The 57671-nt window shown below is 39.6% G+C and carries 49 protein-coding genes and 1 pseudogene (1 of these 50 running past the window's edge); 28 read left to right on the top strand and 22 right to left on the bottom strand.

Going from position 1 to position 57671, the window contains the following annotated elements:
* From ACEYX7_RS01840 to ACEYX7_RS01825, 4 genes are all read right to left on the bottom strand, one after another.
* Positions 1-1717, bottom strand: the 5' portion of a protein-coding gene (locus ACEYX7_RS01840; RefSeq protein WP_374806535.1) for a M3 family metallopeptidase. The gene continues 320 nt to the left of window position 1, outside the view; only the first 1717 of its 2037 coding nucleotides appear in the window; the start codon lies at positions 1715-1717; its stop codon lies beyond the left edge, outside the window.
* Positions 1718-1896: 179 nt separating this feature from the next.
* Positions 1897-2667, bottom strand: a complete 771-nt coding sequence (gene ygfZ, locus ACEYX7_RS01835; RefSeq protein ID WP_374802610.1) for a CAF17-like 4Fe-4S cluster assembly/insertion protein YgfZ — start codon at positions 2665-2667, stop codon at positions 1897-1899.
* A 90-nt stretch (positions 2668-2757) separates the two neighbouring features.
* The gene (locus ACEYX7_RS01830) at positions 2758-3237 is read right to left on the bottom strand and encodes a YbaK/EbsC family protein (protein ID WP_374806536.1); all 480 of its coding nucleotides are present in this window, start codon (positions 3235-3237) and stop codon (positions 2758-2760) included.
* A 102-nt stretch (positions 3238-3339) separates the two neighbouring features.
* Positions 3340-4782: a protein adenylyltransferase SelO gene (locus tag ACEYX7_RS01825; RefSeq protein ID WP_374806537.1), complete on the bottom strand. Its 1443-nt coding sequence runs from the start codon at positions 4780-4782 to the stop codon at positions 3340-3342.
* 153 nt (positions 4783-4935) lie between these two features.
* Here ACEYX7_RS01825 and ACEYX7_RS01820 point away from each other — a divergent pair, with 153 nt between their 5' ends.
* The 14 genes and pseudogenes from ACEYX7_RS01820 to ACEYX7_RS01755 all read left to right on the top strand — a co-directional run bounded on the left by ACEYX7_RS01820 (position 4936) and on the right by ACEYX7_RS01755 (position 16292).
* Positions 4936-5259: a hypothetical protein gene (locus tag ACEYX7_RS01820; RefSeq protein WP_374806538.1), complete on the top strand. Its 324-nt coding sequence runs from the start codon at positions 4936-4938 to the stop codon at positions 5257-5259.
* A gap of 57 nt (positions 5260-5316) precedes the next feature.
* Positions 5317-5682: a hypothetical protein gene (locus tag ACEYX7_RS01815; protein WP_374802616.1), complete on the top strand. Its 366-nt coding sequence runs from the start codon at positions 5317-5319 to the stop codon at positions 5680-5682.
* A 111-nt stretch (positions 5683-5793) separates the two neighbouring features.
* Positions 5794-6162 carry a ribosome silencing factor gene (gene rsfS / locus ACEYX7_RS01810; protein ID WP_374802618.1) on the top strand — a complete coding sequence of 123 codons (369 nt, stop codon included), beginning with the start codon at positions 5794-5796 and terminating at the stop codon, positions 6160-6162.
* Between the two features lie 317 nt (positions 6163-6479).
* The gene (locus ACEYX7_RS01805; protein ID WP_374900148.1) at positions 6480-6929 is read left to right on the top strand and encodes an ammonium transporter; all 450 of its coding nucleotides are present in this window, start codon (positions 6480-6482) and stop codon (positions 6927-6929) included.
* Positions 6930-7172: 243 nt separating this feature from the next.
* On the top strand, positions 7173-9803 hold the full coding sequence (gene topA / locus ACEYX7_RS01800; RefSeq protein ID WP_374802694.1) for a type I DNA topoisomerase: 2631 nt from the start codon (positions 7173-7175) through the stop codon (positions 9801-9803).
* A 40-nt stretch (positions 9804-9843) separates the two neighbouring features.
* A pseudogene (locus tag ACEYX7_RS01795) lies at positions 9844-10608 on the top strand (NYN domain-containing protein); the annotation flags it as partial.
* On the top strand, positions 10582-10839 hold the full coding sequence (locus ACEYX7_RS01790) for an OST-HTH/LOTUS domain-containing protein (protein WP_374802696.1): 258 nt from the start codon (positions 10582-10584) through the stop codon (positions 10837-10839). The pseudogene ACEYX7_RS01795 and the gene ACEYX7_RS01790, both read left to right, overlap by 27 nt.
* 20 nt (positions 10840-10859) lie before the next feature.
* Positions 10860-11657, top strand: a complete 798-nt coding sequence (locus ACEYX7_RS01785; protein ID WP_374802622.1) for a hypothetical protein — start codon at positions 10860-10862, stop codon at positions 11655-11657.
* A 57-nt stretch (positions 11658-11714) separates the two neighbouring features.
* Positions 11715-12221 (top strand): DUF6586 family protein, encoded by a 507-nt coding sequence (locus ACEYX7_RS01780; RefSeq protein ID WP_374802624.1) that lies wholly within the window; start codon positions 11715-11717, stop codon positions 12219-12221.
* A gap of 120 nt (positions 12222-12341) precedes the next feature.
* The gene (locus ACEYX7_RS01775) at positions 12342-12617 is read left to right on the top strand and encodes a hypothetical protein (protein WP_374802626.1); all 276 of its coding nucleotides are present in this window, start codon (positions 12342-12344) and stop codon (positions 12615-12617) included.
* Between the two features lie 251 nt (positions 12618-12868).
* A complete protein-coding gene (locus ACEYX7_RS01770; RefSeq protein WP_374802628.1) occupies positions 12869-13510 on the top strand; it encodes a 2OG-Fe dioxygenase family protein in 642 nt (213 codons plus the stop codon).
* Positions 13511-13552: 42 nt separating this feature from the next.
* Positions 13553-14812, top strand: a complete 1260-nt coding sequence (locus ACEYX7_RS01765; protein ID WP_374806539.1) for a cysteine desulfurase-like protein — start codon at positions 13553-13555, stop codon at positions 14810-14812.
* A 162-nt stretch (positions 14813-14974) separates the two neighbouring features.
* The gene (locus tag ACEYX7_RS01760; RefSeq protein WP_374802632.1) at positions 14975-15154 is read left to right on the top strand and encodes an FAD-dependent oxidoreductase; all 180 of its coding nucleotides are present in this window, start codon (positions 14975-14977) and stop codon (positions 15152-15154) included.
* Entirely contained in the window at positions 15147-16292 is a 1146-nt protein-coding gene (locus tag ACEYX7_RS01755; protein WP_374806541.1) for a dihydrolipoyl dehydrogenase family protein, read from the top strand. Before ACEYX7_RS01760 ends, ACEYX7_RS01755 begins: the two co-directional genes overlap by 8 nt.
* A 72-nt stretch (positions 16293-16364) precedes the next feature.
* Here the strand turns inward: ACEYX7_RS01755 and ACEYX7_RS01750 are convergent, their stop codons facing one another.
* Positions 16365-18596, bottom strand: a complete 2232-nt coding sequence (locus ACEYX7_RS01750) for a carboxy terminal-processing peptidase (protein ID WP_374900149.1) — start codon at positions 18594-18596, stop codon at positions 16365-16367.
* A 223-nt stretch (positions 18597-18819) separates the two neighbouring features.
* Here ACEYX7_RS01750 and nagZ point away from each other — a divergent pair, with 223 nt between their 5' ends.
* From nagZ to pta, 7 genes are all read left to right on the top strand, one after another.
* Positions 18820-19848: a beta-N-acetylhexosaminidase gene (nagZ, locus tag ACEYX7_RS01745; RefSeq protein ID WP_374802700.1), complete on the top strand. Its 1029-nt coding sequence runs from the start codon at positions 18820-18822 to the stop codon at positions 19846-19848.
* Between the two features lie 87 nt (positions 19849-19935).
* Complete coding sequence (locus ACEYX7_RS01740) at positions 19936-21222, top strand: glutamate-5-semialdehyde dehydrogenase (RefSeq protein ID WP_374900147.1); 1287 nt, start codon at positions 19936-19938, stop codon at positions 21220-21222.
* A complete protein-coding gene (locus ACEYX7_RS01735) occupies positions 21219-21908 on the top strand; it encodes a hypothetical protein (protein ID WP_374806543.1) in 690 nt (229 codons plus the stop codon). The genes ACEYX7_RS01740 and ACEYX7_RS01735 overlap by 4 nt, the downstream gene beginning before the upstream one ends.
* Positions 21909-21924: 16 nt before the next feature.
* On the top strand, positions 21925-22059 hold the full coding sequence (locus tag ACEYX7_RS01730) for a hypothetical protein (protein WP_374900145.1): 135 nt from the start codon (positions 21925-21927) through the stop codon (positions 22057-22059).
* A gap of 351 nt (positions 22060-22410) precedes the next feature.
* Positions 22411-22938 (top strand): hypothetical protein, encoded by a 528-nt coding sequence (locus ACEYX7_RS01725; RefSeq protein WP_374806544.1) that lies wholly within the window; start codon positions 22411-22413, stop codon positions 22936-22938.
* Positions 22939-23131: 193 nt separating this feature from the next.
* Positions 23132-24304: an acetate/propionate family kinase gene (locus ACEYX7_RS01720; RefSeq protein ID WP_374802702.1), complete on the top strand. Its 1173-nt coding sequence runs from the start codon at positions 23132-23134 to the stop codon at positions 24302-24304.
* An 81-nt stretch (positions 24305-24385) separates the two neighbouring features.
* Positions 24386-26506 carry a phosphate acetyltransferase gene (gene pta / locus ACEYX7_RS01715; protein ID WP_374802642.1) on the top strand — a complete coding sequence of 707 codons (2121 nt, stop codon included), beginning with the start codon at positions 24386-24388 and terminating at the stop codon, positions 26504-26506.
* A 63-nt stretch (positions 26507-26569) separates the two neighbouring features.
* Here pta and hemF read toward each other — a convergent pair whose 3' ends face one another.
* On the bottom strand, positions 26570-27535 hold the full coding sequence (gene hemF / locus ACEYX7_RS01710; protein WP_374802644.1) for an oxygen-dependent coproporphyrinogen oxidase: 966 nt from the start codon (positions 27533-27535) through the stop codon (positions 26570-26572).
* A 150-nt stretch (positions 27536-27685) separates the two neighbouring features.
* Positions 27686-28279: a GTP cyclohydrolase II gene (gene ribA, locus ACEYX7_RS01705; protein WP_374802646.1), complete on the bottom strand. Its 594-nt coding sequence runs from the start codon at positions 28277-28279 to the stop codon at positions 27686-27688.
* Positions 28280-28708: 429 nt separating this feature from the next.
* On the opposite strand from ribA, the gene dxs reads away from it, so the two are divergent.
* Positions 28709-30613: a 1-deoxy-D-xylulose-5-phosphate synthase gene (gene dxs, locus ACEYX7_RS01700; RefSeq protein ID WP_374802648.1), complete on the top strand. Its 1905-nt coding sequence runs from the start codon at positions 28709-28711 to the stop codon at positions 30611-30613.
* A gap of 108 nt (positions 30614-30721) precedes the next feature.
* Positions 30722-31552, top strand: coding sequence for an inositol monophosphatase family protein (locus tag ACEYX7_RS01695; protein WP_374802650.1), 831 nt, complete (start codon positions 30722-30724; stop codon positions 31550-31552).
* Positions 31553-31627: 75 nt separating this feature from the next.
* On the opposite strand, the gene oppF is transcribed toward ACEYX7_RS01695, so the two are convergent.
* The 11 genes from oppF to ACEYX7_RS01640 all read right to left on the bottom strand — a co-directional run bounded on the left by oppF (position 31628) and on the right by ACEYX7_RS01640 (position 48005).
* On the bottom strand, positions 31628-32638 hold the full coding sequence (oppF, locus tag ACEYX7_RS01690) for a murein tripeptide/oligopeptide ABC transporter ATP binding protein OppF (RefSeq protein ID WP_374802652.1): 1011 nt from the start codon (positions 32636-32638) through the stop codon (positions 31628-31630).
* A 29-nt stretch (positions 32639-32667) separates the two neighbouring features.
* Positions 32668-33654, bottom strand: coding sequence for an oligopeptide/dipeptide ABC transporter ATP-binding protein (locus ACEYX7_RS01685; protein WP_374802654.1), 987 nt, complete (start codon positions 33652-33654; stop codon positions 32668-32670).
* A 35-nt stretch (positions 33655-33689) separates the two neighbouring features.
* On the bottom strand, positions 33690-34631 hold the full coding sequence (oppC, locus tag ACEYX7_RS01680; RefSeq protein WP_374802656.1) for an oligopeptide ABC transporter permease OppC: 942 nt from the start codon (positions 34629-34631) through the stop codon (positions 33690-33692).
* A gap of 15 nt (positions 34632-34646) precedes the next feature.
* Positions 34647-35570, bottom strand: coding sequence for an oligopeptide ABC transporter permease OppB (oppB, locus tag ACEYX7_RS01675; RefSeq protein WP_374802658.1), 924 nt, complete (start codon positions 35568-35570; stop codon positions 34647-34649).
* Positions 35571-35749: 179 nt separating this feature from the next.
* The gene (locus tag ACEYX7_RS01670) at positions 35750-37420 is read right to left on the bottom strand and encodes an ABC transporter substrate-binding protein (RefSeq protein ID WP_374802660.1); all 1671 of its coding nucleotides are present in this window, start codon (positions 37418-37420) and stop codon (positions 35750-35752) included.
* A 214-nt stretch (positions 37421-37634) separates the two neighbouring features.
* Positions 37635-39326: an ABC transporter substrate-binding protein gene (locus tag ACEYX7_RS01665; protein WP_374802662.1), complete on the bottom strand. Its 1692-nt coding sequence runs from the start codon at positions 39324-39326 to the stop codon at positions 37635-37637.
* A 164-nt stretch (positions 39327-39490) separates the two neighbouring features.
* Entirely contained in the window at positions 39491-40402 is a 912-nt protein-coding gene (locus tag ACEYX7_RS01660) for a bestrophin family protein (protein WP_374802664.1), read from the bottom strand.
* A 142-nt stretch (positions 40403-40544) separates the two neighbouring features.
* The gene (locus ACEYX7_RS01655; protein WP_374900144.1) at positions 40545-40826 is read right to left on the bottom strand and encodes a hypothetical protein; all 282 of its coding nucleotides are present in this window, start codon (positions 40824-40826) and stop codon (positions 40545-40547) included.
* Between the two features lie 149 nt (positions 40827-40975).
* A complete protein-coding gene (locus ACEYX7_RS01650) occupies positions 40976-43198 on the bottom strand; it encodes an NADP-dependent isocitrate dehydrogenase (protein WP_374802668.1) in 2223 nt (740 codons plus the stop codon).
* A 539-nt stretch (positions 43199-43737) separates the two neighbouring features.
* A complete protein-coding gene (gene leuA / locus ACEYX7_RS01645; protein WP_374900143.1) occupies positions 43738-45438 on the bottom strand; it encodes a 2-isopropylmalate synthase in 1701 nt (566 codons plus the stop codon).
* Between the two features lie 458 nt (positions 45439-45896).
* Complete coding sequence (locus ACEYX7_RS01640) at positions 45897-48005, bottom strand: TonB-dependent siderophore receptor (RefSeq protein ID WP_374900142.1); 2109 nt, start codon at positions 48003-48005, stop codon at positions 45897-45899.
* 349 nt (positions 48006-48354) lie between these two features.
* On the opposite strand from ACEYX7_RS01640, the gene tig reads away from it, so the two are divergent.
* The 3 genes from tig (at position 48355) to clpX (ending at position 51956) form a co-directional block, all read left to right on the top strand.
* The gene (tig, locus tag ACEYX7_RS01635; RefSeq protein WP_374900140.1) at positions 48355-49698 is read left to right on the top strand and encodes a trigger factor; all 1344 of its coding nucleotides are present in this window, start codon (positions 48355-48357) and stop codon (positions 49696-49698) included.
* Positions 49699-49931: 233 nt separating this feature from the next.
* On the top strand, positions 49932-50537 hold the full coding sequence (gene clpP / locus ACEYX7_RS01630; RefSeq protein ID WP_374900139.1) for an ATP-dependent Clp endopeptidase proteolytic subunit ClpP: 606 nt from the start codon (positions 49932-49934) through the stop codon (positions 50535-50537).
* 123 nt (positions 50538-50660) lie between these two features.
* On the top strand, positions 50661-51956 hold the full coding sequence (gene clpX, locus ACEYX7_RS01625) for an ATP-dependent protease ATP-binding subunit ClpX (RefSeq protein ID WP_374900138.1): 1296 nt from the start codon (positions 50661-50663) through the stop codon (positions 51954-51956).
* A 172-nt stretch (positions 51957-52128) separates the two neighbouring features.
* Here clpX and ACEYX7_RS01620 read toward each other — a convergent pair whose 3' ends face one another.
* Entirely contained in the window at positions 52129-52656 is a 528-nt protein-coding gene (locus ACEYX7_RS01620; protein WP_374900137.1) for a hypothetical protein, read from the bottom strand.
* A 299-nt stretch (positions 52657-52955) separates the two neighbouring features.
* Between ACEYX7_RS01620 and cysK the strand changes: the two genes are divergently transcribed.
* Positions 52956-53933 (top strand): cysteine synthase A, encoded by a 978-nt coding sequence (gene cysK / locus ACEYX7_RS01615; protein WP_374900135.1) that lies wholly within the window; start codon positions 52956-52958, stop codon positions 53931-53933.
* Between the two features lie 376 nt (positions 53934-54309).
* Here the strand turns inward: cysK and ACEYX7_RS01610 are convergent, their stop codons facing one another.
* Together ACEYX7_RS01610 and ACEYX7_RS01605 are read right to left on the bottom strand one after the other, a co-directional pair.
* Complete coding sequence (locus ACEYX7_RS01610) at positions 54310-55410, bottom strand: fatty acid desaturase family protein (RefSeq protein WP_374802684.1); 1101 nt, start codon at positions 55408-55410, stop codon at positions 54310-54312.
* Between the two features lie 10 nt (positions 55411-55420).
* Entirely contained in the window at positions 55421-56494 is a 1074-nt protein-coding gene (locus ACEYX7_RS01605; RefSeq protein ID WP_374802686.1) for a flavin reductase family protein, read from the bottom strand.
* Positions 56495-56780: 286 nt separating this feature from the next.
* Between ACEYX7_RS01605 and fabR the strand changes: the two genes are divergently transcribed.
* The gene (fabR, locus tag ACEYX7_RS01600; RefSeq protein WP_374802688.1) at positions 56781-57425 is read left to right on the top strand and encodes an HTH-type transcriptional repressor FabR; all 645 of its coding nucleotides are present in this window, start codon (positions 56781-56783) and stop codon (positions 57423-57425) included.
* Between the two features lie 64 nt (positions 57426-57489).
* On the opposite strand, the gene ACEYX7_RS01595 is transcribed toward fabR, so the two are convergent.
* A partial coding sequence (locus ACEYX7_RS01595) for a hypothetical protein (protein WP_374802690.1) occupies positions 57490-57671 on the bottom strand: 182 nt, incomplete at its 5' end.

Raw genomic sequence — 57671 nt, 5'->3', positions numbered from 1 at the left:
GCGTTGCTTGAATGCCTGCTACATCTGGGCTTGGTACTTGTTGATGAATATCTAAGTCGAATAATGAAAACTCTAACTGACGTAAAGTCTGTAAACCAGTTTGGAAATGACGTACTGCCAATAATGCATCCAATAAATCTTGTGGCAAGACTTCGCCTGTATCAATATGCGAACTCAATAGATTTAAGCTTTCAGTTTGCCAACCCCAAAACTCCATAAATTGACTTGGTAATTCTACCGCATCCCATGCTACACCATTGGTTCCCGATACGCTACTATGGTCAGCTGTGGTCAAAACATGATGCAAACCATGTCCAAATTCGTGGAATAGAGTAATCACTTCATCATGCGTCAGCAAAGCGGGTTTACCATTCAATGGAGGGGTAAAACTACCAACAATAAATGCTACAGGTAATTGTTGCTGTTGATCTGAGTTGATTTTGGCACGGAAACCATTCATCCATGCACCGCCCATTTTGTTATCACGTGCATAAAGATCTGTATAAAAACCACCAATCACTTTGCCGTGATCTTCGACTTCATAATAACGCACATCGTCATGCCAAGTATCTGCTTGTTTTTCAATGATATGGATTGAATACAACTTTTCAATGGTCGCAAATAAGCCTTGCATGACTTTGTGGCTTGGGAAGTAAGGCTTTAATGCTTCTTGAGACAAATTAAACTGCTTTTGTTTTAACTTTTCTGCATAGTAACCTGTGTCCCAAGCTTGTAAATGATCGATGCCATCTTCAGCAGCAATCGCTTGTAAAGCTTTCAACTCTTGTTCTGCGACTGGTCGAGCCTTGTCCGCCAAGTCGTACAAAAAGCTTTGTACTTTTGCGACGCTTGGTGCCATTTTGCGTGCCAAAGACAAGTCGGCATAATGATCAAAGCCTAATAATTTGGCTTTTTCCGCACGCAATGCCAAAATTTCTTGCATAATGGCACTGTTATCAAATTTGCCATCATCGCTTAATTCGGATGCGGTGGTGACATAGGCATGATAAATTTTTTCACGCAATTCACGCTTATCAGCATAAGTCATAATGCTGATATATGAAGGTGCATCAAGCGTTGCAACAGGTTGTTCCACATTCCGTTGCTTACCATATTGTTTCAACAGTTCAATGCTACTCTCAGGCAAACCTGCCAAATCATCATCGTTTAATGGCAACATAAAGGCTTGGGTTGCGTCCAAATCATGATTAGAAAAATCTGATCCCAATTGCGACAAACGTGCAGCAATTTCGGCAAAGCGTTGCTTTTCCGTAGGCGGTAATGCCACACCAGACAATTTAAAATCACGAATGGCATGACGGATAGCTGCTTGTTGAGCTTGACGTAAAGTAGCAAAATCGGCATGGTCGGCAAGCAATTGATAATTTTGGTAAAGTGCTTGATGTTGCCCAATTTGGGTATAAAAATCGCTGACTTTCGGCAAAATCGCTTGATAAATATCACGAATTTCAGGGCTGTTCATGACCGAATCTAAGTGCGATAAAATGCTGTAATCTTCACCAAACTCATCACAAAAAGCTTCAAAGTGATTAACTGTGTTGAGAGCATCGGCAAAATTATCTTGTGCCTGAATGTCCGCCAAAAGGCTTAGACCATCTTGGATTTTGCTTTCAATGGCTTGTTGTAGCTGTTGAATATCTAAGCCAGTAAAGTTAGGTAAGTCAATGGTTGCTGGGGATAAGGTGCTGTTTGTCATGTTGGTTCTCACAAATTTTAATTTCTATTCATCTGAATCCCTCCCCCATCCCCCTCCCTAAGGGAGGGGGCGTTCCCGACTATGGTGGCTAAGCGTAATTCATAGGGGGAGGGAGTTTATCATGACGATTTTAGATTGGGCGTGGTGTATTAAATAAGGGCAAAATCGCAAAATACAAATTATTTTGCCCGTGCAATATCACCTTGTAAATGCTCAGGCAGAGCCAAAACAGTCAATTTATTTTCTGTTTGTAGATTTGCCAAAACATCAGGTTTTGCCACCACTAATGCCCAATATTGCTGATTTTCTTGCAAGATATTCACCACTTGCACATGCTCAGCCAAAAACTCACCTTGGGCAATGGGTGGAAATTTTTCAGTATTTTCTACATGGATCAGATGTAGCCATTGTTTGGGTTGGGCTTTAAACCAAAGACGTGCCACAATCTCCTGACCGAGATAACAACCTTTGTCATAGTCCACGCCAAAACGTTGATGTAAGCGTAATTCTTGCGGTTGGAATAAATGCTGTGTGCTGTTATCAATCCATGCTTCACCGTGCAAGATAGCTGCCTTTTCCCATGAATTATCGCCATTTTCGCTGTTAAATTCTAATTGAGCAGGTTGTGCTTTATCATTCCACACTGCAAAAACTTCACCTTGTGCGGTCAATGTAGCCTTAGAAAATGCACCGAATTTACGAATGTGTGCGGCAAATTCGTCAGCAATACTGCTTGGTAAAACAATCGCAAATTCACTGCCATTTTCATCTTGTGAAAGACGTTTTAACCAAAGGCTAAAATGTACACGCCCTTTTAAATCACAAATCGCAGTCTGCAAAAATTGCTCGCCAATTTTACTGACATTACAAGTGACTTGCCCCTGTAAAAATTTTTCCGCATCCGCACCGTTGTAGCTAAACTGTTGAAAAGTTGGCATGAGATTTGACATAGGTAAACCTGTTTATTTTATAAAAGAATTGACTTAGCTTAACATGGTTTTTATCGAAAATTAAAATACACTGTGTAATGCTGGTATATATTATTTCGCCACATCAATCCACGCTGCTTGGGTGAGCTGTGCCAGTTGTTGTGGTGTCAGTTGGAACACGCTATGCGGTGTGCCTGCTGCTGCCCAAATCTCTGTATATTGTTGCAAATCTTGGTCTAAAAAAGTATGCACTTGGCTGGCATGTGCGACAGGTGGTACACCGCCGATGGCATAGCCAATTTTTTCTCGTACAAAGGCAGCATCGGCTTTTGCTAATTTGATGCCTGTGACGGTATAAAATTTACCCATATGCACCATATTGCTGCCTGATGCGATAATCAATACCGCATCGCCTGTACTTTCATCTTTAAAAATCAGAGATTTGGCAATTTGAGCAATCGTGCAACCTAATGCTTGTGCCGCTTCAGCAGCAGTGCGAGCTGAGTCGGATAAGCGTTGTACTTTAAACTCACCATGTTGGGCTAAAAAATCTTGAACACGCAAAGACGCGGTTTGTAATGTATCAGTCATGGTTTTTTGCTCCGATTAACCATTTCAATTGTCAAAAATATTGGATATTTCATTTTATAAATTTCCATCAAAAATTCAAATCTTTTTATAAAGAAATTTTATTTAAGATGAACAACTGATCGCAGGTTCAATTTGCCCTTTTGCGACGGGTTGTAAATCGCTGTCTTTTGCCAATTTATGTGTTACAAATGGATTTTGCAAAATCTGAAATAAACGATTTACTTCAGATAAATCATCTTGATAGGCGAGTTCAATCGCTCGCTGTGCCATATGATTACGTAAAATATAAATCGGATTATGCTGCTGCATATCCGATAATAAAGCGTCTTTTTCGTCTGAATAAGCGTCACGAATGGCATGATACTGCTTTAAAAAATCATCGCACTGGCGTAAATCTAAACATTGATTGTGTAAAGAGGTATAGTCTTGCTCGGTAAGCCAACGAAAAGCCGTGCAATAATCCAATTGCTCAATTTGTAAAATTTTCAGAAAATCCAAAGCACATTGAAAACTACCTTCATCATGCAAAGGCAAACCGACTTTTTTACATAATCCTGCTTGATAATCATTGAGAAAAGCAGGTTCAAATTGAGCGAGTATATCAGTAATGGTGGCTTTAATATCATCTTGTTCGGATAATAATGGAATCAATTGATTTAACCAGACCCACAAATTCCAATGGATAATACTCGGTTGATTTTGATAAGTATAACGCCCTTGATGGTCAGAATGATTAAATATCCAATTTGGTTTAAAGCGTTCCATAAAGGCAAAAGGGCCAAAATCTAAAGTGGTGGCGGTAATATTTAGATTATCAGTATTTAAAACCCCATGTCCAAAACCTTGCAATTGCCATTGTGCCACCAAATAAGCATAGCGTTTTACCACTGTTTCAGCAAAATGAATAATCGGGTTATGTTGATTTAAACTGTCAGGATAATAATATTCTAAACAATGTTGGGTAAAATCTTTTAATAAACTCGGCTGATATTGATTAATCCATTCAAAATGCCCAAAACGAATATGACAATCACTGGTACGTAATAATATCGCAGTCGGCTCTAATTGCTCACGCCATACTTTTAAATCTTGCGAATAAACAAAGCCGACTGCTTGGCTACTGGCAATATGCAAACCTGTCAAAGCCTGTCCTGCCAAATATTCCCGAATGGTCGAACGTAATACCGCACGCCCATCGCCCATACGCGAATAAGGCGTTTTGCCTGCACCTTTGGCATGTAGGTCGATACGTTGTTGATTTTTATCCAAAACTTGACCGATAAGCAAGCCACGTCCATCGCCCAATTGTCCTGCCCAATGTCCAAACTGATGCCCTGCATAGACCATCGCTAAAGGGTCGGCATTGCTTGGTAAAGCTTCGCCATTGATGATTTTGATCCAGTTTTTTTGTTCATCATCAGACCATTGCAATTGCTCAGCCAAAGCAGTATTAAAATGCCCTGCTTGTGGATTGGGTAAGCTATCAATGCCTTGGCGGTGGAAAAGGCGAGCGTCTAATTGGTTGTAAACATTAGAGAAAATCATAATTATTTAGCGTGGGATTACATATTGGCGATAATCTTTATCATAGCATGATTAGTAAATAAAATAATACAATGATTTTCATTGCATTGTGAAATTTAGTTTATTATATTATTCTAATTTTAAAGCTTACTTTTACTAAACTAATGGAGTGAAATGAATAAGATGTTTAGTCAAGAAAACGTTGTGACATTGGACGCAGATTTAATTGTTTACCCTAAATATGAAAATGTGTTTGCGGAAAATCAGCGTTGGTTAGATGTACATTTTTTGCCATTAATGTCTATCCATTTAGGAAAAATCAATCCTGAATGGCATGGAAAAACTGTCCACTTAATTCAGTCTTTTGAGCCGTTTGATGGCTGTATTGGGGGATGGACTTCTGAATATCATAATAAATTTAATATAGAAAATTGGCTGTGTTTTCGTTTGACTGATGATAATAAATACAAGTTTTTAGGTGAAGAGGGTTATTTTTAAAGAACCAAATTTCATGACTGGGATTCAAGTTGTGAAGATGAAGAATATGTTGATGAAATGAAAGTTGGCTTTGAACAGCGAAAATCTGAGTTGGAAAAATATGGGCATTTTGTAAATAGTTATGCGTTAGAATATGAAAATAAAATTGAAGCAGAATCATTTTTAAGCCAGTTGGGTGGAGGAATGAGTGAGAGCAATTGGTCAAGCTCAATTGAAAGCCATATGCCAAAAGCATTTGTAGCAACAAAAGAACAAGGTGATGATTTACCTGATGATGGTATTCGAATTACTCACAATGGTAATCGTTTTTATCATATTGCATCGGCGAATAGTGGTCATTGGTGTAAAGAAATTGATAGTGAAATCATAATGTTATATGAACCTGTAGAAAGATTGATTTTATTTACTTTTGATTGGTCGTAAATATATGCGATTGAGATTATAGGTTTCTAGGATAAAATTTGAAATCAATATTTGCTTTTTTGGTGATAGCTTCTTATTATATAGTGTTATTTTTGCATGATTTACAATTTTATGAAAACAGGTTCAACAGTGATTCAAAGTGACAACCTACAATTACTCGACTGCCTACGCGTGGTAGAAGAGGCTTTGCTTGATGTCAAAGCCAAAGACATTGAGCAATACGACGTGTCAAAAATCAGTAATGTTGCTGATGCGGTGGTGATTGCCAGTGGTACATCAAGCCGTCATGTCAAAGCTTTGGCAGACAACGTGGCTGAAGAGGCTCGTAAAGCAGGCTTTCGTCCGATTGGTATGGAAGGCGAACGTGATGCAGAGTGGATTTTGATTGACTTAGGTTTTGTGGTAGTACATGTCATGATGCCAGCAGCACGTAAATTCTACGACCTAGAAAGCCTATGGCGTCCAATCGCACAAGACTAATTTCTACAAGTTTACTGTGATTTGAAATAATAGTACAAAAGCGTTGGCTGTATCTGCTGACGCTTTTCTACGTCTGCGTGATGATGCGAAGAGTACTCAGTTTGGCTGTATATTCAGCATTAATCGCTTGATTTATCGAATAAAACCAATATTTTTATCCAAAATACTGATTTAATACTTGCATTTTATAGCAAGCTTATGCTTAGCTAAAATAAGTAACATTTATGTAGTCGCCAAAATACTTGCATTGATCCGTAGATATAATGCAGTGATTAGCCTAAGCACTACATTACATTTTATATAGGCTCGGAATAGAGATGCTTTGGATTATTTTAGTAGCAGTGGCGTTTTTTGTGGTTGGCTCGATTATGGGGCTACGTGTAAGCCCACGTGAAAAGGCGTTAGGTGATCTGCGTGAAAATGCCCGTAAGATTGGCTTGCATCCACGTTTATTGCCTGCACCAGAATGGGCTAAAGTGCCAATGGCATCTGAAACACGTGCAAGTATGATTGCATATTATAGTATCTTGGTGAGTGACGGTAAATTTGCCTTGATGCGAGCAACAGTGGATGGCGAGCAACGTTTACAGGTCTTGACAGGCGATAGTAAATTTCAAGGGCAAAAAGTCGATCTGAAAGGTGTGTATGCAGTAGATATGCAAGCCAATTGTGTTGGATTGTATTGGGATGAAAGTGCTGATTATCACGGCGAGCAACTCGATGCCATGAAGGCATTTTTGCAAAGCTTGGCTGAACAAGCACGCTAAATCTTTTATCCATTATCAAAACAATTGAGCAAGCATGGTCTAAATGAGCAAGAAGAGGATTTAAATATGGCAACTGTAAAAAGTACTGAAAATAAAGAAGCAAAAAACGAGACCAAAAGCAAGGCTGTCAAAGCCAGTGCAGGCACAACCAAAAGTACTGCCAAAAAAACCACAGCAAAAAAAGCAACCAGCAGTAAAGCAACCGCTAAAAAAGCCACGACCAAAGCAGATAGCGACAACGTTATGACTGCCAGTGCCAAAGGTCGTGCCTTGGTGATTGTCGAATCACCTGCCAAAGCCAAAACAATCAATAAATATTTGGGCAATCAATTTATCGTGCGGTCATCAGTCGGTCATGTGCGTGACTTGCCGACAAGTGGTAGTGTCAAACTCAATAATGATAAAACTGAAACGCCAACTGAAAAGAAAACTCGTACCAAACTCACTGAAGCTGAAAAAGCCAAAAAATCACAACAAGCTTTGGTCAATCGTATGGGCGTTGATCCTGAAAATGATTGGCAAGCCCATTATGAAATTTTACCGAATAAAGAAAAAGTGGTCGCTGAACTAAAAAAACTCGCCAAAGAAGCCGATGCAATCTATCTGGCAACGGACTTGGATAGAGAAGGGGAAGCGATTGCTTGGCATTTAAAAGAAGTGATTGGTGGTGACGATAGCCGTTATCACCGTGTGGTATTTAACGAAATCACCAAAAATGCCATTCAAGAGGCATTCCAAAAGCCTACACGCTTAGATTACAACCGTGTTAATGCCCAACAAGCACGCCGCTTTTTAGACCGTGTGGTAGGCTTTATGGTGTCGCCATTGCTTTGGGAAAAAATCGCCCGTGGCTTATCTGCAGGACGTGTTCAATCGGTGGCGGTGAAATTGGTGGTTGAACGTGAGCGTGAAATCCGTGCTTTTGTGCCTGAAGAATATTGGGAAATCTTTGCCGATACCTTATTGCAAGCCAAAGGCAAAAAAGACGCCGAAGCCATTCGCCTTGAAGCGGTAAAATATTTGGATAAAGCTTTAAAATTAAAAAATAAAGCCGATACCGATAAAATTTTGGCATTGCTCAAAGATGCCGAATTTAAAGTGGTACAACGTGAGGATAAACCGACCAAGGTCAATCCATCTGCACCGTATATTACTTCCACTTTGCAACAGGCTGCCAGTACTCGTCTAGGCTTTTCGGTGAAAAAGACCATGATGTTGGCACAGCGTTTGTACGAAGGCGGTTTTATCACCTATATGCGTACTGACTCGACTTTTTTGAGTGCGGACGCAGTGAATATGGTACGTGAACATATTAGCCAAAATTATGGTGAAAAATATCTGCCTGCCAAGCCAAATTTTTATGGCAATAAAGCCAATGCCCAAGAAGCCCATGAAGCGATTCGTCCATCCAATGTGGCGCTAAGTGGCACAGATTTGGCAGGTATGGAGCGAGATGCACAGCGTTTGTATGATTTGATTTGGCGTCAGTTTGTTGCTTGTCAGATGACCGCTGCACAATACCAATCATCAACGATTTCTGTGGATGCCAATGGCGTAGAACTCAAAGCCAAAGGGCGAATTTTGGTATTTGATGGCTTTACCAAAGTGCGTGGGGCAAATCCATCCGCTGATGATGTGCTATTGCCTGATGTGGCAGTGGGTGATGTACTGGACTTGGTACAACTCGACCCATCACAACACTTTACCAAACCGCCTGCACGCTTTACGGAAGCGTCTTTGGTGAAAGAATTGGAGAAAAAAGGCATTGGGCGACCATCGACCTATGCCGCAATTATATCGACCATTCAAGAGCGTGGCTATGTCAAATTAGAAAATCGCCGTTTATTTGCAGAAAAAATGGGCGAAATTGTCACCGACCGTTTGGATGAAAGTTTTAATAATTTGATGAATTATGCCTTTACTGCTGACCTTGAAGGGCAGTTGGATAAAGTGGCGGAAGGTGAGCGTAATTGGAAAGAGTTGCTGGACAGCTTTTATGGTGATTTTAAAAAGCGTTTAACGACTGCGGCAAGTGCTGAAGGTATGCGTCGTAATGAGCCTGTGGCAGTGGATATTAGCTGTCCAACCTGTAGCCGTCCGATGCAAATCCGCACAGGCTCAACAGGCGTATTTTTAGGTTGTTCGGGTTATAACCTACCGCCAAAAGAGCGTTGTAAACAAACCATTAATCTTAGTCCTGTCGAGTCATTGGCAATCATGTCAGATGATGATGATGCGGAAATGCAGGATTTGCGTGCCAAGCGGCGTTGTCCAATTTGTGAAACTGCAATGGATAGCTATATTCTTGACGGTGGTCGCAAATTACACATTTGTGGTAATAATCCAGACTGTTCGGGCTATGAAGTCGAGCAAGGTGAATTTAAGGTCAAAGGTTATGATGGTCCGACTATTCCATGTGATAAATGTGATGGCGAGATGCAGTTTAAAACAGGGCGTTTTGGGCCTTATTTTGCCTGTACCAGCTGTGACAATACCCGTAAGGTATTGAAAAATGGTGAGGCAGCACCGCCCAAAGAAGATCCAATCCCGATGCCACATTTACGTTCGGCTAAGCATGATGATTTCTTTATCTTGCGTGATGGGGCGGCAGGTTTATTTTTGGCAGCATCGAAATTCCCAAAAATCCGTGAAACCAGAGCACCAAAAATTGCCGAATTGCGTAGTGTGGCAGAACAACTTGCATCTAAATATCAATATCTTTTGCAAGCCCCTGATACCGACCCAGATGGCAATCCAACCATTTTGAAATTTAGTCGTAAAACCAAATCGCAATATGTGGCATCAGAAACTGTTGATGGCAAAGCGACCAAATGGTCTATGCTGTATAGTGATGGGAAATGGGTGGAAGCATAATCATTCATTATCAAAACTTTGAAGAGTATATAAATTCAATATGAACACAACTCAAATTGCTAAATTGGCTGTTTTAATTGATGCTGATAATAGTTCTGTTCAGAACATTCCGTTGATTTTGCAAGAAATTGCAAAATATGGAACTGCTAGCGTTAAACGTGTGTATGGTGATTGGAGTAGTCAAAATTTAGTAGCATGGAGAGATGTATTGTTGCCCCATGCGATTACACCTGTACAGCAATTTGCCTATACTAAAGGTAAAGATGCTACAGATATGATATTGATTATCAATGCTATGGACTTGCTATATAGCAATGCTCTAGACGGTTTTTGTATTATTTCCAGTGATAGTGATTTTACCCCATTGGCGTCACGTATTAGGGAAAGTGGCTTGGTTGTTTATGGCTTTGGAAAAAGAACAACACCTGAAGCATTTATTAATGCTTGTGATAAATTTATTTATGTAGAAAATTTGAATGCAGAAAATAATAAAGTACTCGAAGATAGTCTAAATATTGAAAAAGGCGATGTGAAAAAGCAATCTATAGAGGTCAATACACCATTATTACAAATAGATAAACACACTATTAATTTAATTTATAAAGCGATTAAAGATACTGCAGATGAGGAAGGGTGGGCTAGTTTGGCAGATTTAGGCAAGCATTTGATTACGCTAAAGCCTGATTTTGATTCGAGAAGTTATGGGCGTGCTAAGTTATCAGGGTTACTTAGCCAATTGAACTTATTTGATATTGAAATCAAGGGTTCACAAAAGTTTGTGAGAAAAAAGCAAGGTTTTGTTGCTTTTATTAAGAATTGTGCAGATTGCTTAGATATAATATCGCCTGATGGTCACTGGATTAGTGTAGATGAGTTATCAAAAAATATTATTAAACTCTACCCGAATATAGAAGTGGAACAATATGGTTGTGAAACTGTGCAAGATGCTATTTTAAAAATTTCTGCTAATAAGATAGTAGAATTTGATGATGACAAAAAACTTATCAGAAAATTTAGAACAGCAAATATTAATTAACAATTTTATCAGGTAAAATTATGTCCAAACTCAAATCTAAAAACAGTGTTTTTTCTTTTTGGAAATCTTTACGTGTAGCGATTTTACTTATTGTACTATTGGTTGTGGCATTGGGTGCATGGCGAGATGGTAATCAAGATTGGGATAAACCGATTATGATATTGTTGCACCCAATTAATGCCGATGGCAGACCAAGTACCGCACAATATATTCAAAGCTTACAAAGTGCCAACTTTACTGAGTCGCAGGATTATTTTAAAGCTACAATAAAACAATATACAGGAAAAAATGCCAGTGTCTATTTTACTTATGGACGTGAATTGACCGATAAACCGCCAGTCGTACCAAACTCAGGCAAAGTGCTTGATGCTATCATTTGGAGCTTAAAATTCCGTTATTATGCATGGAAACAGCATAAATCCAGTGATGGTTCACCAACGACGACATTGTATCTTAATTTTTATGATCCGCAGTACCAACAAAGTTTAAGAGACTCAACAGCATTACAAAAAGGACGAATTGGTATCGTCAATCTTTTTGCTGATGAACCACATCATGGTTCAAATCAGGTTGTGATGGTACACGAATTACTGCATACCTTTGGTGCAACAGATAAATATGACTTGAGTACAGGACAGCCGATTTACCCGATTGGCTTTGCTGAGCCAGAAAAACAGCCACGATTCCCACAAGCCAAGGCAGAATTGATGGCGGCTTACATTCCTTTATCAGAAACAAAAGGTATCACGCCACCAAATTTATCTAAAACGGTAATCAACAAATTGACTGCTCAAGAAGTAGGTTGGTTGAAAAAATAATCGTGTTATTTATAGTGGCTTTTAGGTATATTTGAATTTTAGATGTAGGTAAAGATGATGACTAGAGTTGCTCGCCACCATGCTGATCGAACCAATCAAAAGCTGTACTTTGCACAGCTAACATTAAATCAGATGCAAGATGTCGCCAATCAACAACAGCTATTGGCATTGCAAGAGAGCTGTAATTTCCATTTATACGGTGCAATACTGGCTTTGGTACAAGAAATCGCACGTTTTTATCATACCAAAGCGAATTTAGTTCAACATGATATTCGTACATTGATGCAAGATTTAACACAGCACAATGCATATTCGCCTGAGTTACAGCGAGTTGGACAGTTGCTGCAAGAGGGTTTCTTGGCGGATATCGTGCATGCTTATCAAGACTGCTTAGCAAACCCTAAACCATCCACTCAAGCAGCAGTTGCTCGAGATGATATGTTACTGATTGCAACCAGCAATGCGATTGATGACCATCGACCAGATGCCAAGCAGCTACAAGCATGGCATCAAATGTTACAACAATTAGTCATGCAGTTACGTGATGGTTTACAAGAGTATTGATTGCATTTTGGTATAATATAAATATATTTTGAGCCTTGAAATTATCAGCTTTGGACGCATCAAAAGTGTATTATTGATGATTTTGCTGCGAGTTTAGCCAAATATTGGGGAGTAACAACATTGTTTGATGACTTAAAACGTATCTTTGGTTCTGATGAAGTCATGTTGGAGCTGGTACAACTTGAAGACGGTGCAATGGCATTACGTATAGCGAATACTGAAGATGCGCCATTAGTACGTATCGAGTTCCATGAGGAAATTTGTAAATTACTCGGCGAGGACTTATCGGTAGTTGGGCAAGGTATGATTCATGCAGCTGTATTTGGTGTGATGGAGCAACAGGCAAAACGTTGGCGTAGTCAGGTTGCAGAAGCTTCACCTGAGATATACAGTTGATTAGTTTCTACATTGATATTGGGCTGGTGTTGTTGTACCCCATAAATAGTGTCTTGACAGAGAGGCACTTTTTTTATTGCCAAAAATGAATAATAAAAAATAATTTTTTAAAAATTTAAAATAAGTTATAAATTGACTTGTAGTAGAGATTACTTTTTGTTATATTTTTTATCAAAATTTGGAATGTGATGTAGTCCGTATCATCATAATCCAATTTTTACGATAATGAATTTTGAGCAAGGAAATACAGTATGAACGCACTGGCAATACAAGGCACGCTACCAAGTGAACTCATCCATACCTTAGATAGTGATTTTGATACATTACAGCCTAATATATATAAAGATGGTAGCTATCGCCTAAGACGTTATTCCACCTTTACTTATCAACGTGAACACAAAAAATTGATGCTTAATCCACATCGATTATTTGTTCAAAGCGATACCTTAAATCATTTTCAAGGTAATGTTGCTAGAGATTATGAAGATCTAACACAAGCGTGTATTGAATCCGAAGCCTTTAAAAAAATTATCGATACCTTTGCAACCGCATCAAATTTACCCGAGCAAGCCATCATTGAAGTGCATCAATTGCGTATGTTGTCTAAACATAAAAATGATGTCATTCCTACGGCACCAGAAGGCATTCATCAGGATGGCTTTGATCGTATCGGTATGTTTATCGTTAAGCGGCATAATGCTCAAGGTGGCGATTTACAAGTCTATACAAGTTGTAATAAAGACAATTTGATGTGGCGTGTAGACAGCCAAACAGGGGCGTATTGTGTGCTTGATGACAGTTATTATTGGCACGATGCGACAGAATTAGCGGCTCTAAATGATGATATGGGTTATTGGGATTTATTTGTTTTAACTGCACACTTAAAACAATAAATGGTAAATTTAATCTGAAAATAATATAGGGAAATCAACAGCATGACTTATGATGTAATGGCGATTCGTCAGCAATTTGCAGCACTGGATACAACAGATGAACAAGGGCAGATGCCATTGTTTTTGGATGGTCCAGGTGGGAGTCAAATACCAAAATCTGTTTTGGATGCGTTGATTGCTTATTTGTCAAAATATAATAGCAATCTGGGTGGTTATGCAGATGCAGGACAACGCACCATTGCCATCAATCAACAAGCTCGACAAGCAGCAGCGACATGGCTAAATTGTGCTGCTAAAAATATGATTTTTGGCTTAAATTCCACCAGTTTAATGTTTCAAATCTCTCGTGTAGTAGGTAAAAATTGGCAGGCAGGCGATAATATTGTACTTAGTAGCATTGACCATTTTTCCAATGTGTCATCATGGCAAAGCATTGCTGAAGAGCGTGGTGTCGAAATTCGTAAATTACCACTCAATCAAGATGGCAGTGCATTAGATTTCAATAATTTATCCGCATTAATTGACAGCAAAACCAAGTTGGTGGCGGTATCGTTGGCATCCAATGTACTGGGTACAAAAACGCCAATGCAAGCATTGATTCAACATTGCCAATCGGTCGGTGCATTATTATGTATTGATGCAGTACATGCTGCGGTGCATGAGTTGATTGATATTCATGCTTTGCAATGTGATGTGCTGTTTGCATCGAGCTATAAATTAGGCGGTGCTCATTTAGGTATGGCTTATTTGAGTGATCGTGTCATCTTGCTTTCACCATATAAAGTTGAACCTGCTACCAATCTAAATCCGAATGCATGGGAACAAGGTACGCAATCTTTTGAAGCACAGGCGGCATTGATTGCCTTGGTAGAGTATTGGGCGAATTTGGCACAATATCACCCAGATTTTGACGCTTCTATATCAAACTTGCGTCAGCGTTTGCAGTGGGGCTACCAAGCAGTACAACAACATGAACAGCAATTGATGCAACACTTTTTGGCAGAAGCCAAAAAGCGTGCTTATTTTAAATTATATGGTCTCAATTGTTTCGAACAACGCACACCGACTTTTGCGTTTAATGTATTTAAAAATCAACAGATGATTTTGCCAAGTTTGGTCAGTCAATGGTTTGGTGAAAAAAATGTGGCCTTGCCATCGGGTAATTTTTATGCCCTAGATGTGGTACGGCATTTGGATTTATTAGATACTGGTTTTTTAAGGGCTGGATTTTTGCATTACAATACCCTTGCAGAAGTTGATCAGTTTTTTGCGTATTTAGATGAATATATGGCAAAGTGCTGATAGTTAATATTTTTTAAATCCATAAGATTTTGATTTTATGGATTTTATTTTTGAGTTATCCTAACAAACAAAAACATACAGCAAATACACTTAAAGCAAATTGTTTCAAACTGGATGTGCTTTTATGATGATTCTCCTTATGAACAACATTTGAGAAAATTGATGAATAAGCATTATGAACATTTGATTATTGGGTTTGGTAAAGCAGGCAAAACGCTTGCTGTGACTTTGGCAAAAGCAGGTAAGTCAGTGGCTTTAATTGAGCAATCAAGCGACATGTATGGCGGAACCTGTATTAATATTGGTTGTATTCCTTCAAAAAAGATTATCTTTCTTGTCTGATAAAGTCGAATTGGCACAAGCGGTTGCACAGAAAAATCAATTGATTGCTAAACTCAATCAAGCCAATTATAAAAAGATCGCGGATAGCTGCGATGTCATTACAGGTAAAGCACGTTTTGTAGATGCCAATACCGTACAGGTTAAAGGCGATGATGGTGAATTAACAATTACTGCAAAACAAATTTATATCAATACGGGAACGTATAACTGGCAAGCACCAATCGATGGTTTGGCAGAAAGTAAACATGTTTATGATAGCACCACTTTGATGCAGTTAACTGAAAAACCAAAACATTTGCTGATTATCGGTGGTGGTTATATCGGTTTAGAATTTGCCTTTACTATGGCGAATTTTGGCAGTCAAGTAACGATATTGGAAACAGGCGACATATTTTTACCAAAAGAAGATGAGCAAATCCGTGATTGTTTAATTGAAATCATGAAGAGCAAAAATATTCAGGTTAAAACCGCTCAAAAAGTTGAACAAGTCAGCGATAAAAAGTCGAGTAGCATTGTCAAAACGCAAGATGACGAAATTGAATGTGATGTAATATTGGTTGCTACAGGTCGACGTGCCAATGTTGAACAGCTTGATTTGGATAAGGCAGGCGTTAAACTCAATGACAAAGGCTATATCGATGTCAATGAAAAATTGCAAACTAGCCAAGCACATATTTATGCCATGGGCGATGTGGCAGGCTCACCGCAGTTTACCTATATTTCATTAGATGATTTTCGTGTGGTAAAAAGTCAAGTCTTGGGTGATGGCAAATACACCACTAAAGATCGGACTTTCCCTTATGCTGTGTTTACCATGCCACCACTTGCTAGTACGGGTTTGACCGAGGCACAAGCGATTAAGCAAGGTTATTCGGTCAAAACAGCCAAGCTTAATGCGGTAAATATTCCTAAAGCCAAAATTTTGCAACAAACTGATGGCTTACTCAAAGCCGTGATTGATGCCAAAACCGATAAAATTCTAGGCGTACAGCTATTGTGTGCAGAAGCTCATGAGATGATTAACTTTGCGGATTTAGCCATTCGACAAGGCATGACTTACCAAGATATGCGTGATTATATTTTTACCCATCCAACCATGATGGAGAGCTTAAATGATCTATTTGGTGCGGTAGAATAATTGCCTTATTTAAAGTGTAATAAAAAGCCCTTAAAGCATTGACTTTAAGGGCTTTTATCTAATTTTCAAAAGTTAGTTGCCTAGCTTTTTACCACTTTGCAAATCAATCATATCCAATAAGATATGGGCTGATTCGGTCACAAATGCCTCTTCTTCTGGTAGCTGTGGACGTTGTGCAGGGCGTAACTTAGCACGTGCTTCATTACGTGCTTCTACGGCAGCTTGATAGCTTTCCCAATTTGCATACGGCTCAAGTCCTGTAGCTTTACGGCGTTGGTTTTCCGCTGCCAAGGTCTGTTGTTCAATGCTGTTAAGTCTTTCAATACGTTGATTGAGATCTAATACTGCACGCTTCTCATCTGCAACAGATTTATTCAGTGTGACGTATTGTGATAAATATTTAAACTGTGGATTGGTATTACGACGTTCGTCTGAGCGTTTTTGCAATTGATTAAAATAACCACGCAAATCGTTTGCACGTTGGAAAGGTGCGGTTGCAATCGTATCCCATTTCAGTGGATTTTTGCTCTTACGCTCGCCAAACTGATCAAAATAAATATCAATCAATTTGATATCTGGAACAATACCTTTATTTTGCGTACTACCACCCGTGACACGATAAAATTTACGCTGCGTCAAAGTCAATTGGCCATAAGCCAAATCATCACGTTGTGCCTGTGCAGTGCCTTTTCCTGTGGTTGTGCTACCAATTACGATACCACGACCATAGTCCTGAATTGCGGCAGAATAAATCTCGCTAGCAGATGCTGATGCAAGATTAATCATGACTGCCAGTGGTCCATCATAAAGTTGCTGACCGTCAGCAGGTGCATTCAATACAGTGACTTGACCATTACCATCACGAATTTGTACGGCTGGACCTGACTTAATCACTTGCCCGATCATTTTCACCACTTCTTCGAGTGAACCACCTGGATTATTACGCAAATCAATCACGATACCATCAACATTTTGCTGTTTTAACGTCAGCAATGCTTTGGCAGTATCGATTGACACACTGCGATAACTTTCACCATCACGTCTTGCACGATAGTTTAGATAAAAGGATGGAATTTCAATCACACCGATTTTCTGTTTTTTGCCTTGACGTTCTACATCAATAGTACGGAAACGCAAGCCATCATCCGCTTCTTGAATCACATCACGAGTAATCGTTACCAATTTGGCTTGGTTTGCAGATGCACCCGCAGGGAGAAGCTTAACAGTAACCTTTGTGCCACGTTTACCACGTATTGCACCAACGATTTCTTGTGTGGTCCAGCCAATCACATCTTGCATTGGCTCGCCATCTTGAGCAACGCCGATAATACGATCGCCTGTACGCACTTGTCCTGTTTTGCTAGCAGGACCGCCTTCAACGATGCTTTCAATACGAGTATAGTCTTCGTTACCGCGCTCTGGACGGATCGATACCCCGATACCTTCTAGTTGTAAGCTGGTTTGGCGGTTCAGCTCCATGGCATCGGTTGGTGGATAATAGTTGCTGTGCGGATCGTAAGTAGCAAGCAATGCATTTAAAGTACTTTCTAAAATATCATCACTTTTTAGACGCTCAATACGTTCTAAACGACGTTGATAACGTTTTTTCAAAGTCTGTGCTGGCGTCAAATCTTCACTTGGTGTCAAGTCTTGACCTTCAGCCAAAGCAGGATTTTCTTTTAAAGCACGTTGCTTTGCGGCTTCTTGTTGTTTACTGATGGTTAATCCAATCAGTTGCGAGACTACACTTTGACGCCAGTAGTCTTGCTGTGCTTTTTCATTTGTGAAATAAGGCGACTTTTCACGGTCTGTGTTGATGTAAGTATTTTTCTGATTGAGATCTTGTGGCTTATCGAGCTCTGTAAGCATAAAATTGTAATAAGCACGGATACGCTCACGGTATAAAGCATGAATCTGATATGCCGCCGACAAATCGCCTGTTTTTAAACGCACACCAAAATCATTGCCATACTTGGCTTTGAGTGCATCAACATCACTTTGTAAAAATAAAATGCGATCTGAATCTAAATTATTTAAATACATATCTAAAACACGTTGTGATGTGTTGGCATCAAGACGCATAGGTAAATAGTGCTGATGGTCTACAAGGCGTGCGACTTGGCTGGTGGCAATCGCTTGCTCACGAGTAGGGACAAGATTTTTTGCCGTCGCATTGGTGCTATTTTCAGTGGCAGGTGTATTATTTGCTGTATCGGTGCTGTTGCCTGTTGCAGATACCGTTTGTGTCCAGCAAACAATGCCCAAACTCAAGGCAATCGCACTGGCTAAATAGCGTTGTTTTATCATCATATTTGTCCAAATGTAAGGAAAAGTGTATTTGCTGATTTTATGCAATAGTTAGCGATTACTTCAACTAGGCTTATGTATAAAATTGTAGTGTATTGCATACAAATAGCAGGAAAAATCAGAATTTTTCACAATATGTATCTAGGATGTTGAATTTTGCCAACGATAGCGGATTTCATGTACAATCGGAATAATGTTTTTTTAATAAATGAGCGTAGCTATGATTGGTGCATTGATGTTGGATATTGCAGGTACAGAATTGACCGCCGAAGATATCCAATTATTACAACAACCACAGGTTGGTGGTTTGATTTTATTCGCCCGTAATATTCAATCGCCCCGTCAAGTGCGTGCTTTAACTGATTATATCCGCCAAGTTCGCCCCGAAATTTTAATCGCTGTAGATCAAGAGGGTGGGCGTGTACGTCGTCTTAAGGTCGAACATGGTTTTAGCGATATTCCTGCAATGGGACGTTTGGGTGAGTTATATCAACAATCACCTGAAAAAGCCTTAAAGCTTGCCGAAAGCTGTGGTTGGTTGATGGCAACTGAGACCTTAGCAGTGGGGATTGATTTTAGTTTTGCCCCTGTATTGGATGTGGACAATATCAGTGATGTGATTGGCGATCGTGGTTTTTCAAAACAGATTTGCGACATTCAACCTTTAGCCACAGCTTTTATGCAAGGTATGAAAAAAGCAGGTATGGCGACCACGGGCAAGCATTTCCCCGGTCATGGCTCGGTGAAAGCCGATTCACACGTTGCCGCTGCGGTGGATGAGCGTAGTCTAGCAGACATCGAAAGCCAAGATATGCAACCTTTTACCCAAGTCATGCCAATGCTGGATGCAATCATGCCAGCACATGTTATTTATCCAAAAGTCGATGCCAATCCAGCAGGCTTTTCAACATTTTGGATTCAACAGATGTTACGCCAAAAATTAGGCTTTGATGGGGTGTTGTTCTCGGATGATTTATCCATGCAAGCGGCGTGCGTAGCAGGTGGTGCCGATGCACGTATTCGTGCGGCATTGCAAGCTGGTTGCGATATGGGCTTGGTATGTAACGACCGTGAAGCAGCATGTGTGGCATTAGACGCTTTGCAAGATTTGCCTTTGCCAAACCAACAGCGTTTAGCAAAAATGCGTGGTAAGATTCCAAATATTCAAATCGGTGAGCAATTGGATTTGGGCGATGAATGGCGTAGTAAAGTGGCAGAAGTACAGGCGTTTATTCAAAGTTTGAGTTAATTATTTTTTAGACAATCATCTGTAGGGTGGGCATCCTTGCCCACCATATAAGAATTGTTTAATTTAAAAATTTGAAAGGAAAAAGACATGAATCAGCAATTTAATCTCACAGACTATATGCAAGATTTAGGCAAACAAGCCAAGCAAGCTGCACGCCAATTGGCAAGCCTTAGCACACAGCAAAAAAACCATGCTTTGCAATGTATTTATGATGCTTTGCAAGCGAATAAAACCGAAATTTTGTCAGAAAATCAACACGATGTAGAGCAAGGGCAAGCCAAAGATTTAGAAGCAGCATTGCTTGACCGTTTGGCACTCAATGACAGCCGTTTTGCTGGGATGTTACAAGGTTTGCAAGATGTGATTACCTTACCAGACCCGATTGGTGAAATCACCGATATGACTTATCGTCCATCAGGTATTCAATTAGGCAAAATGCGTGTGCCTTTGGGCGTAGTGGGCATGATTTATGAATCTCGCCCGAATGTGACTTTGGAAGCGGCGGCTTTGGCGATTAAATCGGGCAATGCCGTCATTTTGCGTGGTGGTTCAGAAGCCTTGCGTTCCAATCAAGCGATTGCCAAAAGTATTCAACACGGTTTGGCACAAGCCAATTTACCGCAACAAGCTGTGCAAGTGATTGCGACCACAGACCGTGAAGCGGTGGGACAATTAGTGACCTTGAGCGATTATGTGGATGTGATTATTCCACGCGGTGGCAAGAGTTTGATTGAGCGTATTAGCCGTGAAGCTCGCATTCCTGTGATTAAGCATTTGGATGGTATTTGTCATGTTTTTGTGGAAAAACAAGCCGATTTGGACAAAGCGGTCGCCATTGCGTTGAATGCCAAAACCCATCGTTATGGCGTATGTAATGCCATGGAAACCTTGTTGATTGATCAAGCGATTGCCAAAGACTTTTTGCCAAAAATTTTGCCTTTGTATCAAGATAAAGGCGTGGAATTGCGTGGTTGTGAGCAGGTGCAAGCCCTTGTTAAAGCAAGCAATTTAAATATTGAAATCATTGCTGCGACTGCTGAAGATTGGGCGACGGAATATTTAGCCCCGATTTTGTCGATTAAAATGGTATCAGGTATTGATGAAGCGATTGAGCATATCAATCATTATGGTTCGCATCATACCGATGCGATTGTCACCGAAAACTATAGTCTAGCTCGTCAATTCTTGGCGCAAGTGGATTCGAGTTCGGTGATGATTAACGCATCAACCCGTTTTGCTGATGGTTTTGAATATGGTTTGGGTGCGGAAATTGGTATTTCTACTGACAAATTCCATGTGCGTGGACCTGTCGGTTTGGAAGGCTTAACATCGCAAAAATGGATTGTTTTTGGAAATGGTGAGATTAGAAATTGACTGAGAAAGCAAAAATTGTCGTTGTAAATGGTGAAAATTATTGGCAAGAATTTTTTCCAGACTTCGATGTCGTGCAAATCAAAATTCAACATAGTCAATGGATTTTGAAAAACCAAAAGTTGTATGTAATTTTTGACAATCAAATTATCGAACCTGCGGGTATTTTATGGCGGGTGGGTGCAATTCGCCCAACAGCCATACAGCAGACGGCTTTATGCATGATTGCCTTATCAAATGTGCCTTGTATTAATTCTGCGACGAGCTTATTAAAAGGTTTTGATAGGCTTTCTATGCTGAGTGAATTAAAAAGTTGTGATTTACCGACCGTAAATTACAATATCATTTCACATAGTAGTTTAAGCAAAAAACTGACACAAGAATTTCCATTTGTCATTAAAGCTGGCAATTATCATGGCGGTTTTGGCAAGGTTTTAGTTAAAGATAGTGCAAATTGGCAAGATATACAGGATTTGTTATTTACCAATGAAGACTATATCGTTGCAGAACCCTATATTGATTATGTTCGAGATATTCGCTACTTATTGATTGGTGATAAAGCTTGGGCAATGGCGAGAAAGGGTAAATTTTGGAAAGCTAATGTACAAACGACTGATTTTGCTTTGATAGATTTAGATAAAACCTTATTAGCGAAGTTTAAAAAAATTACAGACTCAAATCAATGCTGATATATTGGCAATTGATATGATTGAAGACAAATCAGGTCATTATTTTGTCATGGAATATAATGATATTCTAGGTATTAGCGGATTTCCCGAAATTGTCAAAACATTCATCGCAAAATTATTGTCAGACAAAATCAAATCTCAAAATGTATAAGTATGTAAGATGTGTACAATGCACTAATTGAGAACTGTTTCCTAATGCCGCAATCGCCAAGCTTATTTTTTCAATTTTTTGATAAGGTAAGCTTGATTGAGTTGAATTAAGATTTTGATTTTTCTAAATTAAAAGGTGATTTGTAATGAAGTCGAAAGTACTAAGTATTTTAATCATTATGCATTTTTTAATCACTTTATATGTGATTTATACCGATAGAACAGATATAAATAAATCTGTTTGGATTATATTTTTAGTGCTTGTTTCATGTGTTTTATCTTGGTTGAGTTTTAAGTTTTGGAAGAAAGATAAATAGAACCACTGAAAATTTTATTGATAAAGGTTAAAGTTATGAAAAAACTAGCCATAATTAAAGAAACCTTCGTTACGATTTTTGTTTTATCATTGTTTGGGTTTGGCATTTTTTTAACATATTCCCACGGTGACTATTTAGCAGAAAATCCATATCTTTACGATAAACAATATTATCATCGTCCAAATAAGGAACAGCTAAAGCAATTACTTGATGAATTGACGAGTTCAGATAAAAGTTATTATGATGAAAGTTATACAGTTAAAAGTTATGCTGGATTAATCTCGGTCGAAAGAAGATTTAGAGAAAATAAAGCAGATATGATTTTAAAGAATTTAAAATCCAAAAAATTTATGACGTTAAAAGAAAATAAATCTTATTGCTATGGTGAAATAGAAATTAGATGGTGGAATTTTGAAAATTCTAAAAAAAATGAAGTTAATTTTTCAATTGATGTGATATGGGATCCTGATAATGAATGCCGTCAATATCTTTGGGGCGGTTTGCATCCAAGAGCTTTGCAAGAAAAAGTAGAACTCAACCCTTTTACCCCATTACAACCCTAAGACATACGCAAAAGTCTAAAAGACAGACCTTATAAAGCATGGTACAACATCAATTACGCATACTTTTTCAGCAAATGTAACAATAAAGTGGTATTGCTGGGTAAAGTTTGTATGAATTGCTGGATTTGGCTTTTCTAGAGCAGTGTTTTCAGTGTAAAATTTAACTTTAGTCGAATATCATTTTTAGGTGGTCATTGTGTCGAATATTTTAGTCATCAACTGCGGTTCATCTTCTTTAAAATATGCTTTAGTTAGCGAAAAAACTGATGAACTTCGTATCCAAGGTCTTGCGGAAAATTTAGGTTCTGAAAACGCTCGTATCAAGGGCATCACACCAACAGGTGAAAGCTTTGAACAAAACGTACCAAATGCAGACCACGAAAAAGCGTTGACCATCATTTTAAATGGTTTAGCAGATCATAAACCAGATGCAATCGGTCACCGTATTGTACATGGTGGTACGATTTCTGAGTCAGTGCTTTTGACTGAAGAAGCATTGAAGCGTATCCAAGATGCAATTCCACTTGCACCTTTACACAACCCAGCCAACCTTTTGGGTGTGAAAGCAACACAAACTTTATTCCCAGATTTACCACAAGTGGGCGTATTTGATACCGCATTCCATCAAAGCATGCCAGCTCACGCTTATCGCTATGCTGTACCAAAATTCTTATACACCGAACACAATGTACGCCGTTATGGTTTCCACGGTACAAGCCATGCTTTTGTTTCTGAGCGTGGTAGCGAATTGGCAGGGGCTAAAAATCAAGGTGGTTGGTTGACAGCTCACTTGGGTAATGGTAGCTCAACTTGTGCGATTTGGAATGGTAAGAGTGTTGATACGTCAATGGGCTTAACGCCACTTGAAGGTTTGGTGATGGGTACACGTTCGGGTGATGTCGATCCAAGCTTGCATAACTTTATCGCAACTAACCTTGGTTGGGATTTGGCAAAAGTCACTAAGATGTTGAACAATGAATCAGGTCTATTGGGTCTATCAGGTGTATCAAATGATATGCGTACCTTGATGGAAGCGGCTGACAATGGCAATGAAGATGCAGTATTGGCAATCGAAGTATTCTGCTATCGCTTGGCAAAATCATTGGCAGGCGTAAGCTGTGGTTTACCAAAAATTGATGGTTTGATTTTCACAGGTGGTATTGGTGAAAATGCGGCATTAATCCGTGAAAAAACAGTAGGCTATTTGGGTAATCTTGGCTTTAATATCAGCAAAGAGAAAAATGACAGCTTAAAACGTGGTACAGCAGGTCAAGTCGATGCAGGCACAGGTCCGCAAATTTGGGTTGTACCGACTGATGAAGAAGGTCGTATCGCACAAGAAACCCGTGCGGTGGCAAAAGTTTAATGAAAAAAGGGGAAAATTGAGTGATTGATTTTCCCTGTTTTGTAATGACAACATCTATTTTTGAATTTTGGAAAAATTGATATGAATACAATTTTATTAGTCCCTACCGAACTCGGTGCAGGCGTAACTTCTGCAAGCCTTGGTATGGTTGCAGCGTTTGATCTTAAAGGTATTAAAGCAGGTTTTTTTAAACCATTCGCACAAGAAAGCCATAGCGAAGTCGATTCAACCACAGCTTTGCATCAACATCTATTTGCCGATCGTCAGCATGTACAACCGATCAGCTATGACAAAGTAGTGAAATACATCGCCAAAAATCAAATGGATGACTTACTTGAAGAAGCGGTAAAATTACACCGTGAAATCACTAAGCATCATGATGTGGTGGTGGTTGAAGGTTTATTGCCAGTCGGTAATGATCCATTTGTGAATCAGTTAAACGTTGCCCTTGCACAAGCATTAGATGCCAAAGTGGTATTGGTGAGCAAATCATATTTGCAAGATCCACAACGTACCGCTGATAAAGTCGATGTACAATTGCGTACTTTTGCCAATCGTGTAACAGGTCTTTTGTTGATGCGTGCACGTGGTTTGAGTGATGACAAAGCACAGATTCCAGTTGCGATTGATCCGAATTTGCGTTTGGAAAAAGAAATTGCCGATTTTGCACAACAATTGCAAAAATACAATCCGATTTTGGGTACAGATAAATTACCAATCTTGGGCTTAGTGCCATTTAGCAATACTTTAAGTGTACCACGTACTTTGGATATCGCATCTGTGGTAGATGGTGAGTGGATCAACAAAGGTCAAGCTGAACAACGTCGTATTTTACATACTAGCCTCATCGCATCAAGCATTGAACATGAATTAAATAAATTTGTCGCAGGCGAGTTAATCATCAGTGCGGGCGGTCGTGATGATGTATTGTTAGCGAGTAGCGATGCGGTCAATCGTGGCGTGCCTTTGGCAGGGTTGATTTTGGCGGAACATGCGTTGTCAAGCAATCATATTCTGGATTCGCAAAAAGCCCATGATTTGCCAGTATTCCAAACCAAACTTAGTGTACTAGAAACGGCTCAGCGTTTGGCAAACTTTAATAATGAAGTGCCAAGTGATGATGTAGAGCGTGCAGCACAAGTTTCTCGTTTTGTGGCAAGCCATATTTCACAACAATGGTTGGTCGATAATACGGACGCAAGCAATAAGCCACGTTTATCGCCATCAGCATTCCGTTATGAATTGGTACAAAACTCGATCGCTGCCAAAAAACGCATTGTGTTGCCAGAAGGTGATGAGCCACGTACTGTTGAAGCAGCGGCAATCTGTCAATCTCGTGGTATTGCACACTGTATCTTATTGGCAAAACCTGAGTCTGTTGCAGAAGTGGCAAAAGCACGCAATATCGAATTACCAGCGGGTCTAGAAATTATTGATCCTGATACCATCCGTGCAAAATATGTTGAGCCGATGGTGGCTTTGCGTAAAGGCAAATTGGATGCAATGCAAGCCGAAGAACAGCTACAAGATACCGTTGTGTTAGGTACGATGATGTTGGCATTGGACGAAGTCGATGGCTTGGTGTCTGGTGCAATCCATACCACAGCAAATACCATTCGCCCTGCGTTCCAGTTGATTAAGACTGCACCAAATTATTCTTTGGTATCATCAGTATTCTTTATGTTGTTACCTGAAGAAGTCTACGTTTATGGTGACTGTGCGGTAAATCCAAACCCAACAGCAGAACAATTGGCGGAGATTGCGATTCAATCTGCTGATTCTGCCAAAGCATTTGGTATCGATCCACGTATTGCCATGATTAGTTATTCTACTGGTACTTCTGGTGCTGGTGCTGACGTTGAAAAAGTGGCTGAAGCAACCCGTATCGCTCAAGAACGCCGTCCAGATTTGTTGATTGATGGTCCTTTGCAATATGACGCAGCATCTGTAGAAAGCGTAGGTCGCTCAAAAGCACCAAACTCACAAGTAGCTGGTCGTGCCAATGTGTTTATTTTCCCTGATTTGAACACAGGTAATACTACTTATAAAGCAGTACAACGTTCTGCGAATGTGGTGAGTGTAGGCCCAATGTTGCAAGGTTTGAATAAACCTGTAAACGATTTGTCTCGTGGTGCTTTGGTTGATGACATCGTGTTTACTATTGCTTTGACTGCGATTCAAGCTGCCAATGACAATGTTTAATTTGTTTTAAATTAAGTTATAAAAAATACCATCTATATTGTAGATGGTATTTTTTTGCTTCAATTATTTTAAATTTAACCAATCTCTTGGCTTTAGATAATAATCGGTCAAACGCTTTTCTGCAGAATCTTCGTCCCATTCAGGGCGATACGACCAACCTGCCAAATTCGGTAAACTGACCAAAATCGATTCAATGCGTCCGCCTGTCTGTAAGCCAAACAACGTGCCACGGTCATACACCAAGTTAAATTCTACATAACGCCCTCGGCGATATAATTGAAATTCTCTTTGTGCTTCGGTATAAGGTTTATCCTGATTTTTTTGGAAAATCGGCAAGATGGCATTCAGATAACCGTTACCAACCGCTTGCATATAGGCAAAGCATGTTTCAAAATCCCATTGATTTAAATCATCAAAAAATAAACCGCCAATACCACGCTGTTCATCACGATGTTTGAGATAAAAATAGTCATCACACCATTGTTTATGTTCATGATAAACGTTTTCCCCAAAAGGCTGACACAGATCAAAAGCTGACTCATGCCATGCGATACAATCTTCTTCATTCGGGTAAAAAGGCGTTAAATCAAAGCCACCACCAAACCACCAAATCGGGGCTTGTCCTTCTTTTTCCGCCACAAATAAGCGTACATTGGCGTGAGATGTCGGCACATTCGGATTTTTAGGGTGAATCACCAAAGACACACCCAAGGCTTGTGCAGTCGTCCCTGCGAGTTCAGGATGACGTGCGGTGGCAGATGCAGGCAGTTTAGAAATGTTAATATGTGAAAACATCACACCGCCTTTTTCGATCACTGTACCATTTTGTAATACACGTGAGCGACCACCACCCCCTTCGGCACGTTGCCAATCATCAATGATAAATTCAGCTGTACCACCGCTCAAACGTTCTTGTTGTTCTAGGCTCGCACAAATTCGCGCTTGTAGGTCTAACAAAAATTCACGGACACGTTGTACATCATCGGTATTCGGATAGCTTGCGACAGGAAGATCGGTCAAAGTAGTCATATTTAAACATCGTATAAATTGAATAATATGTTTTAAACATAAGATTTTTTAATCATTTTTGCAAGGATTTTAATGATTTTGAGATAGATTGAATAAAAAAATGAAGTATATTAAAACGAAATTTTAATACACTTAAATTATGGTGAGCCATCAGTACATATGTGCCATGCGTTGTTTTTTGGTGTTTAAATAGTCCGCATTGGCAGGATTTTTACCCACAACCAAAGGCACGCGATCGACAACATCAATGCCTTGCTCAGTCAATGCTTGAATCTTTAAAGGATTGTTAGTAATGAGTTTAACTTTTTTAATGCCTAAATGCCCAAGCATGATTGGACACATTTCATAAGTGCGACCATCAGCAGGCAAGCCCAATAACAGATTGGCATCCACAGTGTCGTGACCCTGATCTTGCAAAGCGTAGGCACGGATTTTGTTGGTCAAACCGATATTTCGCCCTTCTTGACGTAAATATAAAATCACACCACGCCCTTGCTGTTGAAGTAATTGCATCGTTGCATTCAGCTGTGGTCCACAATCGCATTTTAAGGATGAAAAAGCATCACCAGTCAAACATTCGGAATGGATTCGTACCAAAGTCGGTTCATCGTTCGGCCGTTCTACATCAACACCGACTGACAGTGCAACATGTTCTTCTTTGGTTTCAGGATCTTGAAACACACTAATCAAGAAGTCTCCGTGTTCGGTGGGGAGTTGGGCGGTGGCAACAAACTGAATGGACATAATGTATTGCTCTTATGATACGATAAGGTATCTTTATAGACTAAATGGTAACATTTTACAACTTAAATTTGAGTGATATGACTCTTCAGCACTGTTATAAGGATAATAAATGTCATTTCAAGTCAGCATCTGCAAAAAAAATCTTGTTTCAAATGAAGTTTTTGGCGGAATATTGTTCTATAAAAGTACTGATCGGTATATTTTAAACAAAATAGTGAAAATAAAACAAAACAGCTCAAATAATAGTTGCGAATATACCCAAAAATCTAAGATAATTTAATGTCAATTTTGCTCGGTACGAGTTGATGTTTTTGTAATATATAAACTTTATCAGTTTTAGATGAATGATAAAAAATAGCTATGATTGCAAAGGCGTTAATCGATGTGACCCAGCCCTTATTTGCTTGAAATAAAATAGGCTCTATCTGCATGATTTATACAGACATTCCAACGCAACGACCACATACGCCTGTGCTAGATGGTATTGATGAGCCAACGCAACTCAGAAAATTAAACAGCAATGAATTATTACAAGTCGCAGATGAACTGCGTCAATATTTACTCTATGCTGCAGGGCAAAGTGGCGGGCATTTTGGGGCAAACTTGGGTGTAGTCGAACTCACCGTAGCCTTACATTATTGTTTTAATACACCTGAAGATCGTTTGATTTGGGATGTCGGTCATCAAGCTTATGCTCATAAGGTGCTGACTGGACGCCGTGAAGCACTCACGACCATTCGTAGCAAAGATGGTCTGGCAGCATTTCCATCACGAGAAGAATCTATATACGATACCTTTGGTGTCGGTCATTCATCGACTGCGATTTCAGCAGGGCTTGGCATGGCTTTGGCAAGTCGTTACCAGCAGAAGCATCGCGATGTTGTGGCGATTGTTGGTGATGGTGCAATGACAGCAGGTATGGCATTTGAAGCGATGAATGATGCAGTAGCACATCAAGCCGATATGTTGGTGGTACTTAATGACAATGATATGTCGATTTCGTGTAGCGTAGGTGGCTTTGCCAAGCATTTGGCAGGCATTTGGCAACGTGGCGAATATGTCAGCATTGATGAACAAGGCGAAGTGGTAATTTTGCCTTATCCGACATGGCAATATAATTCACGTTTGCACCAACCTGCCAATGAATCTGCGGATAATCTATTCAATGCGATTGGCTTTGAATACTTTGGTCCTTTTGACGGGCATGATTTACCTAAATTGGTACAAGTCTTTCAGGCTATCAAACAACGTAAAGGTCCTCGTCTAGTTCATATTTATACCAAAAAAGGCAAAGGTTTTAGCCCTGCCGAACAAGACCCAATTGGCTATCATGCTATCGCAAAAATCAATAGTAATAGCACGCCAAGCACTACGCCTACAGCCAAAAAGCTCAAATATTCCGATGTATTCGGTGAATGGCTCTGCGACCAAGCGGCTTTAGATAACAAGCTATTGGCAATTACCCCAGCGATGTGCGAAGGCTCGGGCATGGTACAATTTGCTAAACAATATCCAGAGCGTTTTTTTGATGTGGCGATTGCTGAACAACACGCAGTGACTTTGGCGGCTGGTATGGCGTGCGAAGGTTTAAAACCTGTGGTGGCGATTTATTCGACATTCTTGCAACGTGGTTATGATCAACTGATTCATGATGTGGCACTGCAAAACCTTGATGTGACTTTTGCGATTGACCGTGCTGGTTTGGTGGGCGAAGATGGTCCAACTCATGCAGGGGCATATGATTATGCCTATATGCGAACCATTCCAAATTTGGTATTGATGGCACCAAAAGATGAAAATGAATGCCGTCAGATGTTACATACCGCTTATATGCATCCAGCACCGACCGCAGTGCGTTACCCACGTGGCACAGGCATAGGCGTCGCAACGGTGAAAGAGATGACTGCACTGCCAATTGGAAAAGCAGAAATCGTTAGTGAAATTGTGCGAGAGAATCGTCCATTTATCAGTATTTTGGCATTTGGTAGCCGAGTTTATCCATGTGTCGATATTGCGGAACGTTTGTCTGATCAGTTAAATTGTTCGGTGCGTGTGGTCAATATGCGATTTATTAAGCCCTTAGATGTGGCGATGATTGTACAATGTAGCCAAGACAGTGCCTTATTGGTGACGGTAGAAGAACATGCTGTACAAGCAGGGGCGGGCAGTGCAGTCAATGAATGTCTGGCAAGCCAAAATATTCAAAAAGCGGTATTCAATATCGGTTTGCCTGATGAGTTTTTGGCTCAGGCAACGCATGAGCAAATGTTGCAGGCGATTGGCTTGGACAGCGAAGGCATTTATCAGCAAATTGTACAACGCTATCAGGCTTAATTTTGTAAAAATATTTTTTATTGCTCAATTTTTTGCTATAATCCTGAATTAGTCTGTTGCCACAGATATTATTCTTTATTCAAATTTTATTTTAAGGTTAGGTACTTCATGGAACCCATGGTGGTCATGGCTGCACGTGCAGCACAAACGGTTGGTCAAGAGCTACTCAAAGCACATCAAAATCGACATATGCTTGATTTACAAGTCGAAGAAAAAGGCATTGACGGCCCTGTAACGCGTGTAGATCGTTATATTGAACAATTAACCATTGATACCTTAAAAAAGAGCTATAAAAATCATAGTTTCCACGGTGAAGAATTTGGCTATCAAGAAGGTCGTGGGCACGATGCCGATTGGTGCTGGGTGATTGATCCTTTAGACGGTACACAAAATTTTATTCAAGGTTTTCCACATTTTTGTATTTCAATTGCTGTACAGCATAAAGGCGTTACACAGCATGGCGTAATTTATGACCCAGTGCGTGATGAGATGTTCACTGCAAGTCGTGGTCGTGGTGCAACGCTGAATCAACGTCGTATCCGTATCAATCCAAAAGACAGCTTAAATGGCAGCTTCTTGGCAGTGGGTCATCCATTCAAATCTTTGCGTGGCGAAGAAGTGGTTTCACACGCTGAGCAACATTTTGCATCGCTTTTGGCAGTGACCAAAGCAGGTGCAAATGTACGTCGTGGTGGTTCAGCAGCCTTAGATTTGGCTTATGTTGCTGCAGGTCGTTTTGATGGTTTCTTTGAAGTCAATCTAAAGCCTTGGGACATCGCAGCAGGTGAGTTGATGGTGCGTGAAGCAGGTGGTACAGTGGTCGATGCACGTGGTGGTCAAGATAGCATGGAAAATGGCCAAGTATTCGCTTGTTCTCTAAAAATGCTTAAACCGTTAATGCAAGCGGTTCTACCTGCATGGGGCGACAGTGTAAAGTAAGCTACACTGACCCAAAATTGATTTTAAATTATAAAAGCGACCACTAAGGTCGCTTTTATTTTGTCATCTTAAAAATTACATTGGTACTTGCTGATGAAAACAAGCAATCTTATGCTTATCTGAACCTTCCAAAATCGGCTTCTGCTCTGCACAGCTTGGCTGAACAATCGGGCAACGTGTACGGAAAACACATCCTGATGGTGGATTGATCGGACTCGGTAAATCACCTTCCAAAAGCTGCACAACTTTGGTTGCTTCGATATCTGGATCTGGAATCGGTACAGCTGACATCAGTGCCTGTGTATAAGGATGGCTCGGATTGTCATATATCGCTTTCTTTTCACCAAGTTCGACTGTATTGCCCAAATACATTACCATGATTTTGTCAGAGATGTGTTTGACCACAGACAAGTCATGAGCGATAAAAATCAATGCCAAGCCCATTTCTTGTTGTACATCTTGCAATAAGTTAATTACCTGTGCCTGAATTGATACATCCAGTGCAGAGACAGGCTCATCACAAATGATCAATTTTGGTCGCAAAATTAAGGCACGTGCAATACCGATACGCTGACATTGACCACCTGAGAACTCATGTGGATAACGGTTAAATTGGTTTGGCAACAACCCAACCTTGCTCATCATGGTTTTGACTTGCTCTTCCACTTCGCTATCAGAAAGATTTGGAAAATAAGTACGCAAAGGCTCGGCAATAATACGACCAACGGTCATACGTGGATTGAGCGATGCCAAAGGGTTTTGGAAAATCATCTGAATATCTTGACGTTTTAGACGCATGATTTTTTCAGATGCACCAATCAACTCTTGCCCTTCAAACTTAATACTACCCGATTCGGCTTTAACAAGACCGATAATAGTACGTGCTAAAGTGGATTTACCACAGCCAGATTCACCGACTACGCCCAGTGTTTCGCCTGCCTTGAGTTCAAATGATACGCCATTTACCGCTTTGAGAGTGAGAGCAGGTTGCCAAAATGCCAAGCTTTGGTTTTTGATTTTAAAAATAGTTTTGACATTATCCACTTGTAATAAAGGGATATTTGCATTTTGCTGTTGTGTTTGCATGATTCTATCCTTTGTTGATTATGCTGGCATTATACATCACGGATCACCACAGGGATTTGGTGTGGTTCGAGATAACATGCACGCTGACGTCCTGTATCGGTTATCTGTACTGGTGGTGGTGCTTGTAGGCATTTTTCCATCATAAAGTCACAGCGTTCGGAAAATGGACAACCGACTGGCAAATTGCTTAAGTTTGGCGGATTACCACGGATAGTACCTAAACGCTGATGATCACCATTCAATCGTGGAATAGCATTTAACAAGCCAATCGTATAAGGATGTAATGGTTTTTGGAAAATCTCACGTACTGTACCATAAGCCATGGTTCGACCAGCATACATCACCAACACATTGTCACAGAAACCCGCTACCACACCGAGGTCGTGAGTAATCAAAACAATGGTCGTACCAAAATCACGTTTTAAGTCGTTCAGCAAATTCATGATTTGAGCTTGTACTGTCACATCTAATGCAGTTGTCGGCTCATCAGCGATCAATAATTTTGGTCGACATAATAATGCCATCGCAATCATCACACGTTGCAACATACCGCCTGAAAATTCATGTGGAAACATTTTAATGCGTTTTGCTGCTTCGGGGATTTTTACTGCATCAAGCATCTTTATACATTCAGCCCACGCATCTTTTTTGCTCATGCCTTTATGCAAAATTAACACTTCAGCAAGCTGATCGCCCACCGTCATAAATGGGTTAAGTGATGTCATCGGGTCTTGGAAAATCATGGCAATTTCATTGGCACGAATTTTATTCATGTCTTTTTTAGACATGGTCAATACATCTTTGCCTTCAAATAATGCTGTGCCTTCTGTACGCCCATTGGCTGCCAAAAGACCCATGATAGCAAATGCAGTCTGTGACTTGCCTGAGCCTGACTCACCAACGATACCTAGGCTTTGACCTTTTTTAAGATCAAAATTAAGTCCGTTTACAGCGGTGACGATACCATCTTCGGTTTTAAAACGAACATATAAATCTTTAACTTGTAATAAATCCATATTGATTATCTCTATCTCTGATGTGTTGAGTCGCATTAGCGGTCTTTCGGATCGAAAGCATCACGCAAACCATCGCCAATATAGCTAAAACAGAATAGGGTAACCACCAAGAATGCTGCTGGAATGAGTAACTGCCAAGGTGCAATTTCCATCGTTTTGGTACCTACTTCAATCAAAGCTCCCCAACTGGTCATAGGCTCTTGTACACCAATTCCCAAGAAGCTTAAGAAAGATTCAAACATAATCATACCTGGAATGAGCAATGAACCATAAACGACGACCACACCAATCACGTTCGGTGTGATATGACGCATGACGATGTTCCAATCCGATACACCAATCACGTGTGCAGCTTCAATAAATTCACGACGACGCAAGCTCAGCGTCTGACCACGTACCAAACGTGCAATGCCAGTCCAAGAGACCATACCAATGGCAATAAAAATCAAACTGATACTACGACCAAACATCGTCACGAGAATGATTAATAAGAACATAATTGGGAAAGAGTTAAGTACTTCAATAAAACGCATCATCACCATATCAACTTTGCCGCCGATATAACCTGAGATTGCACCGTAGATTGTACCTATAAAAATCGCTACCCCTGCACCAACGACACCAACGATCAATGAAATTCGTCCACCCATTGCAGTACGAACAAACAAGTCACGGCCTAATGAATCTGTACCAAAAAAATGCTTGTTGGCAAAAGAGGGCTTAGCGCCCATATTCGACCAATCTGCATCGGAATAATTGTAACTCGATAAAATCGGTGCAAAAATGACGAACAATACAATCAAGAATAAAATAGAACAACTGAACATAGCCGCTTTATTTTTTCGAAAGCGACGAAAAGCGTCTTGTAATGGACTGCGACTGGCAATTTGCTTTGGCTGGTTTGAATTGGGTAATGCATGATTCGTATCATTTAATGCACCATTGGTATCATTTAATGTCTGATTTGTGGTATTCATATGTCAATATCCTTATTAATCAAAACGAATTTTTGGATCAATGATACTCATCAGAATATCAGCAACAGCATTGAAAATCACTGTGAGCACACCAACCACAATCGTTAAACTCAGTACCAAACCATAGTCACGGTTTAAGGCACCATTGACGAATAATTGTCCTAGACCAGGTAAGCCAAATACAGTTTCAATAACAATCGAGCCTGTAATAATACCTACAAAAGTTGGACCTAGATGATTAATCACAGGTAATAAAGCTGGGCGAAGTGCGTGCTTAAAGATGATATGGCTTGTTGGTAAGCCTTTAGCACGTGCGGTACGGATAAAAGGGCTGTTCATGGTTTCAATCATAGAACTACGCGTTAAACGGGCAATCTCAGCAATATATAAAAATGCCAGTACCGAGACAGGCAAAATCAGGTTTCGTAAGGCACCATCATTCCAACCTCCCGCAGGTAATAACTGAAACTTTACAGCAACCACAAATACCGCAATAGGTGCAATAACAAAGCTAGGAACGATACCGCCAAGCATGCCGATACCCATAGTGGTGTAATCAACCACAGTGTTTTGGTTTAATGCAGCAACAACACCTAAAGTGATGCCAATCGTGACGGCAATAATAAAAGCATACAGACCGATTTCAAACGATGGCCAAAAGGATTGGGCAAGTAATTCATTAACAGTTTTATCTTTATATTTAAATGACGGTCCAAAATCGCCATGTAACAAATTCACCAAATAATTTAAAAATTGTTTCCAAAGCGGTGCATCAAAACCATATTTTGCTTCTAAACTGGCAATCACTTCTGGCGGTAAATTACGATCCCCAGAGAATGGACTACCTGGTGCGAGTCGCATGATAAAGAATGATACGGTAATAAGAACAAATATCGTTGGAATGGCTTCTAATAACCGTTTAATAATGAGCTTGAACATGGAGTCTCCTTTCTTACAATAGACATTGGCTAGGCTCAGTGCTTGGCAAATTGTCTATTACATGTTTCAAATTTCTAATTTGCCATAATATCAACCATAATTGCATCAAAAGCAATAGCTTTCACAAAAAATAAGTCGCTTGCCTAAACAAACGACCCATTTTTTTGACAATATGGTATTTAGTGTTTTGCGATCGAATAGTACTTAACTTGGGAGTTATGCAGAGGATCGTTGTGAGAAACACCTAATACATAAGGTTTATTCAGGCTAATACTGATATAGTGATATACGAACAGAGCAGGGTTGTCTTGTGACAATTGTGCTTCAGCTTTGTTGTATGCATCGACACGGTTTGCACCTACAGCCAAGCTTTGAGCCAAGATATTGTCGAATGCTTCGCTCTTATAGCCTAAGTCATTGTTGGTACTGGTTGACTTAAAGATATTCAAGAATGTTGCACCTTCGTTGAAGTCACCACACCAGCCTGCACGTGCCATTTGGTAGTTACCTTTACGGCGTGTCTCTAAGAAAGTTTTCCATTCTTGGTTTACAAGGCTTGTAGAGACTGCACCACCTAAGAATTGTTTCCACATTTCACTGGCAGCAATCGCATATTTTTTGTGACCTTCATCGGTATTGTAAAGCAATTCAAACTTCAATGGATTTGCTTGGCTATAACCTGCTTCAGTCAAAAGTTTTTTCGCTTCTTCTACGCGTTTGTTTTGATCCCAAGACTTCCATTCAGGCTCAAACTTCACGCCACCTGCGATGGATGTTGGTGTAAATTGATAGGCTGGTTTTTCACCACGATCATTCATAACTTTTTTGGTGAAAGTTTCACGATCCAGAGTCATCACCAACGCTTTACGTACACGAGGGTCGTTAAATGGTGGTTTTGCCATGTTAAAGGCGTAGTAATAAGTACATAGACTTGGACCAATAGTCAGTTGATCGCCCATTTCTTGTTTGACTGCTGCAAATTGCTCATCTGGGAAGTTCGCACTAGACATATCAATCTCACCTGCACGGTAACGTGCGAGGTCAGATGTACCATCATTTAAGGCTAAGTAAGTAACTTTGTTGATTTTGTTGCTTGCATTGTCATAATAGCTTGCATTACGTTCCATGACGATTTTGTCATTGACGTTCCATTGCGTTGGTTTAAATGCACCGTTTACGACGATATTGGCGGGATCTGTCCATTTGTCGCCAAATTTTTCTACCGTTGCTTTATGCACTGGACGCATGATGCCATGTACAAGCATATCAGGGAAATAAGGCACAGCTTCAGATAAGGTCACTTGGAATGTTTTTGCATCAATTGCTTTTACGCCCAAATCTTCAGGCTTGGCTTTACCATCGATGACTGCTTTGGCATTGACGACACGTGCATCATCAAGATAAGTTGCATAAGGTGAAGCTGTTTTTGGGTCTACAAGACGTCTAAAACTATAGACAAAGTCTTCAGCCGTGACAGGATCGCCATTTGACCATTTAGCGTCACGCAGATGGAATGTCCATACTTTGTTATCTGGGCTTTCCCATTTTTCAGCGATACCTGCAATTGTTTTGCCGTCTCTATCCGTAGAAAGAAGACCATCAAACATCTGACGGATTAAATTGAGTTCTACGTTACCTTCTGCTTTATGAGGGTCGAGTGTTGCAGGTTCAGTTCCGTTGTTGATAACTAATTCTTGCTTGTCTGCCAATACATTTGGATCAATCTTGGCACTTCCTGCGGTTGCACTGGCTGCCGAAGATTTATTGTCACTGCCACCACAGCCGATGAGTGCCAAGCTTGCAGCTAATACAGATGGCACCAGTACAAATTTCATCATAGATGTACGCATATCAAAAACTCCATTTTGAAAGAAATATAGATATAAATAAAGCAGATATAGGTATATTAAAAAAAGGCATGATTGTCAATGAAATTTGGAGAAATTATATGGAAAATGTAAATGAAGAATTACATAATGATTTAAAAAACAAATAAAAAAGCAAGCTCAATGATTGGAAAAGAGTTTGCTGTGGATCTTAACGATTGATGATAACGATGCTGATTTAGTGCTTAGCAATCGAGTATTTTTTCACTTGATAATAACCCAATGGATCTTTGTGCGACACACCAAGAACATAAGGTTTATTCAAATGCACACCGACAAAGGTAAATACCGGAATCATCGGCATATCTTTTTCAGCTTGAGCTTCAGCTTGAGCGTACAGTTCACTGCGTTTTGCAGTATCAACACCTGGTGCCAATGTTTGATCCATCAAACTATCAAATTCTTTGCTCTTATAACGTAGGTCATTATAACTACTGTTACTACGCAATAAGTTTAAGAAAGTAGATGGCTCATTGTAGTCACCACACCAACGGGCACGCATCGCTTGGTAATCACCTTTCTTACGTGTTGCAAGATAGGTTTTCCATTCTTGGTTTTTCAAAGTACCATTGACCATACCACCAAGTGATTGTTTCCACATTTCTGTAACAGCCACTGCCAATTTTTTATTGGTTTCATCAGTATTGTACAGCAGTTCAAATGTCGCTGGTTTTTCAGCAGAATAACCTGCTTCAGTCAATAGTTTCTTGGCTTCTTCGATACGCTTCGACTTATCCCATGCTTTCCACTCAGGCTCAAATTTGCCAATATGCGCTGTAGATACTGGTGTAAATTGGTAAGCTGGTGCTTGACCTTGACCTAAGATTTTGTCTGTGACGACTTCTCTATCTAAGGTCAGAGCCAAGGCTTTACGCACACGAACATCGTTGAATGGTGCTTTTTCGGTGTTAAAACCAAAGTAGAACGTACATAGTGCTGGTGCAATATTTAACTCACTGCCCATTTCATTTTTGATTTCATTAAACTGTTCAGTTGGGAATGTACCAGCACTGATATCAATCTCACCTGTACGATAGCGTGCCAAATCAGCTGTACCATCGGTCAGTGCTAAGAAAGTCACTTTGTTGATATGCGTTTTTGCATCATCATAATAAGTTTTATTTCGGTCTAGAACGATTTTCTCATTCACTGCCCAGTTGTTTAATTTATATGCACCATTGACCACGATATTTGCAGGATCTGTCCATTTGTCCCCAAACTTCTCTACACTTGCTTTGTGCACAGGTGACATGACGAATAATGCTAACATATCTGCAAAATACGGCACGCCATCCGATAAAGTGACTTGGAATGTTTTTGCATCAATGGCTTTTACACCCAAATCAGTCGGTTTCATTTTGCCTGACAGTACGTCAGTCGCATTAACGACTTTGGCATCTTCTAAATAACTTGCATAAGGTGAAGCTGTTTTTGGATCTGCCAAACGTTGGAAACTATAAACAAAATCATCCGCTGTAACTGGGTCACCATTTGACCATTTTGCATCACGCAAATGGAATGTCCATACTTTATTGTCTGGGCTTTCCCATTTTTCTGCCATACCTGGGATGGTTTTGCCTTCATCATCGGTCTGTACTAGACCTTCAAACATCTGACGTACGATATTGCCTTCAACGACACCATCAATTTTATGTGGATCAAGAGATACTGGATCTGCGGTGTTGTTAATCACCAATTCTTGTTTATCAGCCAATTGACTTGGATCAATTTTGGCACTGGCTGCAGTACCACTTGCTGATGCTGTTTTATTATCGCCGCTGCCACCACAGCCGACCAATGCAAGGCTAATCGCCAAGGTTGTTGGTGCAAATAAGCGTTTGATAAGTTGAGATGAAACGGGTTTGGACATATTCAAATCCTTCTGTAAAATAATCACGTCATTGAAAAATAGCTTAATCAATAATCTATTTTTACGATAAAAACGTGACGCTTGTCAAATGATTTTTCAATATTAATCAACAAATGTTTAAACAAAGAAATGATCCTGCCATTTTATAATTTTTTTGTTAGAAATTAAAGTAAGTTGTTATGTTGTGGCTGAATTGGCGGCGGTGTTGGTTTACCCAATCCACTGAGTAAATCAATTTCAATGTTACGTACCATTGCATCTAGAGGTAGGTCATTACTTTGCGTACCAAAAGGCTCTTCTAATTCAGTACTTAACGCATCCAAACCCAAAAAAGTATAAGTCAATAGACCAACGACCAAAGGCGTTGCCAATCCCATGACCGACCCCAAGCTAAAAGGTAAAAGCAAACAGAAAATATAGACTGTACGATGTAATAATACAGAATAAGCAAAAGGAATAGGGGTATTCGAGAGACGATCGCAACCTGTATGCACCAAGCTTAGCTCATGAACATGCTGATTGAGCTGCACATAACAGACATCAGAAATTTCACCTTCGCGTAAGGCTTGCAAAAATTCCCACTGTATCAGACTCAAAGAATATTGCGGAATGTTGATGTGCTGTTGTAATACACGTTGCTGAGTTTCGTTAAGCTCTTCAAACTGTTGTGCAGTCACAGGTTGTTCACTACGTTGGCGTAATAAATCACGCAAAACATTTGCAAAAACAATGGTTTGTTCAATTACACGCTCACGTCTTACTTGGGGTAGGATGCGTGAATCTCGATCAAGATGACGGGCAACTGAAATAAGGTTGCCCCATAATTTGCGTGCTTCCCACCAACGATCATAACAAGCGGTATTTTTAAAACCAAGAAATATCGATAATACAAGACCGATTAGGCTAAAGGCAGTCAAAGGTAAATTTTCAAAATGATAAATACCGTTATGCTCAAGTCCACCGACAATCGCAGACAACAGCATGATAAAACCCATCGGCTGTAGAATTCTTGGCAAGACTGTACCACGCCATGAAAATAGTAATGTAAAAGTATTATTTGGCTGACGGACAATCATGAGAAGTTGTAGTGAATGATTTTTGTGTATTTTAGCAATACAGTACAAAAAATCAATCACAGTTCACATTATTTCGCTAATCACTACAGCTTTATTTTAAGATTTGAACTATTTTTAATGCTTAATGCTTAATGCTTAATGCTTAATGCTTTTTAGACGCTGAGCCTTTTGGATTGAATGCGGCTTGCTCATTAGACTGAGTTTGCTGAGCTGATGTATTTTGATTATCTTCTTTTTTAGAGCTAGATAAAGCATCTATACTTTGTTCGATGGCAGAGCCAATTGTTCGAGCAAAGACACGTATTGTAAGTTCAATCAATCCTTCGGCAATTTCTCCGAGTACTTTTCCGCCTGCTTTACAGCCAGTTAAATTAAGACTACTGATGATGATTACAGTGATAATAAATAGTTTGGATTTTTGCATATTTAAGACAAGTACATTTGTGGAGACGATACCATTTTATAACCATAATTTGACAGCTAGTGTCGTTTGATATGTCTTTCAAATTTTTTTTCAAAAAATAAAGGCAATCTCACGACTGCCTTTATTTGTATCGCAAGATTTAATGCAAATTAGATTGCATCAATGATAGCATTCAATGCAGCACTTGGACGCATCGCTTTCGCAGTCAAATCAGCATTTGGTGCATAGTAACCACTGATATCTACAGCTTTGGTTTCGCCATTGAGTTCTGCCAAAATTGCACTTTCTTGCTCAACTAGAGCTTTTGCGACAGGTGTAAATTGTGCTTTCAACTCAGCATCATTGTCTTGTGCTGCCAAGCTTTCTGCCCAGTAGCGTGCCAAATAGTAATGGCTACCACGGTTATCCAACTCACCAGCTTTACGTTTTGGTGATTTGTCATTTAACAGTAATTGCTCAGTCGCAGCATCCAACGTATCTGCCAAAACTTGTGCTTTTTGATTGCCAGTTTTTTGTGATAAATGTTCCAAAGAAACTGCCAATGCCAAGAATTCACCTAGAGAATCCCAACGTAAGTGATTTTCTGCAACAAATTGTTGAACGTGTTTTGGTGCTGAACCGCCTGCACCTGTTTCGAACATACCACCACCGTTCATTAATGGTACGATAGACAACATTTTCGCAGATGTACCCAATTCTAAGATCGGGAACAAGTCGGTATTGTAGTCACGCAATACGTTGCCTGTTACAGAGATTGTATCTTTGCCTTCTTTAATACGTTTTAAACTCGCCAAACATGCATCAGCAGGTGCAAGAATAGTAATGTCTAAACCAGCTGTGTCCAATTCAGCCAAGTATTTTTCAACTTTTTTGATCAATTCAGCATCATGGGCACGGTTTTTGTCTAACCAGAAGATTGCAGGAGTGTTGCTTAAACGTGCACGGTTTACTGCCAATTGTACCCAATCTTTAACAGGAGCATCTTTAGTTTGGCAAGCACGCCAAATATCACCAGCTTCTACAGCATGGCTAGTCAATACATGACCTTTGTCATCAATCAGCTCAACTTTACCGTCAGCTGCGATTTCAAATGTCTTGTCATGTGAGCCGTATTCTTCAGCTTTTTGAGCCATCAAACCAACGTTTGGTACGCTACCCATTGTAGTTGGATCAAATGCACCGTGTTCACGACAGAAGTCGATCACTGCAGTGTAGATGCCTGCATAAGAGCTATCTGGAATGACTGCTTTGGTGTCTTGAGCTTTCCCTTCTTTGTCCCACATACGACCAGAGTTACGAATCATCGCTGGCATTGATGCATCAACGATCACATCACTTGGAACGTGTAGGTTAGTAATGCCTTTGTCAGAATCAACCATCGCTACATCTGGATTGTTAGCATAGACATCGCTAATCGCTTTTTCTACGCCAGCACGTGTTTCAGCATCTAATTTATCTAAATTTTCTAATAGGTTACCAAAACCATTATTAACGTTGATACCTGCTGCATCCAATTGCTCGCCATATTGCTCGAATACTGGTGCAAAGAATACTTTTACTGCATGACCAAAGATGATTGGGTCAGAGACTTTCATCATGGTGGCTTTCATATGCAATGAGAACAGTACGCCTTTTGCTTTGGCATCAGCAACTTGTTCAGTCAAAAAGCTGATCAAGGCTTTTTTGCTCATTACCGTTGCGTCAATGATTTCACCCGCTTTTAATGCCAATGGTTTACGCAATTCAGTTTTTGTACCGTCATTTGCAGTAAAGACAAAAGATACAGTCGTTGCATCAGCAACAGTGACTGATTTTTCGTTGGCATAGAAGTCACCACTTGTCATGGTTGCTACGTGCGATTTGCTGTCTTTGCTCCATGCACCCATGCTATGTGGATATTTTTTAGCAAAATTTTTGACTGCTTTTGGTGCACGACGGTCTGAGTTACCTTCACGCAATACAGGGTTTACTGCACTACCTTTGATACGGTCATAACGTGCTTGGATGTCTTTTTCTTGATCGTTTTGTGGATCTGTCGGATAATCTGGAACAGCAAAGCCTTGATCTTGTAATTCTTTGATGGCTGCATTCAATTGTGGTACAGATGCACTGATATTGGGTAATTTAATCACGTTTGCATCAGGTTGTTTAACCAACTCCCCCAACTCTGCCAAAGCATCGGCAACACGTTGCTCTTCTTTCAAAAATTCTGGAAATTGTGACAAGATACGACCTGATAATGAAATATCAGACGTCACAAAATCAATATTGGCATTTTTGCTAAAAGCACGCACGATAGGCAAAAATGATTGAGTTGCCAGTGCAGGGGCTTCATCTGTGTGGGTATAGATAATTGTTGCGTTGTTAGCCATGTAAAACTCGCTTTTATCACCTTTTGGGTGGATAGGGTTGCATGATATGCACAATAAACACAAATGTTGGGCAGTTTGAGCCGTAGCACTGCGTTTAGGGCTTGAAATTTAAACATTTTATGTGGGTCTGATCATAGCAAAATTTGTAGTAAAAATCCATGAATACTCGACATAGGTCTAATAAACACAAATCATCAATACAGTTTGCTTTATCACCCGAACTGCTACTAACGCTACGTCATTTGCTTGTAGCGAACAATGGCAAGAGATGACATTTTGTATTGTATATTTTTATATGATTTATGTACTGTTGCAAATTATGCTAATCATTGTACCGACCAAAAACGTAAAGAGCCTGTTTTTTGAAATCAATCTTCGAAGGTTTGTTGTTTGGCTTTTGTTTTGTAGATTTGATTTATTGTCTTTTTCATTGATAACACTGCTTTAAAATAAAGGAGAGCAGATTAATCTCTCCTTTATAAGCCATTTGAAGAGTTAGATGGCTCATACGAAATATTTTGTATGAGCCAATCAGCCAATTAAACCGCCGCTGCGACCACTTGTGTTGGTGAAATCACGCCTTTGATAATCAAACGGTTAATCGATGCGATAATCGCTTCAATCGATGCGGTAACAATATTGTCATGAATGCCTGCACCAAAACCATGTTCAGGCTTATCAGCAACTCTTAACTCAATAATGGCTAATGCCTTAGAACTTGCACCACCTGTACCAATCGATTTTTCTTCATAACTCAACACATCAATCGGCAATTGTAAAGCATCCAATACCGCAGAAATTGGACCATTGCCTTCACCTTGCAAAGTATGTAATTTATCACCGATGGTCAAATCTATACTGATATGTTGCTTGCCACTATTATCGGTCAAACGATAATTTTGCAACTTGTAATGATTTTGTCCTGTGTACATATAAGATTCGGTAAATAACTGCCAAATTTGAGTGGCAGTCACTTCCGTTTCATGCGTATCTGTCCATTGTTGTACCACTTGGCTGAACTCGATTTGTAAGCGACGTGGCAAGCTAATGCCATAATTTGACTCAAGTAAATAAGCGATACCGCCTTTACCCGATTGGCTGTTCACACGAATCACCGCATCATAGTTACGTCCCAAATCTTTTGGATCGATTGGCAAGTATGGCATATCCCAAATTTGTTCGTCTTTTTGGAATTCAAAGCCTTTTTTGATGGCATCTTGATGCGAACCTGAGAATGCAGTAAAGACCAAATCACCTGCATACGGATGACGAGGATGCACTGGCAAACCTGTACATTCTTCAACCGTGGCAATCACTTCATTGATATTCGAAAAATCCAAGTGCGGTGCAACGCCTTGTGAATACATATTCAACGCCATCGCAGCAATATCAACATTACCCGTACGCTCACCATTACCAAATATACAGCCTTCAACACGATCTGCACCTGCCATCAATGCCAATTCTGATGCGGCAATACCACAACCACGGTCATTATGACAGTGTACTGAAATCAATACACCATCACGACGTTCGATATTACGGTGCATCCATTCTACTTGATCGGCATACACGTTCGGGGTAGACACTTCCACTGTCGCAGGCAAGTTTAAAATGACTTTGTTGTCAGGACGAGCATCCCACACTTCGGTGACCGCATCACAAACGGCTTTTGCGACATCTAACTCAGTGGCTGAAAAACATTCTGGACTATATTGGAAAATAAAATTGGTGTTCGGATATTTTTCGGCATATTGCTTGACCAATTCCGCACCTTGAATGGCTAAGGCTTTGGCACCTTCAATATCAACATTTAAGACTTTTTTGCGGAAGGTCGGTGAATTGGAATTATAAATATGCACGATGGCATTTTTTGCACCATCTAACGCTTCAAAAGTACGTTGAATCAAATGCTCACGTGCCTGTACCAAGACTTCAAGATAAACATCGTCAGGTACATGACCTTCTTCAATCAATTTACGAGTAAAGTCAAAATCAATTTGTGATGCAGACGGGAAACCGATTTCAATATGTTTAAAACCAATTTTCACTAACATATGGAACATTTTCATTTTTTGTTCCATGTTCATCGGCTCAAAAATCGCCTGATTCCCATCACGAAGGTCGGTGCTCATCCAAATTGGAGCTTGATTGATTTCATTATTTGGCCATTGACGGTCAGGTAAATCCACACGTTGATACATACGGCGGTATTTTTGACTTGGGTCAGCTAACATCATGGGGCAGTCCTCGCAGTGTTTATACATATTCAAATGATGTATATGATTTTATTATAGCATTTTGCTGGCGTGTTGATTGTTACGCATCAGTCAGAACAATAGTAAGTGCTATACTAAAATCATGATAAAAGTTTTCAAAGAAAATTGAATGAATTAAGGGGTCGAAAGCCAACAATAGGCAAAATAGATTATCTGTGCCGTGGGCACAGCAGAATGAGCAGGTCAGCGTTCATAATGCTACCTGAAATATTATGGTCGATGTTTGCGTTAAATTTATTCATAACTCTATTTATAATTATATTTCATTAAAAAAGCAATCAATAATTACTTAAAATTTTCTTATAGATAATAGTGGTAAAATTGAATCAGTGGAATAAATAAGCAAAGTTGAACAAATCATTTTTTGTACTTATCCAACTTTGCAGATTTTTATTTTGATTTAACTGTATGATTTTACTTTAGAAAGTGTAATTTACAGCCAAGCGGAAATCACGTCCGTTTGCAGGTAAACTTCTTTCTGCACGCTGAGTATGTGGTAAGTAAAATTTGTTTGCCAAGTTATTCACTTCAAAGTTTACATTAACACTATCGTTGTTGAGCGGTTTCCAATTGGCAAATAGATCTGTCGTGCTGTAGCTTTTGCGATTTTGTGGTGTAGCAAGGTTTTGGTTAAAACCGCCTGTCGCTTTTTCTGCACTGCGGTTACGTATACCAACTTCTACATTCGGCTGTGTAAAACGATAAGCCAAACTACTGGTCCACAGACGACCAATTTTTGCACCAAATTCTGGATTAAGCTCATTTGTAACGTTGCTGTTTGGATAAAACTCAGGATTACTTTGAGCCACGCCGACTTTTGCAGTCAAGCCATTTAGGCGGTAACTTAGATCGAGTTCATAGCCATGATTTTTGATTTTTCCACCATTGATGATATCTTTCACGCCTTGTGCACCGTGACGATCTTGTGGATTGACCACGGCATCATTGATGGTTTGCCAAAAATAATTGCCTTTTGCTTCAAGCTGGCTTTCATCGCCAAATTCATGTTTTAAATTAAAACCAATCTCGGTATTGCGTGCTTGTTCAGCTTTGGTTCTGTTAGCGATAGATGTAATCCCACGACCGCCATGGCTAAGCAGTGCATCATACATACGCGGGCTACGTGTTGCATAGTTATGATTGGCACTCAGGCTAAGAGACGGTAAAACTTGCCAAATTGCTGCGATACTAGGGCTAATTTGACCATTTGATACAGTCTTGCCATCCATCGCTTTAAATTTGAATTGATCATAACGCATTCCAGCTGTAAGCGTTACATCTTGTACTTCACTGATTGATTCAACGTATGCACCAATGTCGGTTTTTTCAGGATTGTTGAGTTTTACAGTTTTATGAATAAATCGATCTGGTGAAATTTCTTGATGACGATAATTTACCCCTGTTTTTAGTGTAGTGAATTCGCCCACTTTCCAGTCTAGATTAAGATTGGCACCTTGTGTCTCGATTTGTGTTGTGGTTTCGCCTTTGATGCTGCCACAGTAGCCGCATTTTTCGTCATTAGCAGAATAACGTTTGTTTTTTAGTACATAAGCATTGGCTGTGGCATCGCTCACCATGCCCCAGTCCTTGGCAGACCATTCTAAATTAGTCAATTGTTGCGAAATTTCACGATAAACAGGTGCTTGGCGATCTGTATTCTCGTCAGCATAGCTGTTGAACGTGGTAAACTCTTCACGGACTGTACGAATGCCTTTATTGATTTGATTTTGGTGGCTTAGCACAAAGCGATGTTGATCAAGATTAAAACCCAATTTTGCCAAATAACTGTTTTTGTCTAATGCACTATAAGGCACGGTTGCATCTTTATTTGGGCTGAGATAACCTTGACCTGCGTTATAGTTTTTATCATTCACAGTACTATAAGAGAGTATCCCATCAACATTTCCAGCTCGACCAAACACGCTTGCATTATAACTATAATTATTGTTACTGCTATAACCTGCACCAAGTTTGAAGCCATAATCACGTTGGCTATTTTGCAATAGGTCTTCAGCATCTACAGTCTTGAGTATGATTGCACCATTGGTTGCACCAATACCTGCTGAGGCAGCACCAGCGCCTTTTTGTACTGACACACTTTTGAGTAGAGAAGGGTCTACCATAAAGCGACCCTGATGATATAAAAATTGGCTATCGGTATATGCATTGTCAATTTTCATATCAATAGAGTTTTGCCCCATACCACGAATACTTACAAACTGTGAAGTACCGTTACCGCCACCAAAATCTACTGCTGATTGATTGATTAAAAGCCCACGCAAATCCGTTGCCGTGCGTTGATTTTTGATGTCTTCAGTAATGACGTTAAATTGATTTTTACTGCCTTGCGCTGTGATATAAATGGTATCTAAAACGTGAGTTTTTTGTTGTACTTGATTTGAATGTGCTGTATTTGAAGCATCCATCTGCTGTGTGGCAGATGTTTGTGCAGAAGCAATCGTAGATAAGGTCATTAAAACTGTACTTACAGCCAATGTTAATGGTCGAAGAGATAAAGCAGATGTCATGCTATAATTCCTAATCAAAAAGAAACAAAATTTACAATAGGTTACATTAATTGATAATCATTATCAAATGTAAATACATATCTATTGAAATTTATTATTATTTAGGAAATATTATCGTTATCATCAATAACCTGATTTTTATATGTTTTTGTGCTAGAGCTATCGTTTTAATATGTTTTGTACGTCATCTCCACAATGCAAAATACCGAATCAAATGAATAAATTTGCAAATTTGTACAGATTAAGCGTAAAAAAATGTAGACAGCCTTTGTATCTATCGATAGCTTGACATATAATATGGTGTTTTTAAAATTGACTTATTTTTTTAGTAATTTAGAGGAAGTCTACAATGACCATTACTGTTGCAGTTGAAACCATTTCGGAAAATGCACGTCGTTTAACCGTTACTGTACCAAATAGCCGTATCAATGAACAGTTTGAAGCACGTATCAAACGTACTACAAAAACCATTAAAATCAACGGTTTTCGTCCAGGTAAAGTGCCAGTAGATGTGGTTCGTCGTGATTACGGTGCAGGTATTTATCAAGAAGTGGTAAATGATGTATTGCGTGACACGGTGTTTGAAGCACTCCAACAAGAAAAAATCAATGCGGTCAGCATGCCGAACATTGAAAAAGTTGAAAACAAAGACGATAACTTGGTGTATGAAGCGACCGTAGATGTTTACCCAGAAGTACAAGTTAAGAGCTTTGCTGATTTAAATATCGAACGTAAATCGGCTGAAGTAAAAGATGCTGATGTAGATACCATGTTAGAAAACTTGCAAAAACAACGCCAAACTTGGGTAGAAATCAAAGATATGGCTAAAAAAGACATGCAAGTGACTTTTGACTTTGAAGGTTCAATTGATGGCGAAAAATTTGATGGCGGTAGTGCTGAAGATTTTGCATTAGTATTGGGCTCAAACCGTATGATTGCTGGTTTTGAAGATGGCATCATCGGTATGAAAACAGGTGAAGAGAAAGTAATTGATGTCACTTTCCCAGAAGACTACAATGCTGAAAACTTAGCTGGTAAAGCTGCACAATTCAAAATCAATGTCAAAAAAATTGAAAAGCCAGAATTGCCAGCGATTGATGCAGAATTCTTAAATATTTTTGGTATTTCTGAAGAAGAAGGTGTTGATAAACTGAAAGCTGACGTGCGTAAAAACATGGAACGCGAAGTGAAAAATGGCTTACGCAACCAAGTGAAATCCGCTACATTTGATGCTTTGGTTGCTGCCAATGACATCCAAATCCCAGAAGCGATGTTGAAACAAGAAATTGACAACCAACGTCAGCGTATGGTGCAACAATTTACCCAACAGTTCGGTGCACAGGGTGCTAAAGCATTTGATAGCAGCGTGCTACCAGATGAGTTGTTTAAAGAGCAAGCTGAAAAATCAGTGAAATTGGGCGTTTTGGTATCTCAAGTCTTAGAAAATGCCAAATTAGAAGTCGATCAAACACGTGTAAAAGCGTATATCGAAGAGATGGCGTCATCTTATGAAGATGCCAACGAAGTGATCGAATATTTCACCAACGACAAAGAGCAACGTGCACAAATCGAAGCTGTGGTATTAGAAGACCAAGTCGTTGATCATATCTTGAGCCAAGCCAAAGTGACTGATACTAAAGTGACTTATCAAGAATTGTTGCAAGAACAACAAGCACGTCAAAATCAAATGTAATTGACGAGTTTGAGTTTATCGTAAATAGGTAATTGTGGAAAAGTAAAAGTTTAGACTTTGCTTTGACTCCATGTTGTTTAATTCACGAAAGATACAATCAGTAGAAGGCACAAGGTAAAATTTGTGCCTTTTTTATTGCATTCACAAAGTGATGTGCTAGAATTTGTGACGGTGTACAATTTTATGTTGAAAATACTAATCCTGCTGATTTTCAACCCAAATTTAGGATAACAATGATGTATAGCAATATCGAAAATGCTTTAGTACCAATGGTTGTTGAACAATCATCTCGTGGTGAGCGTTCATTTGACATTTATTCACGTTTATTGCGTGAGCGTGTGATTTTCTTATCAGGTGAAGTCGAAGATAATATGGCAAACTTGATTGTGGCTCAAATGCTATTCTTAGAAGCAGAAAATCCAGATAAAGATATTCATTTATATATCAATTCACCTGGGGGTTCTGTCACTGCAGGTTTGGCGATTTACGATACTATGAACTTTATTAAGCCTGATGTGGTGACCTATTGTATGGGTCAAGCCGCATCTATGGGTGCATTTTTGTTGAGTGCAGGCACAAAAGGCAAACGTTATTGCCTGGAAAATGCTCGTGTGATGATTCACCAACCTTTGGGCGGTTTCCGTGGTCAGGCTTCAGATATCGAAATTCATGCGCGTGAAATTCTTTTTATCAGAGAACGTTTAAACCGTTTGATGGCGGAGCATACTGGACAAGATTACGAAGTTGTTGCACGTGATACCGACCGTGATAATTTTATGACCGCAGAAGCTGCAAAAAATTATGGCTTGGTCGATAAAATCTTGAGCAAACGCACATAATTGTGCATCGCACAAGGTAAGCAATAATAACATGTCCAATGCTTAATGCTTATTGAAATTGATTGAAAGACGTCAAACGATTGGACAATGACAAAATTTTAAAAAATGATGAGTGGAGTCAATATGACTGAACATCAACACGGGCAAAAATCCTGCTCGTTTTGCGGTAAAACGCAAGCAGAAGTCGGCAAATTGATTGCTGGTGATGATGCTTATATTTGTAATGAATGTATCGATGTGTGCATGGATTTGGTGCAAACCAGCCAACAAAGTGGTGATGACGGTTGGGCAGAGCGTCCCTTGCCAACACCACAGCAATTACGTGGCGAGTTGGATAATTATGTAATTGGGCAAGATTGGGCGAAAAAGACTCTATCTGTCGCAGTGTATAACCATTACAAACGTCTAAAAGCCAGCAATAACCGCAATGACAAAGGTCAAGTTGAACTTGCTAAAAGTAATATTTTGCTGATCGGGCCTACGGGTTCGGGTAAAACGCTTCTTGCTCAGACCTTGGCTCGTTTGTTAGATGTACCGTTTGCTATGGCAGATGCCACTACATTAACCGAAGCAGGTTATGTCGGTGAAGATGTAGAAAACATCGTACAAAAGCTTTTACAGAAGTCTGACTACAATGTAGAAAAAGCTGAAAAAGGCATTATCTATGTTGATGAAATCGATAAGATTACGCGTAAATCTGAAAATCCATCGATTACTCGTGACGTATCAGGCGAAGGCGTGCAACAAGCTTTGCTTAAAATCATCGAAGGTACTGTAGCATCGATTCCGCCACAAGGCGGACGCAAACATCCTAATCAAGAAATGATCCAAGTCGATACATCGAATATCTTGTTTATCTGCGGTGGTGCTTTTGCTGGTTTAGAAAAAATCGTTTCGCAACGTCATGAAAAAGGTGGTATTGGTTTTACGGCTGAAGTGAAACGTAAGGATGAAAGCAAAAAGCTTGGTGAATTGTTCCGTGAAGTTGAGCCAGAAGATTTGATTAAATTTGGTTTGATTCCAGAATTTATCGGTCGTTTGCCAATGATCGCTACACTTGAAGAATTGGATGAAGATGCTTTGATGCAGATTCTGACTGAGCCAAAAAATGCCTTAACCCGTCAATATCAACATTTGTTTGATATGGAAGATGTGGACTTGGTCTTTGAACAAGATGCTCTGCGTGAAGTGGCGAAAAAAGCCTTGGAACGTAAAACAGGTGCACGTGGTTTGCGTTCAATTCTAGAAGGTGCTTTGCTTGATACCATGTATGACTTACCAAGTCGTGATGATGTTGGTACCGTCACCGTGACCAAAGACGTGATTGATGGTAAAGCTGAACCAAAATTTAGCAAAGACCGTCAGCCTAAACTAGAAAAATCAGAAGAGAAAAGTAAAGATTTAACAGTAGTTGAATAACTTATTCTGATTTAAAAATAAAAAATGGCGTAAATCATTGTATTTATGCCATTTTTTGTTTTTAAATGATGTTCTTTAGGGGATTTACTTTTTTTGCGATTCTGGGCGTATGCGATACGCCCTTACATGGTTTGTTATAAAAATTATTTATCTTTAAAAATATCAATGACTTTTAATAATTTTTGCATCGCATCTTGCACTTCGGGTTTATTGATGGCTTGAGCGACTTTGGCGGTATCAATATTTTGTACGATTTTTCCACTTGTTGAGCGAACATTGGGCTATTTTTTTCAATCAATTGTGGTAATTGCTTTTGGGCAAAGTCAGTCATGGCTTTGGCTTGCTCGGCATCATAGACAATGCCTACACCTTGTTGTATACCTTTTTCAAAATCTTTACTTTGTGTTTGCCTTGCCACTTGTTGTTGTAATACTTGAGTAAGGGTAATGATGTTTTCTTGATTAATTTGAGCTTTGTATAAATCCAGACTGGCTTGCAAATCAGCACTGTCTAAACCTTGCAAGTTCGGCACACTCAAGCTATCCAAAGGCAAATTTGCCATAGGCGTATTGCCGATTGGAGTAGTAGTAATTTGAGTGATGGTGTTTGCCGTGTTGGTTGTGGTTGTCTCTGCCCAGACTGGCATAGACAGCGTGAACAAGAATGGCACAAATACAAGTTTTTTGGCGATAGATTTCATGGCATACCCATAAATCGATAAAGAAATTTTCAGCTATCATAGCGGAATTTTATCGAGAAACTAAGGATATTGTGTAGAAAATTGCCACTAAATCTTTGTTTAAAAATGAATTAAATTTATATCGTATCTAGTGGCGTATCGCATACTCCTATGAAATTTAGGGTGATTTTTTAATTTTTTATTAAAAATTCATCAAAAGAAGTTAAGCATTATTTATGCTAAAGTTATCGTGTATTGCACTTGCCTTATTAAGTATTTATTTTATAATCAAATGATTAATCAATTTATAGGACACAATCATGAGTGACATTCATCCAGCTATTAAAATTTATGATAATAATGCCGATGCGATTGGCAATACACCTTTGGTACGCCTAAACCGTATTATGCCAGAAGGCGTGACAGTATTGGGCAAAGTTGAGAGCCGTAACCCCGCTTTTTCGGTGAAATGTCGTATCGGTGCAGCGATGATTGCTGATGCAGAAAAGCGTGGCGTACTGAAACCAGGTATGCAAATCATTGAGCCAACCAGTGGGAATACAGGGATTGCCCTGGCATTTGTAGCTGTGGCAAAAGGTTATGAACTGACCTTGACTATGCCATCGAGTATGAGCTTAGAACGCCGTAAAGTGCTTAAGGCCTTTGGTGCAAAATTGGTGTTGACAGACCCTGCCAAAGGCATGAAAGGGGCGGTGGACGAAGCACAGCGTATTCATGATGAAAATCCTGAACAATATTTCTTACCGCAACAATTTGAAAATCCTGCCAATCCACAAATCCATGTCGATACCACAGGCCCTGAAATTTGGCAAGCCACACAAGGCAACGTGGATATTTTAGTCGCTGGCGTGGGTACGGGCGGTACTGTATCAGGCATTTCACGTTATTTTAAACAAGTAAAAAATCAAGCTCTTTATTCAGTTGCGGTTGAGCCTGCTGAATCGCCAATCATTACCCAAACTCGTCAAGGTGAAAGCATCCAGCCTGCACCGCATAAAATCCAAGGTATTGGGGCGAACTTTATTCCAAAAAATTTGGATTTGAGTTTGATTGATGATGTTGTGCCAGTAGCCAGTGACGTGGCAATCGAATGGGCAAGAAAATGTGCGACACAAGAAGGTATTTTGGTGGGTATTTCATGTGGTGCAGCATTGGCAGCAGCGGCTGAAGTGGCAGCACGTCCAGAATCACAAGGCAAAACCATTGTGGTGATTTTGCCTGACAGTGGTGAGCGTTATTTGTCTTCTGTATTGTATGATGGTTTGTTTGACAAATAAGCATCGTAAACAGCATTGAAAACGCTATGGTTTAATTAAATCATAGCGTTTTTTATGATAATTAACGTGAGTTCGGTTTTAAAAAGTATGTTTTTGTTGTAATTATATGATTTTAAGGAAGTAGGGTGCGTTACACGCACCATTTTAATGCCGTTTTCTGAAAGGTGCGTAAGACGCACCCTGCATCCGAATTAAAAATTTTAAATAAAATCAAACACTTGTATTTAAGCCCATCCCGAACTCACGTTAATTAAAATGGTTTTATAAAGCTTGCCTTCTGGGTGAATAGCTGGCTGTATTAATTTGCAAAAACTGACAGACTGATAGCAAAAATAAAAGCCCACCATAGTGAGCGTTTATTTTATCCAAAAAACGCTTATTTTTTAAATGGAAAAGCGTATTTTAAAATGCGTGCAGCGACTTCGCTAGACTGCTTTAACAGACTTGCATTATTATAATTTAGACCGTATTTTTTACAAATCGCTTCGACTTTTGGAGCCATTTCACGATAACGACGTGCAGGGACATCAGGGAACAAATGATGCTCGATTTGATGACTTAAATGCCCTGTCATGATATGGAAAAATTCCGAGCCAGTCAGGTTAGACGAGCCACGAATTTGACGCATATACCAATGCCCTTTGCTTTCGTTACGCAATACACTGCGTGGGAAAATTTCCACATCTTTGGTAAAATGACCGCAGAAAATCACGTTAAACGTCCATAGATTACGCATACCATTTGCCACCATATTACCCGCCATCACAGGCAAAGCACTACCAAAAGGCAAAGCAATCGCAGGATAAAAGACATAGTCTTTAAATAACTTTTTCGCTACTTTCTGACGTACAGGCTTGAGTTGTTGCATAAATTTTACTTTATTGGCACGACCTTGAAATAATTTACCAAATTTCAAATCCTGTATTGCCACGCCCCACTGGAACATTAATCCAAAAGGAATGGTGTACAGTGGCTGTAACAAATGCATGGGCTCCCAACGTTGCTCTGGGAATAAACGCAACACACCATAGCCGATGTCTTCATCCATACCTTTGATATTGGTATAGGTATGATGTTTAAAGTTGTGCGTATGACGCCAATTATCCGCTGTGCCTACGATATCCCACTCATAGTCATGACCTTTGAACGTATCATCATTCATCCAATCATACTGACCATGAATAACATTGTGTCCAACTTCCATATTTTCTAAAATCTTAGACATACCGAGCAAGCCAGTACCCAACAACCATGTCGGTGGAAACCAACCCAACATCAGACAAGCACGACCAGCTACTTCGCTATAACGCACTGCACTATAGACTTTGCGGATATATTTGGCATCTTTTTCACCCAGATCATCTATCACTTCTTGACGTACTGCATCCAGCTCACGTGCCAGTTCATCCAATTCGGTTTGGCTGAGTTCACGGTTTTTGGGATTGACATAAAATTCAGTTTTAACACGTGCGTTCATGTGCTATTCCTTATAAATCTAAAACGATGTCGCTCGTAGCACGATTGACACAGATACGAAGCTCTTGATTAATTTCATGATTTTGGCTGTGGTCCAATACATTTTCAGTTGAACCACTGACTTTATGGCAGCTACAGTGATTACAAATGCCCATGCGACAGCCAAATTTTGGTCTGATATTCGCTTGCTCTAAAGCAGGCAGTAATGCTTGTCCTGCACTGACCGTTAAAATTTGCCCTGATTTTTTTAGCGTCACTTGTACTGTATCACTTGGATCTTGAGCGATATTGGCGGGTGCTAAGCTAAAAGATTCGGTATGCAAAGACTTGGCATTTTTCGCTAGTGTTTCGACTGTATCGATAAAACCGTATGCACCACAAGCCAATACTTGAGTTTGAGCTAAGTCAAAACCATCAAGATGTGTATGATTAAGTCGCTGTGCGAGCTTGTCATCATTACTCTGTTGAGTGAAGAAAGTGTGTACTTTTAGGTTAGGATATTGCTTTTGCCAAGCCAATAATTCATCCAAAAATACAGCGTCTTGCTGATGCTTTTGCCAATACAAAATATCGATTTGATGGTCTTTAAGGCGATGTTGTTGGGCAAAATCATAAAGCAAACTATAAAGCGGTGTAATGCCACTTCCTGCTGCGAGCATCAAAACTTTTGGTGTATTTTTATCAATTTGCATTTCACCGTAAGGCGTACCAAATTGGACAATTTCACCGATTTTGGAGTCATCATACAGCCAGCTACTGACCAAACCTTGAGGGAATTTCTTTGCAGTCAGCAAAACATGATGTCGATCAAGTTGGGTGAGGCTGTATTGTCTTTGGTAACGTCGTCCTGCAATTTCAATCATAACAGGATGATGTTGTCCTGCCTTGCCAAACTGCATTAGATGGTTACAACGTAAAGTCAAACAGACATTTTGTCCATGTGTACTCTTTTTGACAATTTTGCCTAGAGCGTGGCGGAATGACCACAGAGGATTGGCTTTATGCAACCAAAAATCAACGTCTGGTCTGGTCAAGATGGTTTGATTAAAGCGTTGTAAGTAGCTTTTGGAAAGGAGGCTGTTCATCGGCGAAAGAGTGCCTTAAAATCACTTGATGCTATTATTATACATATGTATATATAAATGTATAGTTTTATTTATGTAAATATTTGTCGATAAATTTATTTTTAAATTTGTCATGATTCGAGCTATAATAAGTGGTTGATTTTATGCTTATCGCATTTGTGAAGTGATGGTAAAAGCAGAATAATGTTGCATCGATGTATATTCAGTGTTTTAATCTTGAACGAAGATTTATATTTGTAAATGCAGCAAATCGAGACAAGAAAGTAATTTTATTGATGGTATTTCCATGACAGACACTACAGTACAAAATCGCAATGTCGGGCGTAAGGCGACCATCAGCAAGGAAGAGATTATTCAGGCTACACTCAATCTAATTGGTAATGGACGTAGTATTTCTAGCTTAAGCTTACGCGAAATTACGCGTGAAGCAGGTATTGCACCGAATAGTTTTTATCGCCATTTTAAAGATATTGATAGTTTGGCAATTGAACTCATCACACTAGCAGGTCAAGTGCTACGACAAATTATTCGTGAAGCACGCCTTTATGCTATTCCTAATCGTGGTCTGATCGGACGCTCAGTAGAAATTTTTTTACAACAATTGGATGCTGATTCAGGTTATTTAAGTCTTTTGTTGCGTGAAGGGTATACAGGCTCAGCATCATATAAGCAAGCTGTAGAACAACAGCTGACATACTTTCAACAAGAGCTACAAGATGACTTAGAGCGTATTGGCAATCTACATCGTTCCAAAATGCAACGTCATGATTTGGTTGCCAAAGCCATTACCCAGTTGGTGTTTAATATGGGGGCAAAAGTACAAAACCTATCATTAGTAGAGAGAGAAGTGGTGGCTGAAGAGACTATTTTGATGATCCGTATGATTTTGGAAGGATCACAGCATTTGGTCAATAAAGAAAGTGAAGATTAAAATTTAATTTTGGAATTAAAAAAGCCCTTAAGTTAAATGACTTAAGTGCTTTTTCATGGATGATTTAAGGCTTTAGTGCGTCAAATGGGTCATCTGACACAGGTTTACTGCTGGTATTTGCTGTAGGTGCTTGCACAGGATTTATAGTCTGTGGCACAACTTGCGGTTGAACTTGCGGTTGAACTTGCGGTTGAACTTGCGGTTGAACTTGCGGTTGAACTTGCGGTTGAACTTGCGGTTGAACTT

Source organism: Hubeiibacter jixunmingi, from assembly GCF_041928215.1.
Classification (GTDB): domain Bacteria; phylum Pseudomonadota; class Gammaproteobacteria; order Pseudomonadales; family Moraxellaceae; genus Acinetobacter.
This window is presented reverse-complemented; position numbering and strand designations above follow the sequence as displayed.

Bases quoted from the DNA above. Each gene is read 5' to 3' on its own strand.
- ygfZ (WP_374802610.1), bottom strand. From the start codon at position 2,667: ATGTCAAATCTCATGCCAACTTTTCAACAGTTTAGCTACAACGGTGCG.
- ACEYX7_RS01830 (WP_374806536.1), bottom strand. From the start codon at position 3,237: ATGACTGATACATTACAAACCGCGTCTTTGCGTGTTCAAGATTTTTTA.
- ACEYX7_RS01825 (WP_374806537.1), bottom strand. From the start codon at position 4,782: ATGATTTTCTCTAATGTTTACAACCAATTAGACGCTCGCCTTTTCCAC.
- ACEYX7_RS01820 (WP_374806538.1), top strand. From the start codon at position 4,936: ATGAATAAGATGTTTAGTCAAGAAAACGTTGTGACATTGGACGCAGAT.
- ACEYX7_RS01815 (WP_374802616.1), top strand. From the start codon at position 5,317: ATGAAAGTTGGCTTTGAACAGCGAAAATCTGAGTTGGAAAAATATGGG.
- rsfS (WP_374802618.1), top strand. From the start codon at position 5,794: ATGAAAACAGGTTCAACAGTGATTCAAAGTGACAACCTACAATTACTC.
- ACEYX7_RS01805 (WP_374900148.1), top strand. From the start codon at position 6,480: ATGCTTTGGATTATTTTAGTAGCAGTGGCGTTTTTTGTGGTTGGCTCG.
- topA (WP_374802694.1), top strand. From the start codon at position 7,173: ATGACTGCCAGTGCCAAAGGTCGTGCCTTGGTGATTGTCGAATCACCT.
- ACEYX7_RS01785 (WP_374802622.1), top strand. From the start codon at position 10,860: ATGTCCAAACTCAAATCTAAAAACAGTGTTTTTTCTTTTTGGAAATCT.
- ACEYX7_RS01780 (WP_374802624.1), top strand. From the start codon at position 11,715: ATGACTAGAGTTGCTCGCCACCATGCTGATCGAACCAATCAAAAGCTG.
- ACEYX7_RS01770 (WP_374802628.1), top strand. From the start codon at position 12,869: ATGAACGCACTGGCAATACAAGGCACGCTACCAAGTGAACTCATCCAT.
- ACEYX7_RS01765 (WP_374806539.1), top strand. From the start codon at position 13,553: ATGACTTATGATGTAATGGCGATTCGTCAGCAATTTGCAGCACTGGAT.
- ACEYX7_RS01760 (WP_374802632.1), top strand. From the start codon at position 14,975: ATGAATAAGCATTATGAACATTTGATTATTGGGTTTGGTAAAGCAGGC.
- nagZ (WP_374802700.1), top strand. From the start codon at position 18,820: ATGATTGGTGCATTGATGTTGGATATTGCAGGTACAGAATTGACCGCC.
- ACEYX7_RS01740 (WP_374900147.1), top strand. From the start codon at position 19,936: ATGAATCAGCAATTTAATCTCACAGACTATATGCAAGATTTAGGCAAA.
- ACEYX7_RS01730 (WP_374900145.1), top strand. From the start codon at position 21,925: ATGATTGAAGACAAATCAGGTCATTATTTTGTCATGGAATATAATGAT.
- ACEYX7_RS01725 (WP_374806544.1), top strand. From the start codon at position 22,411: ATGAAAAAACTAGCCATAATTAAAGAAACCTTCGTTACGATTTTTGTT.
- pta (WP_374802642.1), top strand. From the start codon at position 24,386: ATGAATACAATTTTATTAGTCCCTACCGAACTCGGTGCAGGCGTAACT.
- hemF (WP_374802644.1), bottom strand. From the start codon at position 27,535: ATGACTACTTTGACCGATCTTCCTGTCGCAAGCTATCCGAATACCGAT.
- ribA (WP_374802646.1), bottom strand. From the start codon at position 28,279: ATGTCCATTCAGTTTGTTGCCACCGCCCAACTCCCCACCGAACACGGA.
- dxs (WP_374802648.1), top strand. From the start codon at position 28,709: ATGATTTATACAGACATTCCAACGCAACGACCACATACGCCTGTGCTA.
- ACEYX7_RS01695 (WP_374802650.1), top strand. From the start codon at position 30,722: ATGGAACCCATGGTGGTCATGGCTGCACGTGCAGCACAAACGGTTGGT.
- oppF (WP_374802652.1), bottom strand. From the start codon at position 32,638: ATGCAAACACAACAGCAAAATGCAAATATCCCTTTATTACAAGTGGAT.
- ACEYX7_RS01685 (WP_374802654.1), bottom strand. From the start codon at position 33,654: ATGGATTTATTACAAGTTAAAGATTTATATGTTCGTTTTAAAACCGAA.
- oppC (WP_374802656.1), bottom strand. From the start codon at position 34,631: ATGAATACCACAAATCAGACATTAAATGATACCAATGGTGCATTAAAT.
- oppB (WP_374802658.1), bottom strand. From the start codon at position 35,570: ATGTTCAAGCTCATTATTAAACGGTTATTAGAAGCCATTCCAACGATA.
- ACEYX7_RS01670 (WP_374802660.1), bottom strand. From the start codon at position 37,420: ATGCGTACATCTATGATGAAATTTGTACTGGTGCCATCTGTATTAGCT.
- ACEYX7_RS01665 (WP_374802662.1), bottom strand. From the start codon at position 39,326: ATGTCCAAACCCGTTTCATCTCAACTTATCAAACGCTTATTTGCACCA.
- ACEYX7_RS01660 (WP_374802664.1), bottom strand. From the start codon at position 40,402: ATGATTGTCCGTCAGCCAAATAATACTTTTACATTACTATTTTCATGG.
- ACEYX7_RS01655 (WP_374900144.1), bottom strand. From the start codon at position 40,826: ATGCAAAAATCCAAACTATTTATTATCACTGTAATCATCATCAGTAGT.
- ACEYX7_RS01650 (WP_374802668.1), bottom strand. From the start codon at position 43,198: ATGGCTAACAACGCAACAATTATCTATACCCACACAGATGAAGCCCCT.
- leuA (WP_374900143.1), bottom strand. From the start codon at position 45,438: ATGATGTTAGCTGACCCAAGTCAAAAATACCGCCGTATGTATCAACGT.
- ACEYX7_RS01640 (WP_374900142.1), bottom strand. From the start codon at position 48,005: ATGACATCTGCTTTATCTCTTCGACCATTAACATTGGCTGTAAGTACA.
- tig (WP_374900140.1), top strand. From the start codon at position 48,355: ATGACCATTACTGTTGCAGTTGAAACCATTTCGGAAAATGCACGTCGT.
- clpP (WP_374900139.1), top strand. From the start codon at position 49,932: ATGATGTATAGCAATATCGAAAATGCTTTAGTACCAATGGTTGTTGAA.
- clpX (WP_374900138.1), top strand. From the start codon at position 50,661: ATGACTGAACATCAACACGGGCAAAAATCCTGCTCGTTTTGCGGTAAA.
- ACEYX7_RS01620 (WP_374900137.1), bottom strand. From the start codon at position 52,656: ATGAAATCTATCGCCAAAAAACTTGTATTTGTGCCATTCTTGTTCACG.
- cysK (WP_374900135.1), top strand. From the start codon at position 52,956: ATGAGTGACATTCATCCAGCTATTAAAATTTATGATAATAATGCCGAT.
- ACEYX7_RS01610 (WP_374802684.1), bottom strand. From the start codon at position 55,410: ATGAACGCACGTGTTAAAACTGAATTTTATGTCAATCCCAAAAACCGT.
- ACEYX7_RS01605 (WP_374802686.1), bottom strand. From the start codon at position 56,494: ATGAACAGCCTCCTTTCCAAAAGCTACTTACAACGCTTTAATCAAACC.
- fabR (WP_374802688.1), top strand. From the start codon at position 56,781: ATGACAGACACTACAGTACAAAATCGCAATGTCGGGCGTAAGGCGACC.